Consider the following 57671-nt stretch of genomic DNA (forward strand, 5'->3'; position numbering starts at 1 on the left):
ACTCAGCCGGTCGGTTCGGTGTGTATCCCAACAGGCGTCACGATGTCGATTCTCGTGCTATCGCACAATACCGTTGCCCTCGGGTCACAACAAAGGCCTTGTCGTCTTCCTGGTTGTACGCCGGCTTCTCGATAAGGGGACTTGGTTCAAAACGGTGAAGAGACGCTATCACCGTGCAATAACGTCTTAAATACCCACAAACGTAAAGATCCGATGAAAATGACAACCAGAGACTGCGACTTGTCTGTTTCTCCAGGACCTGATATAAAGAACGTTGCTCCTCTCTTCGAGGTACGTTGCAGCAGCAATCCAGCAAAAATCAGCAGAAAAAGGTATCAAGTACTCTTGACGAGGAGAATGGGCCTTCAAGGGATCTTCCCAGCGCTGATTTCCAGGCACTGACTTCGAAAAAAACCGGAGGAACGACCTGCTCAAAAGACTTTCGCAGGAACACGCAGATCCTCGCCCACAACCACTCAGCCCGAATCATCATAGATAAACCAACGCAACGATATTGCTCATGACGACTCCTTTTACCCATCTCCATGTTCATACCCAATACTCCATGCTTGACGGTGCCATCCGCGTCTCCGATCTGATTGAAAAAACGCAACAGTTCGGTATGGATGCAGTGGCGATCACCGACCACGGTGCCATGTATGGGGCTCTGGAATTTTATGTGAAGGCCAAAAAAGCCGGCATCAAACCCCTCGTCGGCTGCGAGTTCTACCTGGCTGAGAACGGCATGCACCTCCACAACCGCAGTGGTGGTCATAACTTTCATCTGGTTGCCCTTGCCATGAATGAGACCGGGTACCGCAATCTGATGAAGCTCGCCTCGCTTGCCCAGACCAAGGGGTTTTATTATCGACCCCGTATTGATTGTCAGACCCTTTATCAGCACAATGAGGGATTAATCATCCTCACCGCCTGTCTGAAAGGGGAGATTCCCTGGCGGCTGACCCACAACGATCCTGCCGGAGCCCGAAATCGGGCACTGGAGATGCAAAAGATATTCGGTGACCGTCTGTACCTCGAAATTCAGGAAAACGGTCTGCCTGAGCAAACCATTGCCAACGAGGGGCTTATGGCCCTGGCCGATGAGCTGGGTATCAAGCTGGTGGCCACCAACGATTGCCACTACCTTACGCAGGAGGAGTCCTACGCGCACGAGGTGCTGCTCTGCATCCAAACCGGCAGAACCATTGATGATCCCAATCGATTCCGGTTTAACACCAACCAACTGTTCTTCAAATCGGGTGACGAGATGGCAGCGCAATTCGGCTACTGCCCTCAAGCCCTGAGCAACACGCTGGAAGTGGCGGAGCGGTGCGACCTCCATCTTAAGCTCGGTGAATCTCATTTCCCAATTTTTCCGGTTAAAAAAGGAGAGACTTTAGACAGTGTTTTTGCTCAGACCTGTTGGGACGGCCTCAAAGAACGGCTTGATGACATGCATGAACTGGAGCCGGTTGGTGTTGAGACGGAAAAGATCTACCGTGAACGACTGACGCATGAGATCGATGTCATCCAGAAAATGGGATTTTCCGGTTACTTCCTCATTGTGGCTGACTTCATCAACTGGGCAAAACAACAGAAGATTCCGGTTGGCCCGGGACGAGGATCAGGGGCCGGCAGTCTGGCTGCCTACTGTCTGCAAATCACCAATATCGACCCCATTCCGTATGGACTCCTGTTCGAGCGTTTTCTCAACATCGAGCGAATGTCCATGCCTGACTTTGACATTGATTTCTGTAAGGACCGGCGGGACGAGGTGCTCGACTATGTCCGACAACGCTATGGTGGAGATGAACATGTGGCCCAGATTGTAGCCTATGGTTCGATGAAGGCCCGGGCTGTGCTCCGTGACGTCGGCCGGGTACTGGATATCCCCCTGCCGGTGGTCGACCGGATTGCCAAACTGGTGCCGGATGAACTGAAGATCACCTTAAAAAAAGCGATAGAAAAAGAACCGCGGTTGCGTGAAGCAATGAAAGAAGACGGTGTTCGGGAACTCCTCACCATTTCCCGAACACTCGAAGGTCTGTCCCGACACAAATCAACACATGCTGCCGGAGTGGTCATTTCACCGCAGCCGATGGTTGAATACCTGCCGGTCTGTATCGGCCCCAACAAGGAGATCCTGACCCAGTATGACATGAAGTACACCGAGAAAACAGGACTGATCAAGTTCGACTTTCTTGGCTTAAAAACCCTTACCGTCATTGACCGGGCACTCAAACTGATCACCTGCGACCTGAATATTGAGGTGGATCTTCACAAGATCCCGATGAACGATCCCAAAACCTATGCACTGCTCTGCCGGGGCGACAGCCTGGGAGTTTTTCAGCTGGAAAGTGACGGTATGCGCGAGTTGCTGATCAAAATGCAACCAGAGCAGTTCTCTGACCTGATCGCCCTGGTAGCCCTCTACCGCCCGGGCCCTCTTGACTCGGGAATGGTCGACACCTTTGTCGACACGAAACATGGCCGGAGGCCTGCCGACTATCCGCTCCCCCAGATCAAATCGGTGCTCCAGGAGACCTACGGTGTTATTGTCTACCAGGAACAGGTCATGAAAATCTCCAATATCCTCGCCGGTTACAGTCTGGGCGATGCCGATATCCTTCGGCGTGCCATGGGGAAAAAGATCGCGGAGGTTATGGAGAAGGAACGTGGGAAGTTTATGGCAGGAGCTGCAAAAAATAACATCCCCGAAGCAAAAGCTAAACACATCTTCGACCTGATGGCCAAATTTGCCGGTTATGGTTTCAACAAATCACATTCCGCAGCCTACGCTCTGATCGCGTACCAAACCGCCTATCTCAAAGCCCACTACCCTGCACAGTTTTTAGCTGCCCTTCTCTCCTGTGATGTGGAAAATACCGACAAGGTAGTAAAGTACATTAACGAATGTCGGCAGGAAAAGATTGAGGTTTTACCACCGGATATCAACGAATCGTTCAACGACTTCACAGTTGTCAACGATCGCATCCGATTCGGCCTGGCGGCCGTTAAAAATGTAGGCGGAGCCGCCCTTGATTCGATTTTTGCGGAACGAACTGCCGGTGGAAACTACCACTCACTGGCCGATTTCTGCAGCCGTATCGATTCTGCCAAGGTGAACCGCAAGGTCATTGAAAGCCTTATCAAGGCCGGTGCCTTTGATTCGCTCAATCCAAACCGAAAACAGTACATGGAAGTACTTGACCAATGTATTGATCGGGCCAAAGCTGTGCAACGAGACCGATTGAGCGGTCAGATGAATCTCTTTGCCATTGGGCAGTCCTCTGCACTCCCCAGCGGTGGAAATATTGAGATGGAATTACCCGTGGTGGAAGATTGGCCTCAACTGGAAAAACTTGCTTACGAAAAGGAGATGGTCGGCTTTTTTTTAACCGGTCATCCCCTGGAAGGTGTGTTGGAAGATCTGCGGCGCGTGGTCGATACCGACATCGTTGGTGTGGAAAAGTTGCGCGACGGCCAGGTCGTACGAATTGGTGGTCTGATGGCCGGTTATAAGGAGCATAAATCGAAAAAAGGCGAACGCATGGCCTTCACGGTCTTTGAAGACATGACTGCAAGTATTGAAGTGATTGTTTTTCCTTCGACATTCAGCCAATACAGTCAGTTTCTGACTAATGACCAGCCGCTGATCGTGCTCGGTACCGTCCAACAGGGAGAGCGTGGTGCCAAAATTGTGGCTCAGGAGATCCTGGGCCTCAACAAGACGTTGGAACAGTATACGGAAAAGGCTGTTATTACCCTGCAATCCACCAACACCTCACGGCAGCACATGCTGGAGTTAAAGGAGCTGCTCTATCAGTACCACGGCACAACACCGGTTTTGCTCACCCTCCAGTTTGCCGACCGGGGCGAGGTTGATATCCAGGTGCTCAAAGACATGAGCATCCGTCCAACCACTGACCTGTTTCACAAAATCACCCGGCTCTGCGGACGCAGATCGCTGGTTGTTCAGGTGGGGCAACCCGTACTGCAGCAGCGACGCAATGGAAACAGTCGCAACGGGTACCAAGCAGGGTGAGCAATAAAAAAAGCGGCCTGTTGTTTTGACAGGCCGCTTTTAAAATTCTGCAGATACTTGCCTTAATCAATAACCGCTGCCCGACACAGTTGATCAGATATTTTCAAAAATCTCGTACTGTGTCGGCTCTCCGAGCAATTTGTCGATCTCTTCTTGAATGGTGACCCGCTCTTTATTCAAGGTCCAGGCCCGCCAGTCATCCAGAGACTGCCAAGTGCTGATGACCATGCTCACACCCGGTTCATCAAGCCGGGTAAACGTTTCTCCTGAAACATATCCTTTCTGGCTCAGGGTCATTACCCTCATCTTACGAAGCAGCCCTTCAAGTTCAGAAGCCTGCTTATCCGCAACCTTTCGTTTGATCAATACTTTGACAGCCATGTGTTCCTCCTCTTGTGTTGGTGTATGCTGAGTCGACGTACACAACCAGACAGTGAACAGATGTGTTCCGTTTTCACTATAAACACTTCAGCCGCAGAAGCAAAGAAATGTCCGATCGTTTCACCAGAAAAATAAGTGAAATCAGCAGACCTCCTCACCATAACAGATTGTATTCAGGTCGGTAACTCCGCCTCCAGGAGGTGCAGCGTTACCGGATCTCCCTGGATACAACCGATACGTTCAGCTGCGCTGGCCTGATTCGCAGCTATTTCCACATGGCCGGAACTGTTGATCAGAACAAGCAGAGAACCGGGTGCTGCATCCTGGTAGGTTCGGACAAATTGACTGATCCGGTGATCACCAATCTGCAGAAAGTCAAAGGCGCTGGGTTCAAAAACAACGTCGCCTGCCTGAATGGAAGTCTGAATGTTACCGAAATGATCAATACGCTGCACCTGACCAGACACACAACCATCTTTTCTTACAGACTCCGGAACCAAAATCGTCCGGATCGACCCCGGTTCCACGGCCGGGCCAAACTGTTCCAGGTTCGTCGAAGCGGCCAGGACGGCGGCTACCGGAGCCATGATATCACGACCGTGAAAGGTGGCACTGACTGATGACCGGAAGAAATCCGGCCGCTCAACCCGATGGATCGTATCAATCCGGTTATCGGCAACCAGCATCGACAACACCCCATTGTCCGGTGCGACAAAAAAATGACCGTCTCCGGCGGCAACCAGGAGAGCGCGTTGCCCACCTACACCTGGATCAACAACGATGAGGTGAATGGTACCGTCTGGAAAATAATGATAACTGGAACGAATAACACGTGCGGCAGCAGCCACATCCCAGGCAGGGATCGCGTGGGTCAAATCAACGACAGTGATGGCTGAATATCCCTTGAACAGGGCACCTTTCAGTTGTCCGACATAGGGATCCTGCAATCCGAAATCAGTGGTCAGGGTAATGAGTACCAACGCTTTCTCCATGACACCTCATTCTGGAACTGCTCAGGATATATCCTCACCAACTCCTTTTGCCGTTGTTCTAAGGCACCAGCTCGCGATCAGCGTACCTTTTTAAAGAATATATCGACTGAGATCCTCATTTTCTGAAATATCAGTTAACTGCCGGCGGACATAGTCAGCGGTTACGGTGAAGTCCAGGTTGTCCCGATCCGAGGCATCAAAAGACAACTCATCCAGTACCCGCTCAATAATCGTATGCAGTCGACGGGCACCAATATCCTCAGTCCTTTGATTAACCTGCACCGCAATACGTGCCATCTCCCGAATGGCCTCTTCCTCGAAAACCAGTCGCACATCCTCGGTGGCCAACAGCGCCGTATATTGCTTGATAAGGGCATTTCGCGGTTCATTGAGGATACGAAAAAACTCCTCTTCACCCAAGGCATGCAGATTAACCCGGATGGGGAAACGACCCTGCAGCTCCGGTACCAGATCAGATGGTTTGCAGACATGAAAGGCTCCGCTGGCAATAAAGAGGATGTGGTCCGTCTTCACTGGTCCATACTTTGTGGAAACAGTGGTGCCTTCAACGATGGGCAGCAGGTCTCGCTGTACACCTTCCCGCGACACTTCGGGTGATCCGGAACCGGTGCCGCCACGCGAAGCGATCTTATCGATTTCATCCAGAAAGATAATACCTGACTGCTCGGTCCGCCGAATCGCTTTTTCTGCGATACTCTCGGTATCAATCAGCCGTTCCGCCTCCTCCTTTTTAAGAAGTTCCAGAGCCTCGGGAACCTTCACCTTTTTAAGTTGTTTTTTCTTGGGAAAAAACTTGGAGAAGGCCTCCTGCAGTGAACTCTGCATATCCTCCATGCCTGAAGAGGAAAAGACCTCCACCACCGGGGCTCCGCCGCCGGATGCCACCGACAGCTCGACCACACGATCGTTTAATTCGCCTTGCCGCAGCATCTCACGAAATCGTTCTCGAGTACTGTGACCACTACCCCACTCCTTCTGCTGATCAGTCCCATCGCCATCATAACCAAGGGGAATGGCAGTGGCCGGAGGAGGCATATCATGTCCGGACGGCCTTGGAAGAAGGACATCAAGCAACCGTTCTTCCGCCATAACTGCAGCCTTTTCCTGCACATCCTCTTCCGCCTCTTTTGTCACCATATTCACGGCAAGCTGGGTAAGGTCACGTATCATTGACTCAACGTCACGGCCAACGTATCCGACCTCGGTAAACTTAGATGCTTCAATCTTGAGAAACGGACTTTGAGCCAGATGGGCGAGACGACGGGCAATCTCAGTTTTACCAACCCCGGTCGGTCCGATCATGATGATGTTTTTCGGCGCAATCTCCTCTCGCAGCGGTGGTGCCACCTGCTGTCGCCGCCAGCGGTTACGCAGGGCTATGGCCACCGAACGCTTAGCCTCGGCCTGGCCGACAATGTATCGGTCGAGTTCAGCGACCGTTTGTCTCGGGGTCAATGAGTTGATACCTTTCATATTTTTTCAACAACAATATTGGTGTTTGTGTAAATGCAAATCGTTCCGGCAATCTCCAGAGCTGTTCGGGCAATGGCCTCCGCATCAAGGGTGGAATGCACAACCAGTGCTTTTGCTGCCGCCAGGGCATAAGGACCACCTGATCCAATGGCTAAAACACCGTCATCGGCTTCGATAACATCCCCGGTACCGGACAGCAGCAGAGAATGTTGCGCATCAACAGCGATGAGCATGGCCTCCAGTCGGCGCAGCATCTTGTCCATACGCCAGTCCTTCGCCAGTTCAACGGCGGCCCGCATCAAATTGCCATTAAATTGCTCCAGTTTCTGCTCCAGTCGATCATAAAGGGTAAACGCATCGGCAGTGGCACCGGCAAAGCCGGTAATCACCTGATCGTGATAGAGTCGCCTCACCTTACGCGCCTGATGCTTGATGATCGTGTTGCCGAACGACACCTGCCCGTCACCGGCGACAACGACCTGCCCTTTATGGCGAACAGCAAGGATGGTCGTGGAACGAATTTTGTCCATATTCCCCTCAATGGGTTGTGCTTAAAAGAGGCATGAAAAACAGCTGTTGTTCCTCTGGTTTCAATCGCAGATAAATAACGCCTTGTCTCTGCTCAACAGTCAGACATATGCCGTTGATGTATAAGCATGATGAAAAAAGACGTCAATGCCTCGCGTTGTTCCTCTATTCCTCCCGGGATCGCCTCGCCTGCGGATGCGCCTGATCGTAGACCCTGGCAAGATGGTCGATATTGAGATGCGTATACTTCTGAGTGGTTGACAGGCTCACATGCCCAAGAAGCTCCTGAACTGTACGCAGATCAGCACCCATCTCCAGGAGATGGGTGGCAAAGGAATGACGAAGGGCATGCGGAGTAACGTTAAGACCAATACCTGCCCGTATTCCGTAATCGCTCAAAAACCGTTCCACACTGCGGACACTGAGTCTGGTTCCCTGTCCGTTCAGAAACAGGGCCTGACGTTCAGCCTTTCTCCCGCGCTGGATACGGGCAACGATCAGACTTTCTCGTTCAGGCAGGTACTGTTGCAACATTTCATGGGCAGCCCGGCCAAACGGAATCATTCTTTCTTTATTCCCCTTACCCCGCACCCGAACCAGCTCCGCATCCCAATCAATATCTTCCAGATTGACCCCAACCAGTTCCGAAACTCGCATACCGGTGGCATAAAGCAGTTCCAGGATCGCCCGATCCCGTCGCCAATAACGATCCGTTGCCACAGGAGCCTCAAGCAGACTGAACACCTCATCAACAGTGAGAAACGACGGTATGTTTCGCCCGAGTTGCGGGCCGGCCACCCCGCTGACCGGATCAGCGGCAATCACCTTTTCACGCTGCAGAAAACGAAAGAAAGTACGTAATGAAGACAGCTTGCGAGCAACCGAGGCGCTTGCATTACCAGTGTACAGTGAGCCGACAAAGGCCTGTACATGGGTATTGGTAATCGACTGGACATCCAGATCTTCTCCGCAGTGCCGTTGAAATTCAAGGATATCACGCTGATAGCTTTCAGCAGTATGCCTCGAATAGCCGCGCTCCACCAGAATCCAGACCAGAAAACGTTCGATATATGCAGTCATAACCAAAGAGATGTTGAAACCCACCGGGAGAATGTATAGTATACCCGCTTACCCGGAAGTGCTGTAATCAGCAAATAAAATCGTGGAGTTTTGGTTGACGGAATCAACCCATGGCAAAAAATTCGTTTGAAAACGCGCTCACCAGATTGGAAAAAATAACAGAAGAGCTGGAAAGCGGAGATCTCAGTCTGGAAAAAAGTCTGGAAAAATTTACCGAAGGCATGACACTGGTCCATTTGTGTAACGGCAAACTCGAAGAGGCGAAAAGTCAGATCGAACTGCTGCTCAAAAAAGATGAGACCATTGTCAGCGTCCCTTTTACAGAGGAAGAAGGTGGAAATCCGAATCTACCTGGATGAACAGCGACAGCTGGTTGAAGAACGCCTGGCGCGTTACATGCTGGAGCCCATAGGTGTTTTTTCCCAACACATAGAAGCGATGCGCTACAGCCTCTTTGCCGGCGGCAAACGCATTCGTCCCATTCTCTGCCTGGCCGGAGCAGCGGCCATTAACAGCAGTGAGAATACCCGGAACCTGGCCATGCCGGTGGCCTGTGCCTTTGAGTTTATCCACACCTACTCTCTGATTCATGACGATCTGCCGGCCATGGATGACGATGATCTTCGCCGCGGCAAGCCGACCAACCATACGGTCTTTGGTGAAGCGGCCGCCATTCTGGCCGGAGACGGCCTGCTCACCCTGGCTTTCGAATTAGTCAGCGGCCCAGCGGCCACCGGAATTGCCGACAAGAGCCGTCTTCGCCTTATCCATACAATTGCCGGGGCTGCCGGCTCCCTCGGCATGGTGGGCGGTCAATCTTTAGACATGATCCATGCCGGTGAACAGATCGGCTACGACGAGCTCCGTCATATCCATCAAAGCAAAACCGGGGCACTGATCACAGCCTCTGTGGTCTGCGGCGGTATCGTTGCCGGTGCCGATGAAAAACAGGAGAGAGCCCTGAAAGCCTACGGTGACAACATAGGTCTTGCCTTCCAAATCGTCGATGATCTGCTCGATATCATGGCGACCACTGCTGAACTTGGTAAATCCGCCGGCAGTGATATCAAATCGGACAAGGTCACCTATCCATCCCTGTTCGGTGTTGAAACCTCGCATACCATGGCTAAGGAGGCGGTTCAGGAGGCGGTTGCCGCCCTGGCCCCCTTTGACCGGCAGGCTGACCCGCTGAGAGCTCTGGCTCATTACATCGTTGATCGTAAAAAATAAGTATGCAGAATGCAGATACCCCGGCAGCAGTGGCGACCCGTCTGCTGGACACCATCGACTCACCCCTTGATCTACGTCGACTCAGCCTGATACAACTTATGCAACTGGCTGATGAACTGCGCGACACCATCATCACCACTGTTGCAGAAAACGGTGGCCACCTTGCCCCCAGTTTAGGTGTTGTTGAGCTTACCCTGGCTTTACATGTGGTGTTCAACACCCCCTATGATCGTTTGATCTGGGATGTAGGTCACCAGACCTATGCCCACAAGTTACTGACCGGCCGCCGCGAACGTTTCCATACTTTGCGTCGCTTCAAGGGAATCAGCGGCTTTCCCAAACGCTCGGAGAGCGTCTACGATCCGGTTGAAACCGGTCACAGCTCCACCTCTGTATCCTACGGCCTGGGCATCAGTGCAGCCAAAAACATCCTGAATGATCGGAGCAAAGTAATAGCAGTCATTGGCGACGGCTCCATGACAGCCGGCATGGCCTTTGAAGGGCTCAACCATGCCGGTGATCTCGACCGGGACCTGGTGGTTATCCTCAATGACAATGAAATGTCTATTTCCAAAAATGTCGGAGCCCTCTCCAGTTTTCTCAGTCGCAAGTTAACCGGCAGAACCATTCGGCGTTTACGGGACCATATTGAAGACCGACTGATGGCCCTGTCGTCGGTTGGTGAAAACATCCTCAGTGTACTGCGGAAAAGCGAAGAGAGCATCAAGGGTTTCTTTACCCCTGGAATGCTGTTTGAGGCACTGAAATTCAAATATATCGGCCCGATTCCGGGTCACGAACTGGATGGCCTGATCGCAACCCTGGAAAACGTTCGTGATCATAACCATGGTCCGGTCCTTGTACACGTGATCACGACCAAGGGCAAAGGGTACAAACCGGCTGAAACACATCCCGACAACTACCATGGTATCGGTCCCTTTACCATCTCTGACGGTAGCCCAATCAAAAAAACCGGTACCCCGGTGACCTACACCAAGGTCTTCGGCGAGACAGTCTGTCGCCTGGCCCGGTTGGACAAACGGCTGGTCACCATCACGGCGGCCATGCCCGACGGTACCGGTCTTTCACCCTTTGCCACCGAATTTCCCGATCGTTTTTTCGATGTCGGCATTGCAGAACAACATGCGGTCACCTTTGCCGCCGGACTGGCGGTTGAAGGGTTACGACCGATTTTTGCCGTTTACTCCTCGTTCATGCAACGGGCCCTTGATCAGTTGATTCATGATGTCTGCCTGCCCAACCTACCGGTCATCATAGCGCTGGACCGCAGTGGTGTGGTCGGTGCCGATGGCCCAACCCATCATGGTGTTTTTGACCTCTCTTTCCTCCGTTTCATCCCCAATCTGACGATCATGGCTCCAAAGGATGAGAATGAACTGCAGCACATGCTGTTCACCGCCCTCAACAGTGAAGGCCCGGTGATCCTCCGCTACCCGCGGGGAAGTGGCGAAGGCGTTGCCGTAGATTCGTCCTTCACTTCTCTGGACATCGGGAAGGCGGAACTGTTGCGCGAAGGAGACGACGTGCTCCTTTTACCGGTGGGCAACCGGGTGCATCCGGCGCTGAAAGCGGCCGACCACCTGGCAGCAGAAGGCATCAGCGCCGCTGTTATCAACCCGCGATTTATCAAGCCGCTTGATGATGTACTCATAACCAAGTGGGCAGCTCATACCGGCCGGGTTGTCACCATTGAAGACAACATTGTGCACGGCGGCTTCGGCAGCAGTGTGCTGCAACTGCTCCATGCCCGCACTCTTCTTCTGCCGACAAGACTGCTCGGCTATCAAGATCAATTCATTGAACAGGGTTCACAGACCGAACTCTGGGCCAAAGCAGGTATTGACAGCAACGGCATCGTTCGCTCTGTCCGCGAGATGCTGGCCTGAAAGGCCAAAGGCAACACCACAGTAAGCGATGTCGCCCCAAAAAACGCCTTAACTTTGCATCTGTCAGTGGAAACAAGTCTCCTCAGACCTGATAGTACTCCCGATACCAATCAACAAATCGCTGGACTCCCACCTCAATCGAAGTGGCTGGTTTAAAGCCTACCGCCTTCACCAGATCCGTCACATCAGCGTAGGTCGCCGGTACATCCCCATCCTGCATGGGAAGGAAATTCTTGGCTGCGGTACGGCCCAGACATTCCTCCAGGACCTCGATATACCGCATCAGCTTTTCCTTATTGTTGTTCCCAATGTTATAAATCCGCCACGGACAGTAGCTGGTTGCCGGGTCAGGACAGGCACCGGACCACTGGGGATCAGGCTCGGCAATGTGATCAATTACCCGTACCACACCCTCGACAATATCGTCGATATAGGTGAAATCCCGCTCCATGTTTCCGTTATTGAAAACATCGATCGGCCGATTTTCAAGGATCGCCTTGGTAAAGAGAAACAGAGCCATGTCCGGTCGTCCCCAGGGACCGTACACCGTGAAAAACCGCAACCCGGTGGTGGGAATACGGAAGAGATGACTGTAGGTGTGTGCCATCAACTCATTGGCCTTTTTCGATGCCGCATACAGCGAAACCGGATGGTCAACATTGTCGTGTACCGAGAAGGGCATGGTCGTATTGGCTCCATACACTGAGCTTGACGATGCATAGACAAGGTGTCGAACCCCGGTATGGCGGCACCCTTCAAGAATATTGACAAAGCCCACCAGATTCGTATCAACATACGAATGAGGGTTGATCAACGAGTAACGAACACCTGCTTGAGCTGCCAAGTTCATCACAGCATCAAAACGTTCCGTTGCAAAGAGGGTCGCAACCTGCTCTCTGTCCGCCATGTCGAACTCAGCATGACGAAATGTTGCAAACGGTGTCAAACGGGCAAGACGATCTTTTTTCAACTGGGGATCATAGTAGTCATTGAGATTATCTAATCCAACAACCTCTCTGCCCTCGGACAACAGTCGAAGAGCCAACGCATGACCAATAAAACCGGCTGCACCGGTGATCAGTATTTTTTGTAATGGTTTCAACGCATCTTCCCCGCTTGACCACTGTCAGATTGTGTTAATCGTCGTAATCACCGGCCGGTCCCTTGTCTGAGACAATGGTGGCTGCTCGTTGCCTGATCTTGTCGGGCGTCCAGTTTTCCGGCGATTCAATACGACCGGTTTTGGGCCCGATGTCATAGGAACCTGCCTCAAGGATGGCCTCCACACCAAAACGAGCGGTATCCCCCGCATTGAAGACCTCGACCAGCATGGTATAAATAAAATTTTCTACTCGCCTGGCCATTCGATCCCGCACTGCTTTGCATTGTCCCATAATCTTGTTTTCAAAGGACAGGTTGAGACTTTTATAATCACCCTTTTTCCATCCCTTGGACTCGGCAAAGCTTCGCATCTCCTGCCACAGCTCTTCCGTAACCCCCTTTCCGGGAATCTTGATAAAATCACCATTTGTATCTAAAACCGCATTACCGTAATCATTGACCTCCAGGCCCCAGGATACCATCTGCAGAGCAGTGGCAACATTCGCCTTGGTCGTATAAGTCTGGGAAGCAATGGCGCGCAATCGATCGGAGTTGTTACCTGAAGTACCGTGCTGTGCCCCGGAAACAGCATAGTCGGCAATGGCTTTATGGATCTCAGCGGTCAGTTCAACCTGAATGCCCTGGGCAGAGGCTTCGATACCATGGGTGGTACCGTTATTAAGAGCAATCCAGTCGGGGAAAATATCATGTGCATTCAGACCCTGGATAATAAACAGAGCTTCTTCTTTGGTTGATAACCCCAGTTTCCCCTTAATCTCCCCGACCTCGGTTTCCAGGCCGGCCCACGACGGTATATACCTGGCGAGCTCGATGCCGGCAAGCAGGTTGTCCGCGTCGGGCATATGGGATGCATCAATGGCAATAGAGGTGATACCGGCTTCAAAAATGGTCGGAATCTCAACAACCGCAACGGGAATATCCTCAGGCTTCTTGATACCGTAGTGATCTGCATGGATGGCCACCGGCACAGTAATAGCCAGCTCATTACATAAGGCATCCACCTGGCGGGCAATATTCCAATAGTTGACCGGGCAGTACGCATTGGCACCACCTTCCGAGCGGGCGATTTCAATGATGATCGCCGCATGGGCCCGTTGTGCGGCCTGCAAGGCACCTCGGATAATCAGGTGGTTTCGTCCGTTGGCGGCAATGGTCATGGCATTGCCCTTGGCCAGCATGGCACGATCGATTACCTTGCCGCTGACAATGAGCGCACGTGAATTGGGAAAGAGGGTTCTGATGTTCGGTGGACGGCCAATTTCCAAAGCTTTCTCAAAATTAGCAATATACGACATACGTTCCTCCCACTATGAATGGATTCGTTTTATGACGACACCGGACGCGTAAAGTTCCAGAACAAAGTATATTCAACAACTCATTTAGAATACACACAAAGTTGCTGTTCCGGCAAGGAGAAAGCTCGGAAAGAGTATTCACAGCTGGTTTGCAGATTCCCCAGAAGATTGAATCCGGATTATTCAGGATCAGGAGATCCGGATGACTGATCGTCTGTTGGTACTTTGGCAGGGAAACCAGCTAACGTTGTCCGGCCGAAGATACCGACCGCGACAATACTGACCTCGTAGAGCAAAATGAGCGGACCGGCCATCAATAACTGATTAACCACATCCGGTGTAGGGGTGAGAACAGCGGCGACAATAAAGGCTATCAGGACAGCATACTTTCGATTCTTACTCAGAAATGATCGGTTGACCACCCCGATTTTACTAAGGAAAACCATAAAAACCGGTAGTTCAAACATGAGGCCGAACGCTATAAACAGACGTAGTGCCAACGAAAAATACTCTTCAACCGCCGGCATAGGTTCAAGAAATTCGCTGGAATAGCCAAGGAGAAATTTAAAAGCTGCCGGGAAAACTACTAAATAACCGAACGCGGCTCCACCGAGGAAACAAAGGGTGGAAATCAACGCAAAGGGAACAATGACCTTTTTTTCGTGCCGATACAGGCCAGGGGAGACAAAACGCCAGATCTGCAGAAAAATAACCGGGCTGGCAAAAACAACCCCGCAAACCAGGGCGAGTTTCAGATAAAAAAAAACCCTGCCTGGTATGAGGTGAAGATCAGTGGCTTGCCTTCTGCAAGCACCTTCAGCAGCGGGTGCAGAAACCAGTCAGCCAGGGGCTGGACCACGGAATATGCAACTATGAAGCAGACGGCAACTGCACCAAGTGAGATCATCAGACAGGAGCGCAGCTCCCGTAAATGTTCTATGAGACTCTGTTGTTCGAACTGTTCCTGATTGTCCATGGTAAATAAACTGTTGCACTGGAAGTCAAAGGGGATCGTGTGCATGTTACTACACGATCCGCAAAGGAATGTAAACTGGTTATGGATAGTGTTTGACTTTGTATTTTACTTGGGGATACACTGACACTAACCGTCAATCAATTGATTTTCTAGAGTTTTCACACTGGTAAACATGGCCGACATTCTGATTGTTGACGATGAGTTGAGCATGCGCCAATTTCTCAAGATCCTACTTGAGAAAGAGGGGTACAACGTTGCCACCGCAGCTGATGGTAGGGAAGCACTCGACCTCGTCACGCGACAGTCCTTTGATCTGATTATCTCCGACATCCGCATGCCCGGCATGAGCGGCCTGGAATTACTGGCCCAGCTCAAGCAGATAAAAGCCGATATGGGCGTCATTATGATCACTGCCTTCGCCTCTCCGGAAGATGCTGTCGAAGCTATGAAGAACGGAGCGTTTGACTACATCACCAAGCCCTTTAATGTTGATGAGATCAAAAACGTCATTCGCACTGTTCTTAAGAAACAACAGAAGACCGAGCCCACGACGGCCAGCGGTTTTCCGGAAATTATCGGTCAGAGTCCTGAGATGATGAAGATCTTTGATCTGATCACGAAAATTGCTCCGACACCGGCTAATATTCTGGTTTACGGTGAATCCGGCACCGGGAAAGAACTTGTGGCCAAAGCAATCCACAACCTTTCCCGGGTTGCAAATCAGCCGTTTGTCCCCATTACCTGCAGTGCTATTCCGGAAAGTCTTTTAGAAAGCGAGCTCTTCGGCCACGTAAAGGGATCGTTTACCGGCGCAATCGCCGATAAGATCGGCTTGTTCCAGCAGGCGGACGGCGGGACTGCTTTCCTTGACGAGATCGGTGAACTGACTCCGATTATTCAGACTAAACTCCTGCGTGTGCTGCAAGAGCGCGAGTTTATGGCTGTTGGCTCAACAAAAACGCGACAGGTCAACGTCCGTATTATCGCCGCCACCAATAGGATCCTGGAAGATGAGATTATCTCCGGGAAATTCCGTGAGGATCTGTACTATCGACTGGCAGTGGTTCCCATCAGAGTTCCTCCTCTGCGTGAACGTATTGGTGACGTCCCTCTGCTGGTGGAGTATTTCCTGAAAAAATATGCTCAATTACTCCATAAAGAAGTGCAGACCATCAGTTCATACGGCATGGAAGTGCTCATGCAGTATGACTTCCCCGGCAATGTCCGTGAACTGGAAAATATAATTGAGCGAGGCGTTGCCCTCGAGTCCTCAAACATCATCCTGCCTGAAAACTTAGTCCTGTCTTTACATCGTAAAGAAAAACATAATCCAACCTCTGCATCTGCAAAAAAAACAGACCCGCTTTTTGTAGCTGCGCAGGATGAAGAGGAACTCTTTGCACTTGGACTGGAAGAGGTGCTGCAACGGCTGGAGAAAAAGATGATTCTCCACGCACTCACCAGGGCTGATCACTCTAAGATGCGTGCTGCTGACCTGCTGAAACTCAGTTTCCGCAGCCTACGCTATAAGACTAAGAAATACGACCTCGACTAAATGTTGCCGGGGGCAACCTTTTTGTCATCATATGGACTGCTTTCGTACCACGCTGCTCAACAAAACCCCTCAGGCTGATTACGAAAGTCAACGGCATCTCCGCTGGTGGATCCTGATTCGTGTCATCCTGTTTACCTTACTCTTTGCCCTGACCACCTTTTTCCGCGAGCAGGGACATCCTCTCATCCTGCCTGCAGCCTCGGTCACCCTCCTTTTTCTTCTCGGGCTCTACAGCTTTTCTATACTCTCGGTTCTCCTGCTGAACAGACGATTGTGTTCAATCCATCAATACGGTGCAATCCAACTCTGTTTCGATGTCTTTTTCATTGCCCTGTTAGTGTATGCCACCGGTTGCAGTGACTCTGACTTCAGCGCTTTGTTGATATTGCCGGTCATTGCTGCCGGGTTACTGCTCTCCCGTCTGGGCGGACTGTTCATCGCTGCAGTAACGACCTTTTCTTATGCTGCCATCCTGATCCTGGAGCAGCTACGCTGGATTCCCGTCTATTTTTCCGCAACCCCCTATACTCCTCCCACCTCGTTCCTTGCCAGCAGCAACCTGTTTGCCATTTACGGACTCCTATTCTTTTTAGCGGCACTGCTCAGCGGCCAACTCGCCGGACGATTACGAATCACAGAAAAAAGACTGGCGCACACTGCAATAGAATTCGATCGCCTCTCCATTCTCTACAAACAGATCTTTGACGATATTTCCACCGGCATTATCACCACCGATCAGTATGATTTCATTACCTCCTTTAATCAGGCAGCCGAACGTATTACCGGATTTTCCCGAAGTACAGCACTGGGCAAACCATTCAGTCAACTCCTGCCCAATATCTCTCTTCAGGAAGAACAGGGACGGAATGTCTGTGATTTTCAGAAACAGCATGGTGAAGCGATACGCATTGGTTACTCGTTTTCTTTTCTCAACATGCCAGTCCAAAAAGAGTCGGAAGAAAAGCAGCCGTTACGCTGGAAGGTGATCACTCTTCAGGATATCAGCCAAATTGAACGGATGGAGAAACAGGTTCGAGAAGCGGAGAAGATGGCTGCCATCGGTGAGCTGAGCGCTTCCGTGGCTCATGATTTCAGAAATCCGTTAGCCGCCATATCCGGTTCAGCCCAGATACTCGCAACAGAAAAAGATGACCTGAGCCGGCTCGATGCCGGGACATTTAAAACTCTGATCGGGATAATTCTCAAAGAATCCGGACGGATGGCAAAGACAATCACCGACTTTCTGCAGTTTGCCCGACCGGCGACTATTCAGGCTGAATGGTTTGATTTCAACCGGATGGTCGATGAAGTACTGATGCGACGTCGTACAGCGACGTTTGCCCTTATGACAGGGACAGTGATAAAAGAGGTGGATGGCCGCCTTGACTGCTGGGGCGATCGCCAGCAGATTCAAACGGTCCTCAACCAGTTGCTTGACAATGCATGCCAAGCGGCTGGACCTCAACAGGGAAAGGTGGTCCTTGCAGCCTGTGAACGTGTCAAGGATAACCAGGCAGAGGTACAGATCGAAATTCGTGACCAGGGTCCGGGCATCCCTGACGAACAGCGGGAAAAAGTGTTCATACCGTTTTTCTCCAGTCGAACTGACGGCACAGGTCTCGGGTTAGCGATTGTCCAGCAGATTATCGCAGCCCATGGCGGGCGGGTTGAAATCGATGCGAACGCCGAGTTTGCCTGCGTTATCCGTCTCCTGTTACCTCTGCCGCCGCCTACTCCTTAACCCTGGAAACCTGTGCTCCTACGCCCCGCAGTTTTTCTACCATCTGTTCATAGCCGCGTTCCAAATGATAGATACGAGAAATCTGTGTAGTGCCGTTGGCTGACAGTCCCGCGATAACAAGCGAGGCAGATGCGCGCAGATCCGTTGCCATGACCGGAGCACCGTTTAGTTTTCCACGACCGATCCCCCGGACAATGGCCCTTGCTCCCTGTATAGTGACATCCGCCCCCATCCGTTCAAGCTCTGCCACGTGCATAAACCGGTTTTCAAAGATAGTTTCATGGATAATAGAGGTGCCGTCACTTTGAATCATCAGCGCCATAAATTGCGCCTGAAGATCTGTAGGAAAACCGGGATAGGGCAAGGTGGTAATATCAACACTTTGCAGCAAACAGGTACTGTGTCCGTTCACTTCCGGACACGAGACGGTGATCATATCATCCGTTGTCTCGATCTCGACACCACACAGCAACAACTTCTCAATAAGCGCCGGTAAATGCGCCGGATTACAGTTCGTGATCTGTACACAACCACCCGTGGCTGCAACGGCAATCATGTAGGTTCCGGTTTCAATTCGATCGGGGATAATGGTAGATTCACCTGCCTGCAACCGGTCAACACCATGAACAATCAGCCGATCCGTTCCCTTGCCGTCAATCTCGGCTCCCATGGCAACCAGCATATCGATCAGATTGTCTACTTCCGGTTCCTTGGCTGCGTTCTTGATCACCGTCCTTCCTTTAGCCTTTACCGAAGCCATAAGAACATTTTCAGTGCCGGTCACTGACGGCACATCAAAATAAATAGTACCACCTCGCAGTTGACCGTCAACAATGCCCTCCACATACCCCTGTTCAAGTTGAGCAGTAACTCCAAGTTGCTCAAATCCCTTCAGATGATAATTAATCGGTCGAGCACCAATGGCGCAGCCACCCGGAAGCGACACCCGGGCAAATCCGGACCTGGCCAGCAGCGGACCAAGGACAAGCACAGAGGCTCGCATGGTTTTCACCAAATCATATGGTGCCTCCACACCGGTCAACCTGTCGCTGTTGATGCGGACAGTTGTTCCGGTGCGCTCCCACCGGGCACCAAGGATCTCTAATAATTTCAACATGGTCCTGGTATCGCGAAGATCAGGGACATTGTGCAGGGTATGGAGACCTGGAGCAATGAGCGTGGCGGCAATAAGCGGCAGCGCGGCATTCTTCGCGCCACTTATAGCGACCGACCCATACAGAGGAAAACCACCTTGAATAAGAAGTTGATCCATAATAACAATGAGCTAGAGAGAAAAGGGAGGGTACGGGAAATCAGGTTTTCCGACGGGCCTGAAGGACTCGCGGACGATCGGCCCAGTCATTGAGCACTTTCACCTCTTCGTAGTGAGACGTGTTCGCACAGAACATCCTCATCACGGCTTCTTTCTGATCAGCACCGATCTCCACAAACAACCGCCCTCCCGGACGTAAAAAACAGACAGCTTCAGCAGCAATGCGTTCAAGACATTGCAGGCCGCCGACGCCACCGGACAGTGCCAGATACGGCTCACCATGACGCACTTCAGGTTGCAGTCTGTCCATTTCCTCCTCTGCAATATAAGGAGGATTACTCACAATCAGATCAAACGGACGTCCGCAATGCATTGCTGTGAACAGATCACTGCAGATAAGTTGAACCTGGTGTGTAACGTCATGTTTTTTGCAGTTGAAGGCAGCTATTTCAAGAGCAGCGGTGGAGATATCAGTCGCAGTCACAGAACACCCCAACTCTTTGGCCAGAACAATCGCAATCACCCCGCTTCCCGTACACAGGTCCAAAGCACGGCAGACACCTTTGTCTGCATATATTCGTACAACCTGTTCGAGTAAAAATTCGGTTTCAGGGCGGGGAATAAGAACGGCCGAGGTCACCTTGAAATCCAGCGACCAGAACTCTTGAAAGCCGATCAAATACTGCAGGGGGATTCGTTGTGCCCGCTGTTGAATGATTGTCCGATAATGAGCAACTGTCTCCTCATCCGCACACTCATGCCCATGCAACACCAACTGACTTCTGGTCTGATCTGTTACATGTTGCAACAGCAGACGAGCGTCGATCTCCGGTTGGTCGATACCTGCCCGGGCCAGCGCATCAACAGCTTCTGACAGCAAAACATCAAGCCGGCTCAAGGAAATCCGTCGGCAGTCAATTGGTAGATTTCAATCTCTCGGCCTGGTAATGCGTGGTGATCGGTATGATAATATCATCAAGCGCACCTGCCATAACATGATCTAATCGGTACATCGTTAAATTGATCCGATGATCCGTTACCCGGCCCTGCGGAAAATTATAGGTGCGAATCCGCTCACTCCGATCGCCGGTGCCGATCTGATTTTTTCGCTCCTCAGACATGCGATCATGTCGTTCTCTTTCCAGATGATCAAGGAGACGTGCACGTAAAACCTGCACAGCCTTCGCCTTGTTTTTATGTTGCGACTTCTCATCCTGGCAGGTGACCACTAATCCCGTCGGCAGGTGTGTCACCCGAACTGCAGAATCGGTGGTATTAACGGATTGCCCCCCTGGTCCCGAAGAGCGGTAAACATCAAATTTGAGCTCATTGGGTTCGATATGCAGGTCAACTTCCTCTGCTTCCGGAATGATGGCGACTGTAACCGCTGAGGTATGAATTCGCCCCTGTGCCTCGGTATCAGGAACACGCTGCACCCGATGGACACCGGACTCGTATTTGAGACGGGAATACACATGCTGCCCACTGATGAGAGCAATAATTTCCTTAAACCCGCCAATACCAATGGGGTTGGAACTCATCACCTCTACCTTCCATCCATGGATTTCAGCATACCGGCTGTACATACGAAAAAGATCGGCAGCAAAAAGAGCCGCTTCGTCACCACCGGTACCGGCCCTGATCTCAAGAAAAATATTCTTCTCATCATTCGGATCTTTAGGCAGCAGACGGAGGCGAATTGCATTTTCCAGTTCCGTCTGCTTAAGTGCCAGTTCTTCAAGTTCCGCCTTGGCCAGATCGACGAGATCAGGGTCATTCTGCTCTGTACGGATCAACTCCTGGTTGCTGTCGATCTCCTCACAAACGGCAGTATAGGTCGCATACAGCTCAGCAATCTTTGCGATTTGGGCATGTTCACGGACAACTTCACGGTACCTGCGCTGATCATTCACCAGCACAGGATCGGCAAGCCTGCTCTCTAACTCTCCCAACTTATCGTTGATGTCATGCAGATTTTCAAACATGCGATTCTGTAGAAAGACCTCTTAAAAAACAAAAGCGGCGAGATCCGCTTAACAGACCTTTACCGCCAAGGCGAAACACTTTTCAACAAGGGGTTGCCCCCTGTCTGATGAAAAAATAAGTGTTCGTATTACTTTTTCTTGTTTTCCTGGTAACCAGCGTATTTTTTCTTAAATTTCTCAATACGGCCGGCTGTATCAACAAGTTTTTGTTTGCCTGTGTAAAAGGGGTGGCAGGCCGAACAGATTTCCACTCGCATTTCATTCTGAACAGACCCAAATTCAAATTCATTGCCGCAAGCACAGACAGCTGTAATTTTATGATAGGCAGGATGAATATCAGGTTTCATAGCAGTGCACTCCTCGTCAAAATAGCATCAATAAAAATAATTAGAACCTTTAAATATATCGTTTTTACCATTTCTTCAAACAAAAAGTTACCGGTTCATGGATGCAAAAAATTCCTGGTTTGTTTTGGTCTGACTCATCTTATCGAGAAGAAATTCCATTGCATCAGCCGGATTCATTGAAGAAAGCAGCTTGCGAAGAATCCATATTCGATTCAGATCCTCAGCAGGCAGTAGCAGATCTTCTTTACGTGTCCCGGATTTCAAAATATCAATAGCAGGATAAATTCGCCGATTTGCCATTTTACGATCCAAAACGATCTCCATGTTACCGGTCCCCTTAAATTCTTCAAAAATAACTTCATCCATCCGGCTACCGGTGTCAATGAGAGCAGTGGCCAAAATCGTCAGGCTCCCACCTTCTTCCACATTTCGCGCAGCTCCAAAAAACCGCTTGGGCCGATGTAAAGCATTAGCTTCGACACCACCTGACAGAATCTTCCCAGAGGCGGGGGTAACAGTATTATACGCCCGTGCCAAACGGGTGATTGAATCAAGCAGAATAACCACATCCTTTTTATGCTCGACCAAACGCTGTGCTTTCTGGATGACCATTTCAGCCACCTGGATATGACGTTGAGGAGGTTCATCGAAAGTTGAACTCACCACCTCCGCATCAACACTGCGTTTCATGTCCGTCACCTCTTCCGGCCGTTCATCAATCAACAAAACGATCAGAATAATCTCCTTATGATTGGTGACGATTGAGTTGGCTATTTTTTGCATGAGCACTGTCTTGCCGGTTCGAGGTGGAGCCACGATTAACCCTCGTTGGCCCTTACCAAGCGGGGCGGTGATATTGAGCACCCGCATGGAGAGGTTGTCCGGCATCGTTTCCAGATCGATAAGCTGATCAGGATGCAACGGCGTCAGATTGATGAATGCAGTCTTATTTTTAGCGGCCTCTGGAAGTTCATAGTTGATGGTATCGACTTTAAGCAGGGCAAAGTAGCGCTCGTTATCTTTGGGTGCACGCACCTCTCCCTCTACTGTATCACCGGTGCGGAGGTTCAGTCGACGGATCTGAGAAGGAGAAACATAAATATCATCCGGGCCGGGAAGATAATTATAATCAGGCGCACGAAGAAACCCGAAACCATCCTGCAGAATCTCAAGAACCCCACTTCCACGTAACTTGCCATCCTCATCCGCCTGCTCTTTGAGAATGGCAAAGATTAACTCCTGCTTTGTCATGTTACTGTATCCTTCAATGTTCAATGACGCAGCAAGACTGACAAGTTCCTTAATTTTTTTGTGTTTTAACTCGGTGGGATTCATGAATTAGTTGTTCCTCGATGATGGTCGGCACCTGGACCGTCGATGGGAGAAAGATAAATGGCAACCTGAAAGGCAGCAAGGTTTGTATGGAGAGTATGCACTCTATGCTGTGCCTGAAATAACGGCTAGAGTAGCAAAGCAGCTAAAAAGTATGGCAGTGATACGTATTTTAGTAGATTAAAACAAAGATGAACAGATCTTCTTGTGATCTATTCCCCTATTGATTGCGCTGAACAAGCGACTATACAGCTTTTATTCAGGAAATCAGTATATTTACAACCGTGAAATGACAAAACAACAAATGACAACCGTTGAAACGATCTATTGAGATGTGGTAGCTAGATATTTGTTTCACGGCCTACTGTCAAGGCTTTTCTCAGCAAAATTGGCAGGGAAATCGTCCTGACAGTTGCTCTCCCAGTAAAACGACGTCAGATCTGGTTATACTCCAGGCTCGACTGTTATCAATGAGGTAATCAGCCTGATCAGCTTTTTTACGAAGATCCATTTGAGCGGCAATCGCCCTGGCAGCCTCACGTCTTGAGACACCGTCCCGGTGCATAATGCGGAGACACCGTACCGCCTTGCGGGCATACACAACAAGTACAGCGTCAACATCATGTTGCCATCCTGCTTCAAAGAGCAATGGTATTTCGATTAAGACCAGAGGCACGTCCAGAAGTTCAACCTGTTGACTCATTACCTCTCGCGCCAGGGGATGCAATAAGGCGTCAACTTGCTGGCGAAAGCCGGCATCATTAAAGAGCCGTTCCCGCAGGGCTGCCCTATCGACACTCCCGTCACTGCAAAAAAAACTGCTGCCAAATACTGCGCGCAGGGCATGCCAACCGGGCTGTTTTCTTTCCAGCAAATGACGACAAGATGCATCAATGTCAACAAGAGGAATTAAACAATAACTGGCAAGCAGACGACTCACACTGCTCTTTCCTGAACCAATTCCTCCGGTAACACCTAACACATATGGACGCATTGCTCGTTTGTCCTCAATGCATCAAGTAAGGTCTGCATATCAGCAAACAGTGGTGCAGTAAGACATAAAACCTGCCCGGTAGAGGGATGGCAAAACTGTATGGAACTGGCATGCAACATCTGACGTTCAGGAACATATTGGGTATACTGTCCAACTCCCCCTCCATACAGCACGTCGCCGACAACTGGTGCGTGAACAGAAGCCATATGCACACGAATCTGGTGTGTTCTACCGGTTTCAATATTGATCTCCGCCCAACACCAGCCATTGCTGTAACGTTCGCGTATGCGCCAGTTGGTGGCGGCATATTTTCCGAGTTCAGGTCGGATTGCCATCTTCTTCCGGTTCACCGGATGTCTGCCAATCGGCTGTACAATTCTCCCATGAGTCTTTCCCGGCCAACGCATAAGCAGGGCATGATAGATTTTACAGACCTTCCTGTTTTTAAAATCCGCCATCAGATTCTGCAAAGCCTGTTCAGTCTTGGCCACCAGCAGAATGCCCGAAGTATCTTTGTCCAAACGATGGATGATCCCCGGGCGCTGCGCATCCAATCCTGGCAATTGTGTACAATGATACAATAAACCGTGGACAAGTGTACCGCTTAAATGCCCCCCTCCGGGGTGGACAACAAGCCCGGGAGGTTTATTAATGGCCAGAAGGTGCGCATCCTCATAGAGAACGTCAAATTCAATCTGTTCCGGCACAAGGGTTTGAGGTGGAGGTTCAGGTATGGCCAATGAGATCACATCCTGTGTTCGCAAGCGGTATCCCGCCTTGACACACATCCCATTAACACGGACCTGTTGTGCACTAATCAATCTGTTGAGCGCACTGCGACTGCATGCGGTAAGCTTTTCAGTCAAGAAATGATCAAGACGCTGACCGGCACTCTTTAAACTTACGACACAGGTGAATGGACCCTCGGTATCCGAGGCCGTACATGGTTCGTGCAGCTCGTTTCTACCCATCTCTGTATACGAGCTAGAGTGGATGAAGCTTTTAGCAGAAAAGCTTCTCAATCTGTTTTTCTATCTTCGCTTCTTCCATCTCTTTGGCCAGGGACAGCTCTTTGACTAAAAGACTCTTGGCGGTATCAAGCATTTTCCGCTCGCCATAGGATAAGTCCTTATCCTCTTTGAGCAAAAATAAATCTCTTAATACCGTTGCCACCTCAAACACAGAACCTGTTTTAATCCGTTCCATATACTCACGGTATCGTCGATTCCAGGTCTGCGTCGTTATTTTGACATCACGATCTTTAAGGATGTCTATAACTTTAGCCACTTCATCTCGGGAAATAATTGCCCGAAGACCAACATTGGCACTTGTTGCTGTGGGTATCATAATGGTCATGTCATTATCCAGAATTTTCATCACGTAGAATCTCTGATCGACACCACCAATAGATTGTGTTTCTATAGCCTTTATGAGCCCAACTCCATGGGCCGGATAAACTGCCATATCTCCTTCTGTAAACACACGCTCCTCCAAAAACTAGCGGGACCGTCGCTGATCGGCTGCAGATAGGTCTGCATATATTCAAAATAGTAGTTTACCATATTTCTTCCGTTATCGCAAAACCCGACTCATCGCCTGCTCAGAAAGAGGTGGTATTCTGCACTCAACCTCTTTAAAAATTATTCTTTTCTTCACATCCGCCATCCATTGACAGCTCAACAAAGAGTTACACAACAAGGCCGTTGATTTGATTCATAGCCTCTTGAACTCCTTTGCGAACAAAAAGACCCGCCGCCTCGGCAACAACAGGGCATTGCTGCTCAAAAAGAGCAAGCTCAACTTGATTAAGGGGTGACAAAACGAACTGTTCGACAGATTGTTGTTTCCCGCTGGAATCACATGCGGGCCGGCCGATGCCGATTCTGAGACGATTTATATTTTGGGTGCCGAGGTGTTGAATAACTGATCGAACACCGTTATGCCCTCCGGCACCACCTTTACTCACCACCTTGATTCGACCGGATTGCAGATCGATATCATCGTGGAGCACAAGTAAATGATCTGATGAGATCTTAAAATAATCAAGAAAACTACGCACACTTTCACCTGAACGGTTCATGTACGTTTGCGGCTTCAAAAGAAAGACCTGTGCTCCCCAAAGACGGCCTTGACAGTAACAGCCTTTCATCTTCAGTGTGTCAATTTTCCACCCGTAGCTGTCGGCAAGGTAGTCAACAAAAAAAAAGCCTACATTATGCCGGGTCAGATGATACTTACTCCCGGGATTGCCCAGACCTACAAGTAAAAATCGATTTTCTGACATGACACAGTGGAGATGAAACAAAAACGAGTCGGAAAAAAAATCCCGACTCGTTGAAAAATATATAAAAATCTAGCGGTACAACAGCATCATTCGCTCAGAGAACAGCAACACATGTCACATTTCCCTTTTCCATCATTTCGACGTTGGGAGGAATAGAAAAATCGCTGTACGCTAAACCCTGACCACCCTGCTCCAGATGGGTAATATCCACCTCAACAAGATCGGGTATGTCCAGAGGGCGCCCCTTCAACCGGACATTGGTTTTAAAGATATGCAACTCACCGCCCAAATCCACCCCTTTGGCAGTACCGACATATTTAACCGGCACGGTAAATGTAGCGGCCTCCTGTAGATCAATTTCAAAGAAATCAATATGAATCAAATCACCGGTGACAGAATCCTTTTGGATCTCCTGGACAAGTACATGTCTCTCTCCCGCGTCATCACCTTCTATCTGGAGCGTGATCACGGCATTGCGCCCCTGAATGGAGAGAAGATCTTTGTACAGTTGAGCTGTATTAAACTGAAGGGATACGGGTGTTTTCCCTCCACTGTACATGTTACCGGGCGTTATATCACGCATCCTCAATTGCCGCATCGGCCCTTTTCCAAAAACCGTGCGTACTGTGGAGTTCACCTGAACCTGCAACATACAAACCTCCCTCCCCTTTTCCGGGATCCATCCAAATCAAAATCATAAAGGTATAGAACTGTTACACAAACAAATAACTGACCGAGTCTTCGTTATGAATTCTCTTGATCGCCTCGCCCAGCAACGGCCCAACTGATAAGACAGTAATCTTATCACACTGTTTCGCATCTTCTCGAAGAGGGATAGAGTTTGTCACCAAAAGAGACTTAAGACATGATTTTTCGATACGATCGACAGCGGGACCAGACAACACGCCATGGGAACAGCAGGCATGCACCTCTTTGGCACCGACCTTTTTCAAAATCTCCGCACCACCGCAGAGGGTCCCGGCGGTATCTACCATATCATCGAGCAAAATGGCCGTTTTACCGGCAACATCACCGATAACATGCAGGGCCTTGCATTCATTGGCACGTTCCCGGCGCTTATCAATAATCGCCAGTCCTGCATTAAGACGTTTAGCAAAAGCCCTGGTCCGCTCCACACCTCCGGCATCAGGAGAGACCATGACAACGTCGGTAAAACTGTCCCTGATGTACTTTAAAATAATGGGAGCTGCATACAGATGATCAACTGGAATATTAAAAAACCCCTGAATCTGTCCGGCATGAAGGTCCATGCATAACACTCGACGAGTCCCTACGACCATCAGCATTTCAGCAACGGCTTTCGCTGTAATCGGCACTCGTGGTCGAACCTTACGATCCTGCCGGGCATAACCGTAATAGGGCATCACCGCAGTAATTCGACGAGCTGAGGCCCGCCGTAACGCGTCAATCATGATCAACAGTTCCATCAGATGATCGTTGACAGGCGTACAGGTGGGCTGCACAACAAAAACATCGGCACCACGGACATTCTCACCGATCTCGACGGAGATCTCTCCATCAGAAAACTGTTTCACTTCGGCTGCCCCCAGGGGGACACCTAAATGATCACAGATTTCCTGAGCAATAACCGGATTGGCATTGCCGGTGAACACCTTCATCTTTTTGGGCATGGAGGCACTGCTTCCTACTTTCTATAACTTTCTATAAATATGGCTGGGGTGGGAGGATTCGAACCCCCGAATGCAAGGATCAAAACCTTGTGTCTTACCGCTTGACGACACCCCAGCTCTTCATCGGACTAAGTCTGGAACTCATTGCTCTTGAACAGGAGTCACAACATATGTATGCGGAAACCTCGACTTGAACATGGTGCAGCACTCATCAGCCTGTGCCGAATCAACAAACAAGCCAAAAACCGTTGGCCCGGATCCGGACATCAATGCCACAAAAGCACCGCCTGCAAGCAAGCCGTCTTTAATGAGGCCAACTTCTGGAACCTTTGCGATCGTGACCACCTCAAGGTCGTTTTCCATCACAGCCGGCAACGCAGGGTTTTCTCTTGCGTTACACCAGCCCACCGCCTTGTAAGTCTCGTTTTGCAAACGAGATACCTTATCGGCTCGCCGATGTTTTGTCAACGCAAAAGTCTCGTAAACCCAACGCGTCGAAACCGAAACTCCAGGGTTAACCAAAAGCACACTAACGTTCTGCAAGGAGGGTGCAGGATGCAGGATCTCTCCTATTCCAGCAGCGCGGGCAGCACCGGCACCGATTAAAAAAAAAGGGACATCCGCCCCTAACTGCAAACCTAACCTCACCAGCTCCTCATCAGAACAGGGACAGTCACACAGTATATTGAGTCCGCGAAGCACAGCTGCAGCATTGCTGCTCCCTCCTCCTAAACCTGCGGCAACCGGGATCCGTTTAATCAACTTTATGCTCACCCCGCTGCTGTTTTTCCTTCTACGGTCGGCAGTTGCATCAAAAAACAACTCAGCCGCTCTGACAACTATATTCTCCCTGCCTGCAGGTACCGGTTCACCGGAACATTCCAAACTGATGCCGGCAGGACACAATTCAAGATCCACCTCATCGTACAAACTGACCTTTTGCATCAGGGAATCAAGCAGATGATATCCATCTGATCGACGCCCCGTTATATGCAGATTCAGGTTAATTTTTGCCGGTGCCTGGAGCTTCAAACGCATCTGTTCTATTACCGCAATGATGGCATTGCGATGGTTACTACACGAGTTTAACAAATCGCATCTTAAGTTCGTAGAGGATACGGGTTAACAGTTCGTTCTCATCCGGCTCCAGATTCCCCCTGGTTTTATCAGCTATCAAGGCCAAAGTGTCTATAGAATGCTTGGCCAGTTCTCGATCGACCACCCGTTCCCGTGTTTCAGGATGCTCCAGCTCACCCATGTGGAACAGAGCAGAGGTGTTCAACGAAAGAATGAATGAGGCAAAGGTGACCTTCGGCATAACACAACGACCGGAGGCATCTTTCACTCGACCATCTGGGCATTCTTCGCAATTCAACTGATTTTCGATCATGGCGGCACACTTAGCAATTCATAGATAACGACTTTTAGTACAGACAGCTTCCTGACAATGTCAAAATAACCCACACTCCACAAAAAAAGTATATTGCCTGAAAATATACCGACATTACCGGATGACGACAATGTTAAAGTAGCATCCGTCGTCAGGCATACCTTGCAACTGTTGAGTCACTGTCAGTGACACCAGCAGCTTCTCCTTGAAGAGAATCCACCAAAACGCTATATACTTAGTTTTTTAATCATCATAACTATTCAGCACAAAATCAACAAACACTCAAAGGGAAACTGTATGGAAGAGGTACGTGTTCGCTTTCCGCCCAGCCCGACAGGCTATCTCCATATTGGTGGCGCAAGAACAGCGCTGTTTAACTGGCTGTTTGCCAAAAAACATCACGGCAAGCTCATCCTGCGCATTGAAGATACTGACGAAGAACGGTCCACTCAAGCCTCCATCGACGGTATCATCGAAGGTTTACAGTGGCTTGGTATTGACTGGGATGAAGGCCCGTACTTTCAGACTGACTACGCTTCCGACCACCTTGCCGCCGCCGATCGTTTGCTGGCATCCGGCCATGCTTACAAATGTTTTTGCACCAAAGAAGAACTGGAACAAAAACGAGAGGCAGCCGTAAAAGCGAAACAACGGGATGTCGGATACGATGGTACGTGCCGTCACCTCACTCCAGAACAGGTCCGGGAAAAGGAGAGCCGGGGTCTTGCACCGGTTATCCGCTTCAAGGTTCCCCAACGGCAGGGATCCATGTTCTACGACGATGAGGTCCTGGGTCGGATTGAGCGCAACTATGCTGACATCGAAGACTTTGTCATTGTTCGCTCCAACGGTAAGCCCCTTTACCTCCTGTGCAATGTTGTCGATGATATACGCGATCGGATCACGCATATCATTCGAGGCCAAGACCACATGACCAATACCACGCGCCAGGTGTTGCTTTACGAAGCCTTATCCGCACCCATGCCGATTTTCGCTCATATCCCTCTTACCCTTGATCTGCAAAAACGCAAGATCTCCAAACGCAGCCACGGTGAAGTGGTCGCCGTCCAGTTTTATCGTGACCACGGCTTCATCCCCTGGGCAGTCTGCAACTTTCTCTGTTTACTCGGCTGGAACCCGGGCACTGACCAGGAGTTCTTTTCCCGTGACGAATTGATCCAGGCTTTCGATCTCTCACGTGTAAGTCGAGCCAACTCAGTGTTCAACTTCAAACCTGGGGATCCAAAATTTTTCACAGATCCGAAACTGATCGCTGTCAATGAACATTATCTGCGCACCATGGATATACAGCTCCTGGGAGAAATGGTCCGGAAAGAACTTGAAGCAGAAGCCCTTTGGGATCCGGATTATGCGACAAATCGGTACGACTGGTATCTTACAACACTTGATATGATCCGGGACCGGTTTCACACCACAAAAGATTTTGTCACCCGTGGACGTGCTTATTTCTCTGATGCGTACGAGATTGACCCTAAACCCCTTGCCAAAAATGTACTCAAATTCCCGGAGCTGGGTACCTGGTTACCTACACTGGCAAAACGTTTTGCACAGCTGACCGAATTCAGCACCGAAGCGACCGAACAGGCAACTCGTCAACTGGCCGATGAACTTGCCATCAAACCAGGGGTCCTGATCAATGCCATGCGCACCGTTCTCACCGGGCAACTGGCCGGTCCTTCCATGTTTGACATCATCACCACTCTGGGCAGGACAAAGGTAGTAGCGCGACTCAGCAGCATCGATCATCTTTTCGCTTCCCGTCAATGATTAGCCACAACAGCATCCCATGATCACTGAAAAAAACACCAACAGCAAGCCGCTTGATTTTATCCGTCAAATCATTGCCAATGACCTTGCCACCGGCAAACATAAGACGGTTGTTACCAGGTTTCCTCCGGAACCCAACGGGTTTCTTCATATTGGTCACGCCAAATCAATCTGCCTGAATTTCGGGATTGCCGCGGAAAACAATGCCACCTGTCATCTGCGTTTCGACGATACCAATCCGGACAAAGAGTCAACGGAATATGTCGAATCAATCAAGCAGGATGTCCGCTGGCTCGGATTTGACTGGGGGCCACATCTCTACTATGCATCGGATTATTTCGACCAGCTGCATGATTTTGCTGTCCGGTTGATTACAATGGGCAAGGCATATGTCTGTCATTTAAGCGGCGATGAGATCCGTGAATATCGCGGAACCCTGACCGAACCCGGCAAGGAGAGTCCGTACCGTGACCGGTCGGTGGAAGAAAACCTCGATCTTTTCGCCCGGATGCGTGCCGGTGAATTTGACGAAGGCGCCTGTGTGCTTCGAGCCAGGATCGACATGGCCTCACCGAACATTGTGCTGCGCGACCCGGTACTCTACCGCATTCTTAAATCCACCCATCACCGGACCGGTGACAGATGGTGCATCTATCCGATGTACGATTTCACTCACTGCCTCTCGGACATGCTGGAAAATATCACCCATAGCCTCTGCACCCTTGAATTTGAGAACAACAGAGCATTATACGACTGGGTTTTAGATACACTGAAGACCCCCAACCATCCACGTCAGATTGAATTCGCACGCCTTAACATTAATTACACAGTCACCAGCAAACGCAAACTGCTGCAACTTGTCAGCGAAGGTCATGTTGCCGGATGGAACGACCCTCGCATGCTGACCATCTCGGGACTGCGACGTCGAGGGTATACGCCGGCCTCAATCCGCAACTTCTGTGCAACCGTTGGTATTGGCCGAAGGGAATCCTGGATTGATATGGGGGTGCTGGAAAATGCTGTTCGTGACGATCTCAACAGTCATGCGCAACGGGTATTGGGGGTTCTTGATCCATTAAAAATCGTGCTGACCAATTATCCGGGAAATCAGACGGAAGAGCTAATTGCCCAGAATCACCCTCAAAACCCGGATATGGGGACACGAATACTGCCGTTTTCCCGGGAACTCTACATAGAACGTACCGACTTCATGCAAGACGCACCCAAAAAGTTCTTCCGGCTCAGTGTCGGCCGCGAGGTTCGGTTGCGTTACGCATACCTCATCACCTGTCAGGAAGCTGTCAAAGACGACCAGGGCCGGATAGTCGAATTACGCTGCACGTACGATCCCGCCACCAAAGGAGGCAATGCCCCCGATGGCCGCAAGGTCAAGGGGACCATTCACTGGGTCTCCGCTCCACACGCGCTGGAGGCCGAAATACGTCTTTACGACCGCCTGTTCACCGCTGAGTATCCGGATGCTGATAAAGAAAAGGATTTCAAAGACTTTCTCAATCCAGATTCATTGACCATTCTCACCTCGTGCATGCTGGAACCAGGGCTTGGCCAGGCAACCATCGACGATCGCTTCCAGTTTGAAAGGCAGGGTTACTTCTGTCTGGACAGTGAATCAAGATCATCATCAGGAAAACCCGTCTTTAACCGGATCGTCACCCTGCGTGACAGCTGGGCCAAAATCAGCGAATCTAAATAAGGGGAACATGCCGATCATCAGTCTGCACAATGTGCAATGGATCAAACCGGAACCATCACCGTTGTCAAGGTTGAGGGCGAACCTAGCCGGCGCACCCAGGGAATGGGACTTGTTCCCAACACAAAGATTACCGCCAAACAGCGCGCACCGTTGAACGACCCGGTCGCACTGCGAGTCATGACGGCACCTTGACCTTACACAACAATGAGGCCAACCACCTTGATGTCAAAGTGATACCATAGTTTCACATTGATCCATATCCTTCCCAATAAAGACTCTTCTGATCGGTACTATCCCGTGACATAAGCATTTCCACTGGTTGTTTTCTTCCGCCTGTCGGCAAAAAAACAATCACCCCCTGCTCTTTCCCGGTTAAAGTTGTTGACAATACCCAATGTTTGGCGTACCGAAAACTCTACAGTCAAGCTGGACGCTGTTTCTTTTCAACAATCAAGGAAAACCATGGCAATCATCAATCTGCGCAAAATGGCAATTAATCAAACCGGCACCATCACCGTTGTCAAGGTTGGGGGGGAACTTGGCCGACGCATCCGGGAAATGGGACTTATCCCAGGCACAAAAATTACGGTCAAACAGCGAGCACCGTTGAACGACCCGGTCGCCCTGAGAGTCATGGACGGTACCCTGACATTGCGAAACAATGAAGCCGACTACATTGATGTCGATGTGACACTATAAATCTTCATCGATCCATGTCACTTTTAACAGAACCCTGTCAGTTGACACCACCCTGTAGCACAGGCATTGCATTGTATCGTCTTCTTTTGACTACCTGTAAAATACAGCCGCGCCTAACTTTTTTCTGGCCAAAGTTGTTAGCGATCCCTAATGTCTGGTATACTGAAACTCTCTATTCAATCTGTACGCTGCGATTTTTTGACAAACAAGAAAAACCAGGCGCACTGTTGATATAACCACCTGTTACTCATCGCACGGTATGCAAACTATGAGCTGCAAACAAACAAACAGATTTTCCTGTGTATTGCTGAACGAACTGGGGAACCTCTGCCGGTGGAAAAAACGATGCGATCGGAATAAAGACACAACAAGTATGCCGCTTACGGAATCCTGCTGTCATCGCCGCATACGCGTCTGTTCAGTCAATGGTGATCGGAGAACCTGTGCCAGGATGGCAAACTTAGGTGTTTTCCCCGGGTCAGAGCTGGAACTACTCTGCAAAGGAGGCGGACAGCAATGCATGGTTAAAGTTAATGGCGGTACTATCAGTCTGGACGCTTTAGCAGCATCCTCAATCCTCGTGACCCCTGTGTGATTTACAATAGTACCAACCGGACAAAACAAGAGGACTCAACGAGTAAACATTCACAAAACATCAGGATTTCAACGACCTCTTCTCTTATTAAAGGTATGCCCCATGCAAAAACTACTTGTTGCCTCGGTTGTCATTGTTGCCGGTATTTTTCTGGCCCGCCGGATCTGGAGATTTGTCCGTCGTCCTGACACAGTCTCTTGCGGTTGCGGCTGTTCCGGATGTGCAGAAAGTATTTCCTGTCCAACACAGGAAAAGGTGACACCTCCTGTACAGAAGCCATAATCTGGCCGGCAGCATTCATTCAGAACGTTCCCCCTGTGCTGCGCCCACTCCCGTGCATGACGGTAAAACTGTACTGCCGACAAAAAAACCATTGTAACAGATGCGCGGATATATCCTTAACCAACCAAATTAACACATAATTTCCATGAACACCGCCTTCACTATCGCTTTGGCCGGCAACCCCAATGCCGGCAAAACCACCCTCTTCAATCACCTTACCGGCTCCCGACAGCACGTCAGCAACTATCCGGGCATTACTGTTGAGCAGAAGATGGGCTATCTTCTTCACAACGGGCAGGGCCTGCGTATCGTTGACTTACCAGGTACGTACTCACTCACCGCATACTCAATCGAAGAACTCGTTGCCCGTGATTTTCTGATCAACGACAAACCCGATGTGGTTATCGACCTGGTTGATGCCTCTAACCTGGAGAGAAACCTTTACCTGAGTACTCAGTTTCTCGAATTAGGGGTACCCATGGTCATCGCTCTTAACATGGTCGACGTGGCTGAAAAAAGAGGGATCAGCATCAATGCCCATGAACTGGAAGCCCGCCTTGGCGTGCCGGTCGTGCCCATCGTGGCCCGCAGCGGCAAGGGGGTTGATCAGTTGCTTGACACGGTGCTTGCCACGATTAAAGCCGGGGAAAAACCAACTCCTGTTCATCTGCGCTATGGATCAGATATTGATGAAGCGCTTAACCGAATGACTGATGACATTGAGAGCTGTACCACGCTCACAGCAATCTATCCTCCGCGCTGGCTTGGCGTCAAGCTACTGGAAAACGACGAACAGATTGTCCAAAAAATGGCGGCAACCTATCCCGAGGCGGCACAACGGCTTAAAAAAGAGTGCGAAGAGGTGGCCAAGCATCTCCAAGACACCCTTGGTGTTTACCCGGAAACGGTGATTGCCGACCATCGTTACGGTTACATCAAATCTATTATTCACCACGGTATCGTTACCCGGCAATTTATTGCTGACCGCCTTTACGCCTCGGACAAAATCGACAAGGTTGTCACCCATCGTATCGTCGGCCCGCTTATCATGGCCGCAGTCCTCTTTGGACTCTACACTTTTACCTTCAATTACAGTACGGCCTTTGTCGATCTGCTCGACGGCTTTTTCGGGCTTGTCAGTGGAGGTGTTGATGCACTCCTGCCCGACGGTCCACTTAAATCAATGATGATCTCCGGCGTCATTGATGGTGTTGGCAGTGTCTTCAGCTTTGTGCCGATTCTTATGTTTATGTTTTTTGGCATCGCTATCCTGGAAGACTCCGGCTACCTGGCAAGAGTTGCCTTTATGATGGACCGTATATTCCACTTCTTTGGACTGCACGGCTCCTCAGTCATGCCGTTCATCGTCTCCGGTGGTATAGCCGGCGGGTGTGCTGTTCCCGGTGTCATGGCTACCAGAACCCTGCGTTCACCCAAAGAACGGCTGGCAACCCTCCTGACTGTCTCCTTTATGAACTGCGGTGCCAAACTGCCGGTGCTGACCCTCCTGATCGGCACGTTTTTCGCTGATCATAAAGCGCTGTACATGTTTCTGGCCACCATTGCCACCTGGGTGGTCGCCCTTTGTGCTGCCAAATTTTTACGCATGACCATTCTGAAAGGTTCTTCAACACCCTTTGTCATGGAACTGCCTCCTTATCGTTTCCCGACCTTCAGGGGGGTGCTCATCCACACCTGGGAACGCACCTGGCAGTACATGAAAAAAGCCGGCACAGTTATCCTCGGTGTCTCTATTCTGCTTTGGGCCATGATGACCTATCCCGGGCTGCCCCAGGAACGAGAAGCACATTTTGCTCATCTGCGTACGCAGGCAGAGACAACCTTCAACACCGCAGATAAAGCAGCCCTGCAACAGGCACTGCAGAAAATAGACGCGGATGAGGCCAGTGAGGGGCTCCGAAACTCCATTGCCGGCCGGACAGGTCTTGCCCTTGAAAATATCAGTCGCTATGCGGGAATTGACTGGAGAACAAACATTGCTCTTCTCGGCGGGTTTGCCGCCAAGGAGGTCATCGTCTCCACAATGGGTACAGCTTACTCACTGGGTGAAGTGGATCCGGAGGAGGCAACCTCGCTCAGCAAACGACTTGCCAAAGATCCGAACTGGAATCCTGTAGTGGCTCTGACCGTGCTGGTCTTCATCATGTTTTATGCGCCCTGCTTTGTCACGGTGGTTTGTATCGCCAGGGAGGCGGGTTCATGGAAATGGGCCTTCTTTTCCATGGCCTTCAACACACTCCTTGCATTTATCATGGCGGTGACTGTCTATCACATCGGGTCGGCCCTCTATCTGAGCTGAAACAGAGGTGAAGAAGCTACGGTTTATAGCCTTTGAACCGCTCCAACACCGCGTCCATCTCTGCCCGGGAAAGCAAAGGCGGCTCACCGGCCACCTGCAGTGCCTGGAGGTACATGTGTGCCAGCGTTTCCACCTCAACAGCTAGGGCCAGTACCTTTTCCAGATCTACGGCAAAACAGACCATTCCATGGTGGGCAAGCAAAGCAGCGGATCGACCGTGCAGGGCACTGACTGCACCTGCTGAAAGCTCGTCAGAACCAAAGAGGGCGTAGGGTGCACACCGGATGGAGTCACCGCCCGCTACAGCTATCATATAATGAAAGGCCGGGATGGAGCGTTCCAGACAGGCAAGGGCAGTGCAGTACATGCTGTGCGCATGCAGGATAGCCCCGGCCTGTGGGAACGAACGATAAATATTGGCATGCATCCGCCATTCTGAAGAAGGTTTACGCATCCCATGCACCTTATCTTCCCCGTCTATCCAGACCACATCATCAGGGGTGCACTGCTCATAGGGCAGGGCAGACGGGGTGATCAGCAACCCGTGCCCATGACGCGCACTGATATTTCCTGAACTGCCCTGGTTCAGGCCGCGCTCGTTCATGGCAAGCGCTGTGGTCAGAATCTGTTTACGCAGATCAGGGGCAATCATTGCGCCTGCTCCGGATAGAGCGACAACAATCCGATACGGCCGGCAGCACACACCCCCCGTTCAGTAATCAGGCCCGTCACCAGTCGAGCGGGTGTAACGTCAAAGGCGGGGTTGAGCGCCGGGGTGGCCTCCGGAGCAATGGCCACAGCACACACCCTTCCCTCCTCATCTTTGCCCCGGATGCGGAGAACTTCGAGCTCATCGCGCTCTTCAATCGGGATTTCAGCCAACCCGTCATGCAGAGTCCAGTCCACCGTTGACCCCGGCAAGGCAACGTAAAAGGGGATGTTGTTATCAGATGCAGCCAATGCCTTCAGATAGGTACCGATCTTATTGCACACATCTCCAGCAGCAGTGGTCCGATCGGAACCGACAATGCAGCAGTCAACCAAACCATGCTGCATCAGATGTCCGCCGGTATTATCGGTTATCAGGTGGTGTGGAATGTCAGCAGCTACAAGCTCCCAGGCGGTAAGACCGGCACCTTGATTACGGGGCCGGGTCTCATCCACCCAGATATGCACCGGAATCCCTTCATCAGCCGCAGCATAAACCGGTGCCAGCGCTGTTCCCCAGTCGACCGTGGCCAGCCAGCCTGCATTGCAGTGGGTGAGGATATTCACCGGCCCGTTTTTCTGTTTGCTGTGCCAAATATCACGAATCAATGCCATACCGTGCCGCCCGATGGCCTCATTGGTTTGCACATCTTCCTCACAGATCCGCGCAGCCTCCTGGTAAGCTTCCAGCAAACGCGACTTTTCCGGCAACGGAAGCAGTACCCGGAGCATACGATCAACCGCCCAGCGCAAGTTGACCGCTGTCGGCCGACAACTCACCAAACGGACAGCCATTTTCTCAAGAGACTCTGATGAAACGCCTTCACGTAACCCCAGACATATCCCGTAGGCTGCGGTTGCGCCGATGAGAGGCGCGCCGCGTACGAGCATGCGGCTGATGGCATCCATGGCCTCGTCCAGGGTGTTTAAACGGACGGTGACAAAGCGAAAGGGTAATTGGGTCTGATCGATGATCTCAACCCCGACCCCGTCGTCGGCCAACCAGATCGAGCGGTACACCTTGCCATTGACCTTCACACCACACCTCTCTCATTTGTTCATCGTTATACGTAAAGGCATCATCCTTTCACAGGATAGGAACTTGTCGTTTTATCATTCTCAGCCGTCTACCAGGACCAGCGGAAGATATCCACTGTGTATACCAGGCGTTCTTTATGGAGTCACTGGCAAAAAATATTGAATTTCTCTCTGTTCGTTCCTGGATTTTTCAATATCGCTTTGCTATACCAGTATTAAGCACTGAAAAAACAGCCGCCTCTTCCTAACGATTGCACCGACGATGACACGTTTACATCCTGCCCTGAATGCACTTAAAATCTCCGGAAATCTTCCAAGCATGCCACAAATTCTGGTACAGTTGATTGACAGGTGTCATGAACCTGAAATCAATCTTTCCGAAATTGCGGGCATAATCGACAAAGACACGGCCATCAGCGCCAAACTCCTGCAACTGGCAAACTCCGCATTTATCGGAGCACGACGATCATTTCTCAACGTTGAGCAGGCTGTTGTTTATCTTGGTGCGGACACAATCAGAAATCTGGTTATCAGCCTCTCGGTGCAACAGGTTTTTCAACGGATAAAAAGTACTGATCAGGCGTCGATCAGCCGGTTCTGGTATCATAGCCTTGCCAACGCTCTTATTGCTCGAAACATTGCTTTAACAGCGGCATACAACAACCCGTCCGAAGCCTATCTGGCCGGATTACTGCACGATATCGGCAAGCTGCTGCTCCACGTAGCTTTTCCCGACACCTATGCCCCGTTTTTCCACAAAAGCTCTCACCTTCAGAATGATCACCTGATCGTTCTGGAAGAAAAAAAATTCAACATCAATCATTGCGCTGCCGGAGCCTGGCTCTGCGAAGAATGGCGTCTGCCGACGCTCCTCACAGATGCTGTCCGTTACCATCACCACACTCTTGAAGAAGTGGAACAGGCCCTGCCACTGACCAGAATTGCCTATCTCGCCAACCTGCTCAGCCACAATACCACAGACAATGGTGAACATTGCCTGGAGGCCGCCGACCGCCTCTTTGGTTTGTCTCCTGAACAGGTCTGCTCCCTGTACAACGGGGTTGAAGAGCAGATCAAACTGTTGGCCAATCAGCTTGGCATACGAATCTCGCAGCAGGATACAGCTTCTCATAAACAGGCTGCAAAACGTACAGGTTCACAGGAAGAAGTCCACCAGAATCCGGCCGATCAGAATCGCAGAATTCTCCTGATAAGTGATCTGCTCAACGCTCTTCTTACTGCAGAAAAGCCCGAACAGGTTCTCGCAGCAGTTGAACAGGGACTGAAAAGACTTTTAAACGTCAGTGCTTTTCTCATCATGGTTCTGGACAGGGAGTCCGGCGATCTTACCGGTGTAACCACTCCCAACAGTACACTGCCACGCGAGTTCAACAACCTCACCTTCTCGCCCCAACAGTACGCCAACAGTCTGCCGGGAAACGCCCTCGTTCATCAGCGTCTCATGCACTTTTTTACAACAGAGCAGGGAAAAGAGCCGATCCGTCCTCTTGATGCCCGATTGCTTCACATGTTGGGAACAAAAGGCATGCTCGGGGTGCCAATGGTGTACAAAAGTGAGATCCAGGGTCTTCTTCTGATCGGCTTCAATGACGCAGGTATTTGCGAGTCCGGCACGCACTGGGAGCCACTGCACTTACTGGCGAACCATGCGGCTCTCTGTTTTTACCTGAATCACCTGCAGGCGCTGCAGGCGGAACAACTGGCGGTTGAGCGAATACGAACAGCTGACATGACCGCTAAACGATTCATCAACGAGATAAACGATCCGTTGACGACCCTTCGTAACCACTTGCAGACTGCTGAAAAAAAATACGAGCATGGCCAAGCAATCAATCGTGACTTAGCCGTACTCAATGAAAAATGTGATCGCCTTGATCAAGTGCTTCTGGAACTGATGGCTCGTTCTGCCGAATAGTGCACAACTTGCCACTTATACAACGGACCGGCACCCCGGAACGGCCCATATCTCATAGATGCTCCAGAAAGAGAAAGAGGCCTGCAACCTGTATCCTGATAAATGTTGCTCAGGGCTCATCTACCATCCGTACAGGAGATCAAACAACTAACCCTTCCATCCACTGTCCGGGTCTACCGAAACCCGGTCATCAGGGCAGGCGGGCCACGATTACCTTGCCGGCGGCCAGAGCCAATGCCAAACTGCGCTCCCGCTTGGCTGCGTCGGCAGCAGCTCTATCCGTGAACGTTCCCACCACACGCGGTTCCGGCCTGATTCGTACAAGGTGATCGTGTTTACGAAGCCAAAGAGCTGTGCCGTCCCAAAAACTCTCCTCACCAAGATCAGAAAATGTGCGTAAAAACGAGGCTGCATATGTGCTGTTTTTTCGGGCTCGCAGCTGTCTCATCATGACATCGGCAGCAGATGCATAGATGCCTTCCTCACTGATCGTCGCGCTGGTACTGTGGGTCACGGTCACTCCAAACACGCCGCCATCCTCTTTATAAAAGTAACGGCAACTCATGCCTGCTGGTGAGACGGCCTTGCTGACCACACCTGGAGAAACAGTTGCCTGTAAAAGTTCAGACGCATCGGACTGGGAGAAAAGAAGACAGGCATCTGGGCGGTCATCTCCCCAAAGAAGTCCGGGAACCGATGACCAGATCAATAGAGGTGGCTCCACTTGTCTGAACAAGATCTTCTAATTTTTAAGTGAAATCTCTGTCCATAGTTAGGCTGCCTGTTGGACCGCCGGCAGCATCGCGGTATACGCCTCGTTAGGCGTTTTTCTCTTTATTTTGGAGTGTGGTCGACAGCGGTTGTACCAGTCGAAATAACGTATGATCGATCTGCGGGCCTCGACGACTGAGTCATAGGCATGGAGATACACTTCTTCGTACTTGACTGACTTCCACAATCGTTCCACAAACACGTTGTCCCGCCAGCCGCCCCGGCCATCCATGCTGAGCTTGCATCCGCGGTCTTTGACCGCCCGGACAAATTCCTCGGCAGTGAACTGGCTCCCCTGGTCGGTGTTAATGATCTCAGGCGTACCATGGCGGGTGAACGCCTCCTGCAGAACATCGACAGCATGGCAGGCCTCCAGGGTGATGGCGATCTTGGCCGCCAGCACTTTCCGGCTGGCCCAGTCAACCACGGCTGTGAGATAAACAAAGCCTTTGGCCATCGGGATATAGGTCGTATCCAGCGCCCAGACCTGATTGGCTCGGTCAATCCTCATCCCCCGCATGAGATAGGGATATACCTTGTGACCAAGGTGTTTCTTGCTGGTTCCCGGTTTCCGGTACAGCGCCTCGATGCCCATGCGTTTCATCAGCGTACCCACATGCCTGCGGCCAACTTTAATGCCCGCTCGATCAACCTGATCACGCAACATGCGGGCGCCCATGAACGGGCGCTCCAGATGCAACTCGTCCAGGCGGCGCATCAACTCCAAATCGGCCTTCGCAACGGGCCTGGGACGATAATAGAGGCTGCTGCGACTGATGCCAACCAACTTGGCCTGTCTTGTCACAGGGAGTTTGTGAGTGCGGTCAATTATCGCTTTGCGCTCAGCAGTCCCACCCTGGTGAGCGCGCTTTCTAAAAAATCGTTTTCCAGCGTTAATTGCCCGATCTTGGCGTGCAGTGCCTTCAGGTCAACTTCCGGCTTAGCCGGGGATTTATCGAAAATATTTGAGGCGCCCTCGCTTAATTGTCGTTTCCAGGTGGTGATCTGGTTGGGGTGGACCTCGAACTGCTGGGCTAATTCAGCCAATGTTTTGTCACCGGCTATCGCAGCCAAGGCCACTTTTGCTTTAAATGCTGCTGAATGTTTCCGCCTCGTTCTTTTTGCCATTTTCTGCTCCATGTTGTGCCCATCGTTGGGCGTTAGTGGTAGCAGATTTTCCACTTAAGAGCTTGTCCAAATTTCCGAGACCACTTCTCAATAAAGCCATCATCATAAGCCTAAGGTATCGCTGCATGCGCACACCTCACACCAAAAATTTTATGGTACGATAGAAACACAAATATCCTGCCCCAAACAGGCCTATCAGCACATAGAAACAGGGTATTCACACGGTTGTTGCACGATCCTGCTTATATTGTTCTTACTACAACGCAAGTGAGCCGGGAAGTCAATAACCGCTCGGTTGCGGAACATGTATAGCCAGAGGCTGAGGATCTGCCTCTTCAGCTGCTTTGAAAACACCGGAGAGGCGATGATGAACATGCAGGCTTTGTTTGCACACCCTACACACACTCAAAGATCAGGATGACAGAACCCCTCACCCCCCGGATTCATCCTGCTGTAAACAGGAGGGGGTAAGCAATTATGCTGCTCCTCGTGCACCAACATCTTAAGGCGCAAAGAGAGGGGACGTTGAATATTGTAAAATTCGGCCCGCACGTCGTAAAAACGTCTCAATCTTGAGAAAATACACCGAATCGGCGGTATGTTTCTAAAAGAGACTGTACCATTGTTTTGGTACCATAGTGGTCTGCTACAGCTTGATGCTGTTTTTCCATTCGCTCAGGATCGCGGCGAGGTAACCTGGCAAGATCTTGCAGAGCCTGGCCAGCAGCCGTCACATCATTATAGTCCACCAGTCGGTAATCCTCAATAAAACCAAGAGTCTCGACCGTTGATAACAGACGGCAGGCCAATACCGGAAGACCGTTGAGAAGGCTTTGAATAAGCGACTGAGAGACACCCTCAGCTTCGTAGGAAGAAAAAAAGAAGAGATCAAAAGCGCTGAAATAGTGCTCGGGTTGTTCCTGGTGTCCTGCAAAAATCACCCGATCACCTACTCCCAATTCGTTGGCGAGCGCCTTAAGCCCCAGGAGTTCTTCACCATCACCGACCAGCATGAAGCGAAAATGAGCGGGCATTACCGCTGCAGTCCGTATAACAAATGCCAGACCTTTATAATGGCGGAAAAAGGCGACATTCCCCACGAGAATATCTGGGTCGGCAATGTTGTAGGCTTGTCGAATCGATTCACGGTGCTGTCGGGAAAAACGAAAGCGCGCCTCATCGTTGCCGGTTGAAAGAACGATTAGCTTGTCGCGCGAAATACCTTTCAGGGCCAACTGGTCAGCAATCGCTGCACTGCACGTAAAAACTATATGAGGAAAAAATTTATAGCTGAACGTTGAGGAAACTGGTGCCAAGACGTGTCGTGTACGGATAATGAGCGGGATGCAGCAAAAACGAGCAATAACCCCCACCATCCAGGAGTCTTCCGACGAATGGGTATTGATGACCGCTGGTTTAAGAGCCCGGATAAGTATGATCAGATCCCACCAGGATCCGGGATTGAATTTGGCAAATTTTTTAATGGGATACACAGCTATATTCTCAACGCCGGCGCGCCATGCCAACTCACTTTCCTGAGGAACGATCAAGCCAACACGAAAGCCGTGCTTACGCAACTCTTTGAGCTCCGTAAGAACTCGGATTTCCTGACCTCCCCACGAACGGCTCCAGTCGGTATGAATAACCAATGGATGTTGTTCTATTGAGTGCATATTTTCAAATTCAGTCCTTTTGCACACAACAACACCGGTGTTTTGTTCAACAAGGGTTGATGCGTTGCATATGAGCTATGTTTACCAAAACCAGTGTATATTACTTCAAGACCGGATGTTTCAGTATAAACTGTAGAGATATGGTGAATAAAGTGTAGAAGAGTGTGTCTATACACAAAATGGAACGTTCATCATCAGTCAAAACAAAAAGGAGAGTATCCGTGATGTTGATATAATATCCTTTTACTCTGCAAAGATGATTGTATCCTCTTTCCAGGAAGGCGGAACACCTATCGTAATGATCAGCAAAACCGTTCTATATACAGGATGTCGCATCTGTTTCGGTCGAATAAGATATCAGACAGATAATTGCAACTCTTTAGTCGTCCTTGCCAAACCTTTTTTCATTTTGCCGAAGCAGACACTCCGACACCGTTTGTCTGCCCGGCAAAAGGACACTGTCACCAACCGGTTGATCTTGACATGCACAACAGCTCTCCACTCTTGTCTCACATGGACATGCGCCACATTTTTACATCACCGGCAGTACGATCAACCGCTCAACACAAGCTGCCGTGGCACACAGGAGACAGAGCCTCCAAACAGGTCAGACGCCTTGCCTCACCTCAAAAATCGCCAGTAAAGAGTTGCATCATTTCTTTAGGTTGTGTAATGATTTGCTGTTTTTTATCACCAGCAAGAATAAAGTCGAATATCCACTTGCCTTGCTTCGGTATTATCAACCACAATCCCAAAGGAGTCCCAATGAGATTACGGCAATACTGTGCAGTTTGTGCATTCGCGGCTTTAGGAAGTTTCGGCACAAGCATGTTTGCAGGAGCGGAAACACTCCAGGATGCTGTACAGAAAATGATCAGCAGCAACCCTGACATCCGTGCTGTAGCCCACAACCGTCTGGCGCGGGATGAAGAGGTTCGACAGGCCCGTTCCGGTTATTTCCCCACGCTCAATGTTGAAGCCGGCGCCGGTAAAGACTGGGTCGAAAAACCGTATGACCGAGAGCTCAGCCCTCGGGAGGCTCGCATAAGTCTTCGTCAGAATCTTTTTGCCGGCCTCTCGACAATGAATGAAGTCGAACGTCAAAAGGCTCGAGTTGAATCCGAAGCGTATGTGGTGCGCAGTACCGCTGACAATACCGCATTAAAAGCAGCCAATGTATACCTGGAGGTTCTTAAAAATCAGGCTATTGTCGAGCTGGCTCAAGAAAATCTGACCTTGCACCAACGTATCTCAGATCAGATCAGACTCAGAAGCGAGTCAGGTGTTGACCGTCTGGCCGACATGGATCAGGTACAGAGCCGTTTGAACCTTGCCCAAGCCAACCTGGTGGTGACGGAACAGAACCTGCTCGATGCACAAACCAATTACAACGCGGTCGTCGGTAACCTGCCGATGCAGCTGACCCGTCCGGAACCCCCTGCAACCCTGTTACCTCCAAGCCGGGATGAGGCGGAAAACCTTGCTGTTGCCAACCATCCCCAACTTAAATCAGCGCTTGCCGACCTGGAGGCACGCCGCAAACAGGACGAAGTCGCAAAAAGCCCCTTCATGCCTATCATTGACCTGGAAGCCGACCAGATTTGGCAGAAAGATACCTACAACACCTCACTGGACGAAGATCAGGAACGTGAAGATCTCCGCGTTGTTCTTCGCCTCCGCTACAATCTGTTCAATGGCTGGAAAGACGAGGCCAGAAAGACTGAAACCACACCCATCGCCAGGTCATCGAATCAACGAGACTTTCATGGCAAGCTCATGAGGCAGCTAAAAAGAAGACCGACTATCTCCAGCAACGTCTTCAATTTGCGACCAAAACAGCCAGTGCCTACACAAAGCAGTGGAATATCGGACAACGCACCCTGCTTGATGTTCTTGACGCTGAGGCTGAGCGGATAGACTCTGCCCGTCAGCTGGTCACAGCCGACTACGACGGCCTGTATGCCCAGTATCGGATTCTCAATGCCACCGGCCGGTTGATCCCTGCTTTAAAGCTGCAATGGCCTGACGAAGGTTTGATCAACGAAGACTCCGCTCAAGAACAGCCGCAGGCCACTGCCGGCGACCAATCCTGACACTCTGCCGTTTGCTGCCCCTTGCCTTTCTCTCATCCCCGTTCGTGACGACATGGACGGGGATGTTTACCGCAGCCCCATCCGGCCCGGATACGTTATCCTGACCATTCAGTCCTTACCGGCACCATGGGTGTTGCACACACCACTTTGCTGACCATGAAGCCATCGGTCATATCAGCTGCCAGACCTCTCTTCAGCCTCCTTTTTCTGATCCTGATTGTCCTGGTCCCACCGGTGCTGACCGATGAATCTTTTTTCATTCCAGAACAGACTTTACAGCGCATGGAACAACAGTTCGGCAAAGAAGCCAGAACCCGGCTGCTTGCATGGCAGCACCTCATCCGGACCACTGTCGACAGTGAGCAAACCAAGCTTGAGCGTGTGAACCGGTTTATGAATACAAACGCCTTCATTGCTGACACCGACCACTGGCAACAAGAGGATTACTGGGCAACACCCATTGAATTCATTGCCAGCCGAGGAGGAGACTGTGAAGATTTTGCCATCGCTAAATTTTTCACCTTACTGAAAATGGGGGTTGATGAACACCGTCTTGCCCTCACCTATGTCAAGGCAGTTCATCTCAATCAGGCTCACATGGTCTTAACCTATTACCCTGTTCCGGGGGCGGAGCCATTGGTTTTAGATAACCTGATCGACGCGATCAAACCCTCTTCCCAGCGTACCGATCTTGTACCGGTGTACAGTCTGAATGGTTCAGGTCTTTGGCTTGCCAAACAGCGCGGTAAAGGAAAACAGATCGGCAATAATAATCGACTCAAGCGGTGGCGAGAACTCCTGGACCGCATCTCGTCTGAAACACCATAAAATGAGGATTCGTATGACCCTCTACCGTCAACTGCTGTTCTTTGGTCTATCCACCATAATCCTGCTATGTGTCGGATTATGGGTAGGGGAATTGCAACGAACCAGACAGTTTCTGATCACTCAACTCGAATCACACGCTCAAGACACTGCCTCTTCCCTTGGCCTGTCTTTAAGTAGCCTGGCCCACGGGACAGATGCAGCTGTCATGGAATCTATGATCAACGCCATCTTTGATCGAGGATACTATCGAACCATACAGTTTAAAGATGTTCAAGGCACGGTTCTCTTTGATCGCCAGTCCACTGTCTCCATTGAGCGTGTACCCGCCTGGTTTATCCGGGCCACTCCGTTATCAATTCCCAGTGCCCAGGCAATGGTCATGAACGGTTGGAAGCAGACCGGTACGGTGACGGTACAAAGTCATCCTGGGTACGCCTACTACACCTTATGGCAGGCAGTACAGTCAGCTTCTCTGTGGTTCGCTATCACTGCTGCAATAGTTATCGTGGCTGGTCTGCTTAGAATACGCCGACTCCTTGCGCCACTGGCACAGGTTGAAGAACAGGCGCTTGCACTGTGTGAGCGACGCTTTCACATCCAGGAAAGACTTCCCAGAACCCAGGAATTGCGCCGCGTGGTAAAGGCCATGAACCAGATGACAGAGCAGGTTCGGGAGATGTTTGAAGAGCAGGCAGCCCTGGCTGACTCACTCCAGCAGCGTGTCTATCAGGATCCGTTGACAGGTCTGGGCAATCGACGATTTCTCGAGGCACAGGTCAAAGCCAAGGTTGCGGCAAAGGAGACACCTGTCAACGGTACCTTCCTCCTGTTCCAGATCCAGGAACTGCAAGGCATCAACCAGCAGCTGGGCTACACAATCGGTGACCAGCTGATCAGCGAGCTGGCCTCCGATTTACAAAAAACTGCCGTAGAGCAGGCTGAAGCCATTGTCGGCCGCCTCGGAGGGCCAGACCTGGCCCTTCTTCTACCTAACATGGATGCGGCCATGGCCACCGAGCTTGCTGAAACCCGACTCAAGAGTCTTGATTTTATCAAAACCACCTCGTCTTCAGTACCTTCCATCACAGTTGTCTGCGGTGGTGTGACCTACAGTCGACCAACAAGTTTCAACGAACTCCTCATCCATGCCGACACTGCCCTGAATACAGCCCGGCAGGAGGGTGCCCCCGGCTCCACAGTCATCTTTCCCCTTGATGATGCAGCGACTGTTGCTGTTGGCAAGACCGAGTGGAAACACCTGCTGGACACGGTGTTGGCAAATCGTTCTCTGGTCCTGTACGGACAGCCCACAGTCAGCAAGAGTGACAAGGACACAATCATCCATCACGAAATTTTAAGCCGCATCCCCCACAGTGACGGTCGACACATTTCCGCCGGTACCTTTTTGCCCATGGCCGAACAGCTCGGACTGATGCCGACCCTTGATCGTCTTATCCTGGAGAATGTCATTGCCTTGCCGCCTTCTCGATTGGTTCCGCCCCGCGTGGCAATCAATCTGTCACCCATCTCCCTGAAAAACGAACTCTTTGTCGACTGGCTGTTTCCGCAGCTGTCCCAATGCGCTGCTGCAGGCCTGCTCCTCAACTTTGAATTTTCCGAATTCCGAGCCATCCGGCACTTCAATATCATCAAAACCTTTGCAGACCGGATCAAACCCATGGGCCATGGCGTTGGTATCGATCATTTCGGCCAGGGCCTCACCCATTACGGCTACCTCAAATCACTGCTGCCCAACTATGTGAAGATCCACCGGGCAATCACCAACGACATGCACAACGATCAGGACGACACCTCGTTCTTTGTCAGCACACTGTGTACCATAGCCCACAGTCTGGATATTCGGGTGATTATCGAAGGGGTGGAAACCGAACAGCAATGGCAGACTGTCACGGCCCTGCCGATAGATGCAGTTCAGGGTTATTTTATCCGTCGGCCGGAACCGGTACTGTAGAACAGACAAGGTCTTTTAGATAATGTCGTCGACCACGAGATGGTGGTCTGACATCTTGGCGCGTAACTGTTTACGGTTGAGAATTTTTTCCTGTGCTTCAGATGGCAACTCTGTGAACAGAATGACCTTTTTGGCGATCAACAGATCAATCAGATCTTCGACAACCCGTACCATGGAGGCATCTGAGGCTGCCAGAAGATGTGAAAACGATTCAAAATCGTCAATAGTCCTAAGAAAAGAGAGGATCTCGGCATCGAGCAGGGAAACCGGTTCTTTTCCAGCCCCGGACTCACCCTTTCGCAGGGCGACAATGTTTCCTGTCTCATCACGTTCTACAAACAACATCGGCAGCTCCGCTGAATTCCTTGTCACGATTGAATTTCTTGTGATACAACGATCATAGCATAGAAATTGTTTCGTCGACAACTACCTGTATCAACAAACATGACAGACACCGCTCAATCGATACCCGCCAAAGAATGGATCGATGCATCTGGTTCAGATACCGGGGACGACCCGCTGACCGACTGCCTGCTCCAACTCGGCAAGTTCTACAATCTGCCGGTTTCCCGGACCGGCCTGTGCGCCGGGTTACCGCTGGTGGACAACCGGTTAACCGTGGAACTGTTCCCCCGAGCCGCTGACCGTGCAGGTTTAACGACCCGGCTGCTCAAACGACCACTGACAAAGATATCCAGCCTGGAACTCCCGGCGGTTCTTCTTCTTGAGGGGAAAAAGGCGTGCCTGCTGACCGCCGTTGACCACAGTCAGCAACAGGCTACCGTTCTTTTACCGGAAACCGGGTTTGGTGCAACACAGCTGCCCCTGTCGGAACTGACCGCTTTGTTCAGTGGATTTGTCTTCTTTGCCCGTCCCAGGTTCCGACAGGATCATCAACTTGATCACCAAGCCCGGAGGACTGAAAAAAACTGGTTCTGGGGTGTCCTGTTCTCTTCGTGGCGGATATACCGTGATGTACTGCTGGCATCGTTGCTGATCAATATCTTTGCCCTGACCACACCGTTTTTTACGATGAACGTGTACGATCGGGTTATCCCCAACCTGGCCTTTGAAACACTGTGGGTGCTTGCCATTGGTATGGGGTTTGTCTACTTATTTAATCTGCTGCTAAAAGGCCTGCGCGGGCACTTTGTCGATGAAGCCGGCAAAAAGGCCAATCTGCGCATCTCCGGAGCACTTTTGGAAAAAGTCCTGGGCCTCAGGCTTGAAGTTCGACCTAAATCAGTGGGTGGGTTTTCTAAAAAACTACAGCAATTTGAAGCGATTCGAGATTTCATCACCTCCTTTTCCATCACCGCTCTGATCGATCTTCCCTTCATGTTCCTGGGACTTGCCGCCATCTGGTATCTTGGCGGACCGATCGTCTGGATTCATCTGAGCGCCGTCATTCTGATGGCGCTGTTTGCCTACGCTGTCCAGGCACCGCTCAAACGGGCGGTGGAGCATTCATTCCAGGCATCAGCGCAAAAAAATGCCATCCTGGTGGAAGGACTGGCCGGCATCGAGACAATCAAGATGCTTGGTGCAGAAAGTCAGATTCAACGGGGCTGGGAGGAGGCAGTCAGCTACATTGCCACCTGGAGCAGTCGGTCTCGCCTCTTCTCTTCCGCGGTTACCCATTTCTGCGAATTTGTCATGAACGTTACCACCGTGGCGACAATTATTGCCGGTGTGTACCGGATATCCACAGGTGACCTGACCCAAGGGGGAATCATCGCTCTTTTGATCCTTTCCCGACAGGCCATTGCTCCGATGTTCCAGGTGGTGAACCTTGCAACCCGGTATCACCAGGCCAAAACAGCTCTCGGTGAGCTGGACGCCATTATGGCACTGCCGGTCGAACGTCCCCTGGACCGAAACTTCCTTCTTCGCGGTACCTGCCAGGGAAAGATAGCCTTTGAACAGGTGGATTTTCAGTACCCCGAACAAAAAGGTCTGGCGTTAAACAATGTTTCACTCACCATAGAGTCTGGTGAACGGGTGGCGATCATCGGTCCCATCGGTTCAGGCAAAACCACCCTGGGCAAACTACTGCTTGGCATGTATGCACCCACCGCCGGCATTGTTGCCCTTGATGACACCGACATTCGCCAGATCGATCCAGCGGAACTCCGCCGGTTCATCGGGTATGTTCCACAGGATATCACGCTGTTCCGCGGCACCATTCGCGATAATATACGTCTTGGTTCGCCGGAAGTGGAAGATGCCGTGCTGCTCAAAGCAGCCGAACTTTCCGGAGTTGCCGAGTTTGTCGGCAAGCATGCCATGGGCTTTGATCTGGAAATCGGTGAACAGGGACGCGGCCTTTCAGGTGGCCAACGCCAGAGTGTTGCTATTGCCAGAGCCCTATTACACGATCCGCCCATCCTTATCTTAGATGAACCGAGCAGCTCCATGGATAACCGGACGGAAACCCGGCTCAAACAGAACCTTATGCAGTTCCTTCCCGGAAAAACCCTCATTCTCATTACGCATCGTGCTTCACTGCTTGATCTGGTTGATCGCATCGTTCTCATCGACAACGCCATGGTGGTGGCAGATGGACCAAGAGACCAGGTCTTGACTGCCATCAGAAGCGGCCAGGTACAGCTGTAGACAGACATCATGAACAAACAACCAACACCTCCAGCCAACGATCGGTCTGCAGCTCCCCAGGGACTTTTTCGAAGACTGCCGTCACCAGACCTTGACCTGGTCACTGATATCCGAACCACACTGTTGCTTCAGGACCCCCGTGGCGGTCGCCTGATCGTCTGGCTGGTCGGCCTTTTTATTCTGTGTTTCCTTGTCTGGTCGGCATGGGCTGAGATAGACGAGGTAACCCGCGGCGATGGCAAGGTTATCCCCTCTCAGCAGATACAGGTTGTTCAGAACCTTGAAGGCGGCATCCTTGCCAAACTGCTGGTGCAGGTCGGTGACGTGGTTGACAAAGACCAGCTGTTACTTGAAATCGACAAAACCAGATTCTCGGCGCCATATCAGGAAAGCCGGGCCAGCTACCTGGCACTGAAGGCACAGATCGCTCGTCTGGAGGCGGAAACCCATGACAAACCATTTAATGTCCCGGAGGAGGTGAGTAAAGAAAAGCCGGAAATCGGCCTACGGGAACAAAAACTCTACACCTCCAGAAAAGAACAGCTGACAGCCAAACTACAGATCCTCCAGGAGCAACACACTCAACGTAAACAGGAACTGGCAGAGCTCCGCTCAAAATTAGGAGAGTTGCGTCGAACCTCCGGGCTGCTCCAACGGGAACTGGCCATGACCAAGCCACTGATTGCCCAGGGAGCGGTCTCTGAGGTTGAAGTACTACGCTTACAACGTCAACACAGCGAGATGAGCGGCGCCATCGAGACCACCAGAATTGCCATTCCCAAGGTTGAGTCGAAGATTGCCGAGGCAAAAAAAGCCATGGAAAGCGAACAACTCGCCTTTCATAACGCTGCTCGCAGCGAGCTGAACGAGGCGTATGCCAAGCTGGAAGGTGTCAGTGCCAATGCCGAGGCCCTGATGGACCGGCTTCAGCGTACCGCGGTCCGTTCGCCGGTACGGGGATCCATCAATCAGATCAAAGTCAATACCATCGGTGGTACCATTCAACCGGGAATGGATCTGATCGAGATCGTTCCCCTTGAGGATACGTTACTTGTTGAGGCCCGAATCAAACCGGCTGACATCGCCTTTCTTCATCCCAACCAACCGGCCATCATCAAATTCACTGCCTACGACTTCACCACCTATGGCGGACTGGAGGCAGATTTAGAGCACATCAGTGCCGACTCCATCACCGACAAGGAGGGAAACGATTTCTATCTGATCCGTCTCCGCACCAAACAGAACTTCCTGGGCAGCAAGGACAAGCCACTCCCCATTATTCCGGGCATGGTCGCTTCAGTCGATATTCTCACCGGCAAAAAAACCATTCTTTCGTACCTGCTCAAGCCTGTTCTGCGGGCCAAGGCTACAGCACTTCGGGAGCGATGAGATGAACCTGATCCTCTGTTGCAGCAATCCTCGCCTTCGTGAACGGTGGTTCACTGCTCTGAACCGCATGTTCTCCACCTACCAGGCCACCACGCTGGAAGACCTGCGTATTTTTGTTCAGCAACAGATCACCTTCGGTCTTTTGCTCATTCACCGTCCTTTAATCGACTTCGCAGCGGTAACCTACATCAAAAGACGTCAACCTAACTGTAAACTCGTCATTCTTTCGGACCGACCGAGCGAAACAGAGGGGTTGGCCCTTCTCAGGCTTGGCGTGATCGGGTACGCCAACAGTTATACCAACCCCCAGCGACTGCAGGATGCCATACGTTCCATAGTCGATGGTTCAGTATGGATCAGTCAGGATCTCATGTATCGATTGATCACCCAATCGGCACCATCCGTCAGCTCCACATTCCAAACACAGGCTATCCGTACTCCTCAACTCAACAACCTTTCCGACCGGGAACTGCAGATTGCCGATTTAGTGTCTCAAGGGCTCAGCAACGGTGAAATTGCTGTTCAGCTCGGTATTACTGAACGCACGGTCAAAGCCCACCTCGGTGCTGTGTATGCCAAGACCTCCACCAAAGGACGCCTGGCCCTGGCACTGCTGATGCGTCAGGCAGCGTCTGCCTCCAATAACGGATGAAGACCGACGGCAATTGATCAGTATGTGCCCTCATCTCTTCTGTTAAAAAAACAAGAAACGCAGCAGATAGCTGATGCTACCTGCTGCGTTTTGGCAAGGAAAAGGACTGTACCGAATTATTGCGTAGATCCCAGATCTATCTGGCCCAACAGTGAGTTGAGCTGATCACCGGTATCAAGTGAACTGAAATCAATGGTGTCAAAGGTAACACTACCAATCACATTCGAATGATCAGCATCATCATAGAGCAGTAACTGGGCCTTACCATCGTTGTCGGCAACCCCGAGTCGGGAATGATCATCCTCATCACTGCCGATCACCTGACTGATATCCACTCGATCCCCCTCGGCCCGGCTGTAATCCAGAATGGTATCATGGCCATCACCGACCATGAAGATATCGGCGCCGCCACCACCTATAAGGACCTCGTCTCCACTGCCGCCGGCCAGTGTGTTGTCGGCTTCCGTACCGATGATAAAGGTCTTGGTGTCGGTTAAGCCGCCACCTGCACTGTCCTCAATGGTCACGATGACTGAAATATCCGGGGTTGCTCCTGTTGTACCGGGAACCGTCATTTCCAGACCTTCGATTGTTACCGCATTGGTGACCGGATCAATGGCGACCGTATAGCTGCCGTCGCTCTCCAGCGGCAGTGTCCAGGTCCCATCAGGATTGAGCGTTCCTGCAGAAAGAACCGCTCCTTCAGGGACCGACAGGGCCACACTGACAATGGTCTCTGAAAAATCGGTGTCTCCTGTCTCCACGACCAGATTGATCGGATAGAGCGTGTCCGTGGGGAAACTGATGTCGTGGATCAAAAAGTCGTTGTCTCCTCCATCAGTTGGTGCAGTAAAGACAATAGAGTGGATGAGAGCTCCATCTGCTCCCTGCAGTGTAAACGGTGGATCAATCTCATCGGTTATGCCCTGGACTATTCCACCGCCGATCTGATTACCATCAATATCGTACAGCACATACTCTGCCCGCTCAACAGAGGCAAGCCAGGCAAACCGAACCGTTGCTTCGGAAACAGGGCTATCAAAGATGACTTCAATCTTTTCGGAAGTGTGACCATCTTGGCCAAGTTCTATGAAATCTCCGGAGGCATCGCCCGGCACACCGAAACCAGTTGGTGCGTCATACACTCCTTCTGCGGTGGCAACACCAATCTCATTGCCATCAAGATCATACGCTTTGACTGTGAACCCCAGGTCCGTACTGGTCACATTTGCGGCATTGATCACCGTATTCACCATTGCCGGATTCTGAGGGGTGATGGTCACCTTCGGAATATCCACAACCGGTGTTACGGTAATATTCAGTGTTGATGTTTCGCTGCCGATGCCATCGGTCACTGTATAGGTTACCTGAGGCACCTGACCGCTATAATCAGGATGCGGTGTAAACAGGTAGTCGCCGTTTTCATGTATCACCAATTGCCCCACACCACTGATCTCTACCGTGTCTCCAGGCAGGTAGGTGGTGGAATCGTCGGCAACAGTGAAACCGCTAATTGTAACCTCACCGGTCATGTTCGTGGCGTTGTCCAGGACATTACCCGCCAACGGCGCATCTTCCTGCGTTGAGACATGCTCGTCACCATCAACGATGTCATCATCAATGATCGTGGCTGTGGCTGAGTCACTGTACGTGGTCCCGTTACTCGTCAGCACCGCGTTCAGGGTGAACGTCTCATTCGGCTCGTCAATGGTGTCGTCAACCGTGGGTGTCCGAACCTGCACAACACTGTCACCGGCTGGAAGCGGGATACCACCGGTGTACTCATTCCAGGTTGTACCACCGTCAAGGCTGTACTCAAAACCACCGGATGCATAGTCATCAGGGCTCACAGCCGTGCCATCGGCAAACGTCAGCTCAAGTGTGCTCCCCTCACCAACACCCGTTACATGGATGTCGAATACTGCCGGATCACCCTCTGGAACCTCGATATCACCGGTACCGGTCCCAGCACCACCAACAGAGATGGTCGGCACATCATTATCAATGATCGTGGCTGTGGCTGAGTCACTGTACGTGGTCCCGTTACTCGTCAGCACCGCGTTCAGGGTGAACGTCTCATTCGGCTCGTCAATGGTGTCGTCAACCGTGGGTGTCCGAACCTGCACAACACTGTCACCGGCTGGAAGCGGAATACCACCGGTGTACTCATTCCAGGTCGTACCACCGTCAAGGCTGTACTCAAAACCACCGGATGCATAGTCATCAGGGCTCACAGCCGTGCCATCGGCAAACGTCAGCTCAAGTGTGCTCCCCTCACCAACACCCGTTACATGGATGTCGAATACTGCCGGATCACCCTCTGGAACCTCGATATCACCGGTACCGGTCCCAGCACCACCAACAGAGATGGTCGGCACATCATTATCAATGATCGTGGCCGTGGCTGAGTCACTGTACGTGGTCCCGTTACTCGTCAGCACTGCGTTCAGGGTGAACGTCTCATTCGGCTCGTCAATGGTGTCGTCAACCGTGGGTGTCCGAACCTGCACAACACTGTCACCGGCTGGAAGCGGAATACCACCGGTGTACTCATTCCAGGTCGTACCACCGTCAAGGCTGTACTCAAAACCACCGGATGCATAGTCATCAGGGCTCACAGCCGTGCCATCGGCAAACGTCAGCTCAAGTGTGCTCCCCTCACCAACACCCGTTACATGGATGTCGAATACTGCCGGATCACCCTCTGGAACCTCGATATCACCGGTACCGGTCCCAGCACCACCAACAGAGATGGTCGGCACATCATTATCAATGATCGTGGCCGTGGCTGAGTCACTGTACGTGGTCCCGTTACTCGTCAGCACCGCGTTCAGGGTGAACGTCTCATTCGGCTCGTCAATGGTGTCGTCAACCGTGGGTGTCCGAACCTGCACAACACTGTCACCGGCTGGAAGCGGAATACCACCGGTGTACTCATTCCAGGTCGTACCACCGTCAAGGCTGTACTCAAAACCACCAGATGCATAGTCATCAGGACTCACAGCCGTGCCATCGGCAAACGTCAGCTCAAGTGTGCTCCCCTCACCAACACCCGTTACATGGATGTCGAATACTGCCGGATCACCCTCTGGAACCTCGATATCACCGGTACCGGTCCCAGCACCACCAACAGAGATGGTCGGCACATCATTATCAATGATCGTGGCCGTGGCTGAGTCACTGTACGTGGTCCCGTTACTCGTCAGCACCGCGTTCAGGGTGAACGTCTCATTCGGCTCGTCAATGGTGTCGTCAACCGTGGGTGTCCGAACCTGCACAACACTGTCACCGGCTGGAAGCGGAATACCACCGGTGTACTCATTCCAGGTCGTACCACCGTCAAGGCTGTACTCAAAACCACCAGATGCATAGTCATCAGGACTCACAGCCGTGCCATCGGCAAACGTCAGCTCAAGTGTGCTCCCCTCACCAACACCCGTTACATGGATGTCGAATACTGCCGGATCACCCTCTGGAACCTCGATATCACCGGTACCGGTCCCAGCACCACCAACAGAGATGGTCGGCACATCATTATCAATGATCGTGGCCGTGGCTGAGTCACTGTACGTGGTCCCGTTACTCGTCAGCACTGCGTTCAGGGTGAACGTCTCATTCGGCTCGTCAATGGTGTCGTCAACCGTGGGTGTCCGAACCTGCACAACACTGTCACCGGCTGGAAGCGGAATACCACCGGTGTACTCATTCCAGGTCGTACCACCGTCAAGGCTGTACTCAAAACCACCGGATGCATAGTCATCAGGGCTCACAGCCGTGCCATCGGCAAACGTCAGCTCAAGTGTGCTCCCCTCGCCAACACCCGTTACATGGATGTCGAATACCGCCGGATCACCCTCATTGACGGC

General features: G+C 51.1%; 48 protein-coding genes, 1 tRNA gene and 2 pseudogenes (1 of these 51 running past the window's edge). 21 read left to right on the forward strand and 30 right to left on the reverse strand.

The genetic code is table 11. The features are described 5' to 3' along the window. Window positions 1–520: 520 nt before the first annotated feature. Window positions 521–4045: a DNA polymerase III subunit alpha gene (gene dnaE / locus HP555_RS00005; protein ID WP_199263188.1), complete on the forward strand. Its 3525-nt coding sequence runs from the start codon at window positions 521–523 to the stop codon at window positions 4043–4045. Between the two features lie 93 nt (window positions 4046–4138). Here the strand turns inward: dnaE and HP555_RS00010 are convergent, their stop codons facing one another. The 5 genes from HP555_RS00010 to xerA form a co-directional block, all read right to left on the reverse strand. Next, window positions 4139–4426 carry an antibiotic biosynthesis monooxygenase family protein gene (locus HP555_RS00010; protein WP_199263189.1) on the reverse strand — a complete coding sequence of 96 codons (288 nt, stop codon included), beginning with the start codon at window positions 4424–4426 and terminating at the stop codon, window positions 4139–4141. A 173-nt stretch (window positions 4427–4599) separates the two neighbouring features. Continuing rightward, entirely contained in the window at window positions 4600–5418 is an 819-nt protein-coding gene (locus tag HP555_RS00015) for an SAM hydrolase/SAM-dependent halogenase family protein (RefSeq protein WP_199263190.1), read from the reverse strand. A gap of 90 nt (window positions 5419–5508) precedes the next feature. Then, window positions 5509–6912: an ATP-dependent protease ATPase subunit HslU gene (gene hslU / locus HP555_RS00020; RefSeq protein ID WP_199263191.1), complete on the reverse strand. Its 1404-nt coding sequence runs from the start codon at window positions 6910–6912 to the stop codon at window positions 5509–5511. After that, window positions 6909–7442, reverse strand: a complete 534-nt coding sequence (gene hslV, locus HP555_RS00025) for an ATP-dependent protease subunit HslV (protein WP_199263192.1) — start codon at window positions 7440–7442, stop codon at window positions 6909–6911. Before hslV ends, hslU begins: the two co-directional genes overlap by 4 nt. Before the next feature lie 163 nt (window positions 7443–7605). Further along, window positions 7606–8520, reverse strand: a complete 915-nt coding sequence (gene xerA / locus HP555_RS00030) for a site-specific tyrosine recombinase/integron integrase (RefSeq protein ID WP_199263193.1) — start codon at window positions 8518–8520, stop codon at window positions 7606–7608. A 110-nt stretch (window positions 8521–8630) separates the two neighbouring features. Here xerA and xseB point away from each other — a divergent pair, with 110 nt between their 5' ends. The 3 genes from xseB to dxs are packed head-to-tail and all read left to right on the forward strand — an operon-like array spanning window position 8631 to window position 11657. Beyond that, the gene (xseB, locus tag HP555_RS00035) at window positions 8631–8879 is read left to right on the forward strand and encodes an exodeoxyribonuclease VII small subunit (protein ID WP_199263194.1); all 249 of its coding nucleotides are present in this window, start codon (window positions 8631–8633) and stop codon (window positions 8877–8879) included. Next, window positions 8854–9750 carry a polyprenyl synthetase family protein gene (locus HP555_RS00040; protein WP_199263195.1) on the forward strand — a complete coding sequence of 299 codons (897 nt, stop codon included), beginning with the start codon at window positions 8854–8856 and terminating at the stop codon, window positions 9748–9750. The genes xseB and HP555_RS00040 overlap by 26 nt, the downstream gene beginning before the upstream one ends. Window positions 9751–9752: 2 nt before the next feature. Beyond that, window positions 9753–11657: a 1-deoxy-D-xylulose-5-phosphate synthase gene (dxs, locus tag HP555_RS00045; RefSeq protein ID WP_199263196.1), complete on the forward strand. Its 1905-nt coding sequence runs from the start codon at window positions 9753–9755 to the stop codon at window positions 11655–11657. An 82-nt stretch (window positions 11658–11739) separates the two neighbouring features. Here dxs and HP555_RS00050 read toward each other — a convergent pair whose 3' ends face one another. The 3 genes and pseudogenes from HP555_RS00050 to tatC all read right to left on the reverse strand — a co-directional run bounded on the left by HP555_RS00050 (window position 11740) and on the right by tatC (window position 15095). Continuing rightward, window positions 11740–12759 (reverse strand): NAD-dependent epimerase, encoded by a 1020-nt coding sequence (locus tag HP555_RS00050; RefSeq protein ID WP_199263197.1) that lies wholly within the window; start codon window positions 12757–12759, stop codon window positions 11740–11742. A 34-nt stretch (window positions 12760–12793) separates the two neighbouring features. Continuing rightward, window positions 12794–14074, reverse strand: a complete 1281-nt coding sequence (locus HP555_RS00055) for a class II fructose-bisphosphate aldolase (protein ID WP_199263198.1) — start codon at window positions 14072–14074, stop codon at window positions 12794–12796. 179 nt (window positions 14075–14253) lie between these two features. Beyond that, window positions 14254–15095: pseudogene (tatC, locus tag HP555_RS00060) on the reverse strand (twin-arginine translocase subunit TatC). A 127-nt stretch (window positions 15096–15222) separates the two neighbouring features. Here tatC and HP555_RS00070 point away from each other — a divergent pair. Both HP555_RS00070 and HP555_RS00075 read left to right on the forward strand, forming a co-directional pair. Continuing rightward, window positions 15223–16605: a sigma-54-dependent transcriptional regulator gene (locus HP555_RS00070; protein WP_199263199.1), complete on the forward strand. Its 1383-nt coding sequence runs from the start codon at window positions 15223–15225 to the stop codon at window positions 16603–16605. Window positions 16606–16636: 31 nt separating this feature from the next. Further along, window positions 16637–18346, forward strand: coding sequence for a two-component system sensor histidine kinase NtrB (locus HP555_RS00075; protein WP_199263200.1), 1710 nt, complete (start codon window positions 16637–16639; stop codon window positions 18344–18346). Here the strand turns inward: HP555_RS00075 and murA are convergent. The 14 genes from murA to HP555_RS00145 all read right to left on the reverse strand — a co-directional run bounded on the left by murA (window position 18336) and on the right by HP555_RS00145 (window position 29603). After that, a complete protein-coding gene (gene murA / locus HP555_RS00080; RefSeq protein WP_199263201.1) occupies window positions 18336–19619 on the reverse strand; it encodes a UDP-N-acetylglucosamine 1-carboxyvinyltransferase in 1284 nt (427 codons plus the stop codon). The two genes, HP555_RS00075 and murA, sit on opposite strands and share 11 nt — an antisense overlap. 40 nt (window positions 19620–19659) lie before the next feature. Continuing rightward, on the reverse strand, window positions 19660–20517 hold the full coding sequence (gene prmC, locus HP555_RS00085; RefSeq protein WP_199263202.1) for a peptide chain release factor N(5)-glutamine methyltransferase: 858 nt from the start codon (window positions 20515–20517) through the stop codon (window positions 19660–19662). A gap of 16 nt (window positions 20518–20533) precedes the next feature. Continuing rightward, the gene (gene prfA, locus HP555_RS00090) at window positions 20534–21604 is read right to left on the reverse strand and encodes a peptide chain release factor 1 (RefSeq protein ID WP_199263203.1); all 1071 of its coding nucleotides are present in this window, start codon (window positions 21602–21604) and stop codon (window positions 20534–20536) included. A 128-nt stretch (window positions 21605–21732) separates the two neighbouring features. After that, window positions 21733–21951 (reverse strand): 50S ribosomal protein L31, encoded by a 219-nt coding sequence (gene rpmE / locus HP555_RS00095; protein WP_199263204.1) that lies wholly within the window; start codon window positions 21949–21951, stop codon window positions 21733–21735. An 87-nt stretch (window positions 21952–22038) separates the two neighbouring features. Beyond that, on the reverse strand, window positions 22039–23286 hold the full coding sequence (gene rho / locus HP555_RS00100) for a transcription termination factor Rho (protein ID WP_199263205.1): 1248 nt from the start codon (window positions 23284–23286) through the stop codon (window positions 22039–22041). A gap of 376 nt (window positions 23287–23662) precedes the next feature. Further along, a complete protein-coding gene (coaE, locus tag HP555_RS00105; RefSeq protein ID WP_199263206.1) occupies window positions 23663–24277 on the reverse strand; it encodes a dephospho-CoA kinase in 615 nt (204 codons plus the stop codon). Continuing rightward, complete coding sequence (locus tag HP555_RS00110) at window positions 24259–25248, reverse strand: RluA family pseudouridine synthase (RefSeq protein ID WP_199263207.1); 990 nt, start codon at window positions 25246–25248, stop codon at window positions 24259–24261. The genes coaE and HP555_RS00110 overlap by 19 nt, the downstream gene beginning before the upstream one ends. A 31-nt stretch (window positions 25249–25279) precedes the next feature. Beyond that, window positions 25280–25759 (reverse strand): CarD family transcriptional regulator, encoded by a 480-nt coding sequence (locus tag HP555_RS00115; RefSeq protein WP_269846850.1) that lies wholly within the window; start codon window positions 25757–25759, stop codon window positions 25280–25282. 205 nt (window positions 25760–25964) lie between these two features. Continuing rightward, on the reverse strand, window positions 25965–26561 hold the full coding sequence (pth, locus tag HP555_RS00120) for an aminoacyl-tRNA hydrolase (protein WP_199263208.1): 597 nt from the start codon (window positions 26559–26561) through the stop codon (window positions 25965–25967). 94 nt (window positions 26562–26655) lie between these two features. Then, window positions 26656–27213 carry a 50S ribosomal protein L25 gene (locus tag HP555_RS00125; RefSeq protein WP_199263209.1) on the reverse strand — a complete coding sequence of 186 codons (558 nt, stop codon included), beginning with the start codon at window positions 27211–27213 and terminating at the stop codon, window positions 26656–26658. A 61-nt stretch (window positions 27214–27274) separates the two neighbouring features. Next, the gene (locus HP555_RS00130; protein WP_199263210.1) at window positions 27275–28213 is read right to left on the reverse strand and encodes a ribose-phosphate pyrophosphokinase; all 939 of its coding nucleotides are present in this window, start codon (window positions 28211–28213) and stop codon (window positions 27275–27277) included. 40 nt (window positions 28214–28253) lie between these two features. Continuing rightward, window positions 28254–28328, reverse strand: a tRNA-Gln gene (locus HP555_RS00135). A 26-nt stretch (window positions 28329–28354) separates the two neighbouring features. After that, a complete protein-coding gene (ispE, locus tag HP555_RS00140; protein WP_199263211.1) occupies window positions 28355–29251 on the reverse strand; it encodes a 4-(cytidine 5'-diphospho)-2-C-methyl-D-erythritol kinase in 897 nt (298 codons plus the stop codon). A gap of 37 nt (window positions 29252–29288) precedes the next feature. After that, entirely contained in the window at window positions 29289–29603 is a 315-nt protein-coding gene (locus HP555_RS00145) for a DUF1844 domain-containing protein (RefSeq protein ID WP_199263212.1), read from the reverse strand. 297 nt (window positions 29604–29900) lie between these two features. Here HP555_RS00145 and gltX point away from each other — a divergent pair, with 297 nt between their 5' ends. The 7 genes from gltX (at window position 29901) to feoB (ending at window position 37001) form a co-directional block, all read left to right on the forward strand. Further along, window positions 29901–31391, forward strand: coding sequence for a glutamate--tRNA ligase (gene gltX / locus HP555_RS00150; protein WP_199263213.1), 1491 nt, complete (start codon window positions 29901–29903; stop codon window positions 31389–31391). 19 nt (window positions 31392–31410) lie between these two features. Further along, window positions 31411–33105 (forward strand): glutamine--tRNA ligase/YqeY domain fusion protein, encoded by a 1695-nt coding sequence (locus HP555_RS00155; RefSeq protein ID WP_199263214.1) that lies wholly within the window; start codon window positions 31411–31413, stop codon window positions 33103–33105. A 36-nt stretch (window positions 33106–33141) separates the two neighbouring features. Continuing rightward, window positions 33142–33297 (forward strand): FeoA family protein, encoded by a 156-nt coding sequence (locus HP555_RS00160; protein ID WP_233249208.1) that lies wholly within the window; start codon window positions 33142–33144, stop codon window positions 33295–33297. A gap of 270 nt (window positions 33298–33567) precedes the next feature. Then, window positions 33568–33804 (forward strand): FeoA family protein, encoded by a 237-nt coding sequence (locus HP555_RS00165; RefSeq protein ID WP_199263215.1) that lies wholly within the window; start codon window positions 33568–33570, stop codon window positions 33802–33804. Window positions 33805–34177: 373 nt separating this feature from the next. Further along, on the forward strand, window positions 34178–34399 hold the full coding sequence (locus HP555_RS14300; RefSeq protein ID WP_199263216.1) for a FeoA family protein: 222 nt from the start codon (window positions 34178–34180) through the stop codon (window positions 34397–34399). A gap of 102 nt (window positions 34400–34501) precedes the next feature. Beyond that, a complete protein-coding gene (locus HP555_RS14305) occupies window positions 34502–34681 on the forward strand; it encodes a FeoB-associated Cys-rich membrane protein (protein WP_199263217.1) in 180 nt (59 codons plus the stop codon). Between the two features lie 145 nt (window positions 34682–34826). Next, window positions 34827–37001: a ferrous iron transport protein B gene (gene feoB / locus HP555_RS00180; protein WP_199263218.1), complete on the forward strand. Its 2175-nt coding sequence runs from the start codon at window positions 34827–34829 to the stop codon at window positions 36999–37001. Window positions 37002–37017: 16 nt separating this feature from the next. Here the strand turns inward: feoB and HP555_RS00185 are convergent, their stop codons facing one another. Both HP555_RS00185 and mtnA read right to left on the reverse strand, forming a co-directional pair. Beyond that, complete coding sequence (locus HP555_RS00185) at window positions 37018–37653, reverse strand: class II aldolase/adducin family protein (protein WP_199263219.1); 636 nt, start codon at window positions 37651–37653, stop codon at window positions 37018–37020. Continuing rightward, window positions 37650–38747, reverse strand: a complete 1098-nt coding sequence (mtnA, locus tag HP555_RS00190; RefSeq protein WP_199263220.1) for an S-methyl-5-thioribose-1-phosphate isomerase — start codon at window positions 38745–38747, stop codon at window positions 37650–37652. Before mtnA ends, HP555_RS00185 begins: the two co-directional genes overlap by 4 nt. Before the next feature lie 319 nt (window positions 38748–39066). Here mtnA and HP555_RS00195 point away from each other — a divergent pair, with 319 nt between their 5' ends. Continuing rightward, a complete protein-coding gene (locus tag HP555_RS00195; RefSeq protein ID WP_199263221.1) occupies window positions 39067–40683 on the forward strand; it encodes an HDOD domain-containing protein in 1617 nt (538 codons plus the stop codon). A 190-nt stretch (window positions 40684–40873) separates the two neighbouring features. On the opposite strand, the gene HP555_RS00200 is transcribed toward HP555_RS00195, so the two are convergent. The 4 genes from HP555_RS00200 to HP555_RS00215 form a co-directional block, all read right to left on the reverse strand. Further along, window positions 40874–41392 carry a hypothetical protein gene (locus HP555_RS00200; RefSeq protein ID WP_199263222.1) on the reverse strand — a complete coding sequence of 173 codons (519 nt, stop codon included), beginning with the start codon at window positions 41390–41392 and terminating at the stop codon, window positions 40874–40876. A gap of 63 nt (window positions 41393–41455) precedes the next feature. Further along, window positions 41456–42582 (reverse strand): IS3 family transposase gene (locus HP555_RS00205; protein WP_199263223.1). Its coding sequence is split into 2 segments (ribosomal slippage): window positions 41456–42327 and window positions 42327–42582, totalling 1128 coding nucleotides; the frame shifts between segments, so codons are not numbered across the junction. Window positions 42583–43148: 566 nt separating this feature from the next. Continuing rightward, on the reverse strand, window positions 43149–44255 hold the full coding sequence (locus HP555_RS00210; protein ID WP_199263224.1) for a glycosyltransferase family 4 protein: 1107 nt from the start codon (window positions 44253–44255) through the stop codon (window positions 43149–43151). Window positions 44256–44881: 626 nt separating this feature from the next. Further along, window positions 44882–45139, reverse strand: a complete 258-nt coding sequence (locus HP555_RS00215; RefSeq protein ID WP_233249209.1) for a hypothetical protein — start codon at window positions 45137–45139, stop codon at window positions 44882–44884. Between HP555_RS00215 and HP555_RS00220 the strand changes: the two are divergent. The 4 genes and pseudogenes from HP555_RS00220 to HP555_RS00230 all read left to right on the forward strand — a co-directional run. Then, window positions 45126–45959, forward strand: a pseudogene (locus HP555_RS00220) (TolC family protein); the annotation flags it as partial. The gene HP555_RS00215 and the pseudogene HP555_RS00220 overlap by 14 nt on opposite strands. Window positions 45960–46000: 41 nt before the next feature. Beyond that, window positions 46001–46348, forward strand: coding sequence for a TolC family protein (locus tag HP555_RS14310; protein WP_408639854.1), 348 nt, complete (start codon window positions 46001–46003; stop codon window positions 46346–46348). 126 nt (window positions 46349–46474) lie between these two features. Further along, the gene (locus tag HP555_RS00225) at window positions 46475–47176 is read left to right on the forward strand and encodes a transglutaminase-like cysteine peptidase (RefSeq protein WP_199263227.1); all 702 of its coding nucleotides are present in this window, start codon (window positions 46475–46477) and stop codon (window positions 47174–47176) included. A 13-nt stretch (window positions 47177–47189) separates the two neighbouring features. Beyond that, the gene (locus HP555_RS00230) at window positions 47190–49148 is read left to right on the forward strand and encodes an EAL domain-containing protein (protein WP_199263228.1); all 1959 of its coding nucleotides are present in this window, start codon (window positions 47190–47192) and stop codon (window positions 49146–49148) included. Window positions 49149–49163: 15 nt separating this feature from the next. On the opposite strand, the gene HP555_RS00235 is transcribed toward HP555_RS00230, so the two are convergent. Beyond that, window positions 49164–49493 (reverse strand): hypothetical protein, encoded by a 330-nt coding sequence (locus HP555_RS00235; protein WP_199263229.1) that lies wholly within the window; start codon window positions 49491–49493, stop codon window positions 49164–49166. 99 nt (window positions 49494–49592) lie between these two features. Here HP555_RS00235 and HP555_RS00240 point away from each other — a divergent pair, with 99 nt between their 5' ends. Genes HP555_RS00240 through HP555_RS00250 form a run of 3 tightly spaced genes read left to right on the forward strand, consistent with a single transcriptional unit; the run spans window position 49593 to window position 53805 of the window. Continuing rightward, the gene (locus tag HP555_RS00240; protein ID WP_199263230.1) at window positions 49593–51764 is read left to right on the forward strand and encodes a type I secretion system permease/ATPase; all 2172 of its coding nucleotides are present in this window, start codon (window positions 49593–49595) and stop codon (window positions 51762–51764) included. A 9-nt stretch (window positions 51765–51773) separates the two neighbouring features. Next, complete coding sequence (locus HP555_RS00245; RefSeq protein ID WP_199263231.1) at window positions 51774–53153, forward strand: HlyD family type I secretion periplasmic adaptor subunit; 1380 nt, start codon at window positions 51774–51776, stop codon at window positions 53151–53153. A gap of 1 nt (window position 53154) precedes the next feature. Beyond that, window positions 53155–53805, forward strand: a complete 651-nt coding sequence (locus tag HP555_RS00250) for a helix-turn-helix transcriptional regulator (protein ID WP_199263232.1) — start codon at window positions 53155–53157, stop codon at window positions 53803–53805. Between the two features lie 116 nt (window positions 53806–53921). Here HP555_RS00250 and HP555_RS00255 read toward each other — a convergent pair whose 3' ends face one another. Next, window positions 53922–57671, reverse strand: partial view of a retention module-containing protein gene (locus tag HP555_RS00255; RefSeq protein ID WP_199263233.1) — the 3' portion only. Its footprint extends 600 nt past the window's final position; 3750 of the gene's 4350 nt are visible here — the last part of the coding sequence; its start codon lies beyond the right edge, outside the window — the gene reads right to left on this strand; it ends in the stop codon at window positions 53922–53924.

Origin of the sequence: Desulfobulbus oligotrophicus, assembly GCF_016446285.1 — a bacterium.
Taxonomy (GTDB): domain Bacteria; phylum Desulfobacterota; class Desulfobulbia; order Desulfobulbales; family Desulfobulbaceae; genus Desulfobulbus; species Desulfobulbus oligotrophicus.

What these genes read in the sequence shown, in the direction of transcription:
- dnaE (WP_199263188.1), top strand. Translation starts at nt 521, where the DNA reads ATGACGACTCCTTTTACCCATCTCCATGTTCATACCCAATACTCCATG.
- HP555_RS00010 (WP_199263189.1), bottom strand. Translation starts at nt 4,426, where the DNA reads ATGGCTGTCAAAGTATTGATCAAACGAAAGGTTGCGGATAAGCAGGCT.
- HP555_RS00015 (WP_199263190.1), bottom strand. Translation starts at nt 5,418, where the DNA reads ATGGAGAAAGCGTTGGTACTCATTACCCTGACCACTGATTTCGGATTG.
- hslU (WP_199263191.1), bottom strand. Translation starts at nt 6,912, where the DNA reads ATGAAAGGTATCAACTCATTGACCCCGAGACAAACGGTCGCTGAACTC.
- hslV (WP_199263192.1), bottom strand. Translation starts at nt 7,442, where the DNA reads ATGGACAAAATTCGTTCCACGACCATCCTTGCTGTTCGCCATAAAGGG.
- xerA (WP_199263193.1), bottom strand. Translation starts at nt 8,520, where the DNA reads ATGACTGCATATATCGAACGTTTTCTGGTCTGGATTCTGGTGGAGCGC.
- xseB (WP_199263194.1), top strand. Translation starts at nt 8,631, where the DNA reads ATGGCAAAAAATTCGTTTGAAAACGCGCTCACCAGATTGGAAAAAATA.
- dxs (WP_199263196.1), top strand. Translation starts at nt 9,753, where the DNA reads ATGCAGAATGCAGATACCCCGGCAGCAGTGGCGACCCGTCTGCTGGAC.
- HP555_RS00055 (WP_199263198.1), bottom strand. Translation starts at nt 14,074, where the DNA reads ATGTCGTATATTGCTAATTTTGAGAAAGCTTTGGAAATTGGCCGTCCA.
- HP555_RS00070 (WP_199263199.1), top strand. Translation starts at nt 15,223, where the DNA reads ATGGCCGACATTCTGATTGTTGACGATGAGTTGAGCATGCGCCAATTT.
- HP555_RS00075 (WP_199263200.1), top strand. Translation starts at nt 16,637, where the DNA reads ATGGACTGCTTTCGTACCACGCTGCTCAACAAAACCCCTCAGGCTGAT.
- murA (WP_199263201.1), bottom strand. Translation starts at nt 19,619, where the DNA reads ATGGATCAACTTCTTATTCAAGGTGGTTTTCCTCTGTATGGGTCGGTC.
- prfA (WP_199263203.1), bottom strand. Translation starts at nt 21,604, where the DNA reads ATGTTTGAAAATCTGCATGACATCAACGATAAGTTGGGAGAGTTAGAG.
- rpmE (WP_199263204.1), bottom strand. Translation starts at nt 21,951, where the DNA reads ATGAAACCTGATATTCATCCTGCCTATCATAAAATTACAGCTGTCTGT.
- rho (WP_199263205.1), bottom strand. Translation starts at nt 23,286, where the DNA reads ATGAATCCCACCGAGTTAAAACACAAAAAAATTAAGGAACTTGTCAGT.
- coaE (WP_199263206.1), bottom strand. Translation starts at nt 24,277, where the DNA reads ATGCGTCCATATGTGTTAGGTGTTACCGGAGGAATTGGTTCAGGAAAG.
- HP555_RS00110 (WP_199263207.1), bottom strand. Translation starts at nt 25,248, where the DNA reads ATGGGTAGAAACGAGCTGCACGAACCATGTACGGCCTCGGATACCGAG.
- pth (WP_199263208.1), bottom strand. Translation starts at nt 26,561, where the DNA reads ATGTCAGAAAATCGATTTTTACTTGTAGGTCTGGGCAATCCCGGGAGT.
- HP555_RS00125 (WP_199263209.1), bottom strand. Translation starts at nt 27,213, where the DNA reads ATGTTGCAGGTTCAGGTGAACTCCACAGTACGCACGGTTTTTGGAAAA.
- HP555_RS00130 (WP_199263210.1), bottom strand. Translation starts at nt 28,213, where the DNA reads ATGCCCAAAAAGATGAAGGTGTTCACCGGCAATGCCAATCCGGTTATT.
- ispE (WP_199263211.1), bottom strand. Translation starts at nt 29,251, where the DNA reads ATGCGTTTGAAGCTCCAGGCACCGGCAAAAATTAACCTGAATCTGCAT.
- HP555_RS00145 (WP_199263212.1), bottom strand. Translation starts at nt 29,603, where the DNA reads ATGATCGAAAATCAGTTGAATTGCGAAGAATGCCCAGATGGTCGAGTG.
- gltX (WP_199263213.1), top strand. Translation starts at nt 29,901, where the DNA reads ATGGAAGAGGTACGTGTTCGCTTTCCGCCCAGCCCGACAGGCTATCTC.
- HP555_RS00155 (WP_199263214.1), top strand. Translation starts at nt 31,411, where the DNA reads ATGATCACTGAAAAAAACACCAACAGCAAGCCGCTTGATTTTATCCGT.
- HP555_RS00160 (WP_233249208.1), top strand. Translation starts at nt 33,142, where the DNA reads ATGGATCAAACCGGAACCATCACCGTTGTCAAGGTTGAGGGCGAACCT.
- HP555_RS00165 (WP_199263215.1), top strand. Translation starts at nt 33,568, where the DNA reads ATGGCAATCATCAATCTGCGCAAAATGGCAATTAATCAAACCGGCACC.
- HP555_RS14300 (WP_199263216.1), top strand. Translation starts at nt 34,178, where the DNA reads ATGCCGCTTACGGAATCCTGCTGTCATCGCCGCATACGCGTCTGTTCA.
- HP555_RS14305 (WP_199263217.1), top strand. Translation starts at nt 34,502, where the DNA reads ATGCAAAAACTACTTGTTGCCTCGGTTGTCATTGTTGCCGGTATTTTT.
- feoB (WP_199263218.1), top strand. Translation starts at nt 34,827, where the DNA reads ATGAACACCGCCTTCACTATCGCTTTGGCCGGCAACCCCAATGCCGGC.
- HP555_RS00185 (WP_199263219.1), bottom strand. Translation starts at nt 37,653, where the DNA reads ATGATTGCCCCTGATCTGCGTAAACAGATTCTGACCACAGCGCTTGCC.
- HP555_RS00195 (WP_199263221.1), top strand. Translation starts at nt 39,067, where the DNA reads ATGCCACAAATTCTGGTACAGTTGATTGACAGGTGTCATGAACCTGAA.
- HP555_RS00210 (WP_199263224.1), bottom strand. Translation starts at nt 44,255, where the DNA reads ATGCACTCAATAGAACAACATCCATTGGTTATTCATACCGACTGGAGC.
- HP555_RS00225 (WP_199263227.1), top strand. Translation starts at nt 46,475, where the DNA reads ATGGGTGTTGCACACACCACTTTGCTGACCATGAAGCCATCGGTCATA.
- HP555_RS00230 (WP_199263228.1), top strand. Translation starts at nt 47,190, where the DNA reads ATGACCCTCTACCGTCAACTGCTGTTCTTTGGTCTATCCACCATAATC.
- HP555_RS00235 (WP_199263229.1), bottom strand. Translation starts at nt 49,493, where the DNA reads ATGTTGTTTGTAGAACGTGATGAGACAGGAAACATTGTCGCCCTGCGA.
- HP555_RS00240 (WP_199263230.1), top strand. Translation starts at nt 49,593, where the DNA reads ATGACAGACACCGCTCAATCGATACCCGCCAAAGAATGGATCGATGCA.
- HP555_RS00245 (WP_199263231.1), top strand. Translation starts at nt 51,774, where the DNA reads ATGAACAAACAACCAACACCTCCAGCCAACGATCGGTCTGCAGCTCCC.
- HP555_RS00250 (WP_199263232.1), top strand. Translation starts at nt 53,155, where the DNA reads ATGAACCTGATCCTCTGTTGCAGCAATCCTCGCCTTCGTGAACGGTGG.